This window comes from Streptomyces radicis (genome assembly GCF_003626575.1).
GTDB lineage: Bacteria > Actinomycetota > Actinomycetes > Streptomycetales > Streptomycetaceae > Streptomyces > Streptomyces radicis.
This window is the reverse complement of record NZ_RBDY01000006.1, coordinates 167,766-224,496: the sequence shown is the minus strand read 5'-3', so window position 1 is coordinate 224,496 and position 56,731 is coordinate 167,766. Positions and strand designations below refer to the sequence as shown.

General features: G+C 72.3%; 52 protein-coding genes, 1 tRNA gene and 2 pseudogenes (2 of these 55 only partly in view). 34 read left to right on the top strand and 21 right to left on the bottom strand.

Annotation, left to right across the window (positions count from 1 at the left end):
* From D7318_RS11755 to D7318_RS11745, 3 genes are all read left to right on the top strand, one after another.
* Positions 1-155: the end of a transglycosylase domain-containing protein gene (locus D7318_RS11755; RefSeq protein ID WP_120696866.1), read on the top strand. The gene continues 2,140 nt to the left of window position 1, outside the view; 155 of the gene's 2,295 nt are visible here — the last part of the coding sequence; its start codon lies beyond the left edge, outside the window; it ends in the stop codon at positions 153-155.
* A gap of 231 nt (positions 156-386) precedes the next feature.
* Positions 387-884 (top strand): hypothetical protein, encoded by a 498-nt coding sequence (locus tag D7318_RS11750; protein WP_120696865.1) that lies wholly within the window; start codon positions 387-389, stop codon positions 882-884.
* A 251-nt stretch (positions 885-1,135) separates the two neighbouring features.
* Positions 1,136-5,218: a golvesin C-terminal-like domain-containing protein gene (locus tag D7318_RS11745; RefSeq protein ID WP_120696864.1), complete on the top strand. Its 4,083-nt coding sequence runs from the start codon at positions 1,136-1,138 to the stop codon at positions 5,216-5,218.
* A gap of 30 nt (positions 5,219-5,248) precedes the next feature.
* Here the strand turns inward: D7318_RS11745 and D7318_RS11740 are convergent, their stop codons facing one another.
* Both D7318_RS11740 and D7318_RS11735 read right to left on the bottom strand, forming a co-directional pair.
* Positions 5,249-5,956, bottom strand: coding sequence for a hypothetical protein (locus D7318_RS11740; RefSeq protein WP_120696863.1), 708 nt, complete (start codon positions 5,954-5,956; stop codon positions 5,249-5,251).
* Between the two features lie 71 nt (positions 5,957-6,027).
* Entirely contained in the window at positions 6,028-6,480 is a 453-nt protein-coding gene (locus tag D7318_RS11735) for a GatB/YqeY domain-containing protein (protein WP_120696862.1), read from the bottom strand.
* Between the two features lie 42 nt (positions 6,481-6,522).
* Here D7318_RS11735 and D7318_RS11730 point away from each other — a divergent pair, with 42 nt between their 5' ends.
* Both D7318_RS11730 and D7318_RS11725 read left to right on the top strand, forming a co-directional pair.
* Positions 6,523-7,464 (top strand): metallophosphoesterase, encoded by a 942-nt coding sequence (locus D7318_RS11730; protein WP_120696861.1) that lies wholly within the window; start codon positions 6,523-6,525, stop codon positions 7,462-7,464.
* 44 nt (positions 7,465-7,508) lie between these two features.
* A tRNA-Pro gene (locus D7318_RS11725) sits at positions 7,509-7,582 on the top strand.
* Positions 7,583-7,656: 74 nt separating this feature from the next.
* Here D7318_RS11725 and D7318_RS11720 read toward each other — a convergent pair.
* From D7318_RS11720 to D7318_RS11685, 8 genes and pseudogenes are all read right to left on the bottom strand, one after another.
* Positions 7,657-7,968 (bottom strand): annotated as a pseudogene (locus D7318_RS11720) (tyrosine-type recombinase/integrase); the annotation flags it as partial.
* 51 nt (positions 7,969-8,019) lie between these two features.
* Entirely contained in the window at positions 8,020-8,214 is a 195-nt protein-coding gene (locus D7318_RS11715; RefSeq protein ID WP_120696859.1) for a hypothetical protein, read from the bottom strand.
* Positions 8,215-8,230: 16 nt separating this feature from the next.
* Entirely contained in the window at positions 8,231-8,422 is a 192-nt protein-coding gene (locus D7318_RS11710) for a mobile element transfer protein (protein WP_120696858.1), read from the bottom strand.
* Between the two features lie 2 nt (positions 8,423-8,424).
* Entirely contained in the window at positions 8,425-8,607 is a 183-nt protein-coding gene (locus tag D7318_RS11705) for a hypothetical protein (RefSeq protein ID WP_120696857.1), read from the bottom strand.
* Between the two features lie 23 nt (positions 8,608-8,630).
* Positions 8,631-9,209 (bottom strand): annotated as a pseudogene (locus D7318_RS11700) (DUF2637 domain-containing protein).
* A gap of 75 nt (positions 9,210-9,284) precedes the next feature.
* Complete coding sequence (locus D7318_RS11695; RefSeq protein ID WP_120696856.1) at positions 9,285-10,628, bottom strand: FtsK/SpoIIIE domain-containing protein; 1,344 nt, start codon at positions 10,626-10,628, stop codon at positions 9,285-9,287.
* A gap of 5 nt (positions 10,629-10,633) precedes the next feature.
* Complete coding sequence (locus tag D7318_RS11690) at positions 10,634-10,984, bottom strand: SCO3933 family regulatory protein (RefSeq protein WP_120696855.1); 351 nt, start codon at positions 10,982-10,984, stop codon at positions 10,634-10,636.
* Positions 10,985-11,160: 176 nt separating this feature from the next.
* The gene (locus D7318_RS11685) at positions 11,161-11,949 is read right to left on the bottom strand and encodes a GntR family transcriptional regulator (RefSeq protein ID WP_120696854.1); all 789 of its coding nucleotides are present in this window, start codon (positions 11,947-11,949) and stop codon (positions 11,161-11,163) included.
* Positions 11,950-12,062: 113 nt separating this feature from the next.
* On the opposite strand from D7318_RS11685, the gene D7318_RS11680 reads away from it, so the two are divergent.
* From D7318_RS11680 to D7318_RS11650, 8 genes are all read left to right on the top strand, one after another.
* Positions 12,063-12,470 (top strand): NUDIX hydrolase, encoded by a 408-nt coding sequence (locus D7318_RS11680; RefSeq protein WP_120696853.1) that lies wholly within the window; start codon positions 12,063-12,065, stop codon positions 12,468-12,470.
* Between the two features lie 46 nt (positions 12,471-12,516).
* Positions 12,517-12,930 carry an ATP-binding protein gene (locus tag D7318_RS11675; protein WP_120696852.1) on the top strand — a complete coding sequence of 138 codons (414 nt, stop codon included), beginning with the start codon at positions 12,517-12,519 and terminating at the stop codon, positions 12,928-12,930.
* A 4-nt stretch (positions 12,931-12,934) separates the two neighbouring features.
* Positions 12,935-13,303 (top strand): hypothetical protein, encoded by a 369-nt coding sequence (locus D7318_RS11670; RefSeq protein WP_120696851.1) that lies wholly within the window; start codon positions 12,935-12,937, stop codon positions 13,301-13,303.
* Positions 13,300-13,914, top strand: a complete 615-nt coding sequence (locus D7318_RS11665) for a hypothetical protein (protein ID WP_120696850.1) — start codon at positions 13,300-13,302, stop codon at positions 13,912-13,914. Before D7318_RS11670 ends, D7318_RS11665 begins: the two co-directional genes overlap by 4 nt.
* Positions 13,915-14,662: 748 nt before the next feature.
* Positions 14,663-14,866: a hypothetical protein gene (locus D7318_RS32425; protein WP_147437665.1), complete on the top strand. Its 204-nt coding sequence runs from the start codon at positions 14,663-14,665 to the stop codon at positions 14,864-14,866.
* Positions 14,867-15,204: 338 nt separating this feature from the next.
* Entirely contained in the window at positions 15,205-16,773 is a 1,569-nt protein-coding gene (locus D7318_RS11660; protein WP_230423651.1) for a restriction endonuclease, read from the top strand.
* A 310-nt stretch (positions 16,774-17,083) separates the two neighbouring features.
* On the top strand, positions 17,084-18,295 hold the full coding sequence (locus D7318_RS11655) for a restriction endonuclease (RefSeq protein WP_120696849.1): 1,212 nt from the start codon (positions 17,084-17,086) through the stop codon (positions 18,293-18,295).
* Between the two features lie 137 nt (positions 18,296-18,432).
* Complete coding sequence (locus D7318_RS11650; RefSeq protein ID WP_120696848.1) at positions 18,433-19,452, top strand: LLM class flavin-dependent oxidoreductase; 1,020 nt, start codon at positions 18,433-18,435, stop codon at positions 19,450-19,452.
* Positions 19,453-19,461: 9 nt separating this feature from the next.
* Here the strand turns inward: D7318_RS11650 and D7318_RS11645 are convergent, their stop codons facing one another.
* Entirely contained in the window at positions 19,462-20,034 is a 573-nt protein-coding gene (locus D7318_RS11645) for a hypothetical protein (RefSeq protein WP_120696847.1), read from the bottom strand.
* A gap of 150 nt (positions 20,035-20,184) precedes the next feature.
* On the opposite strand from D7318_RS11645, the gene D7318_RS11640 reads away from it, so the two are divergent.
* Together D7318_RS11640 and D7318_RS11635 are read left to right on the top strand one after the other, a co-directional pair.
* On the top strand, positions 20,185-21,075 hold the full coding sequence (locus D7318_RS11640) for an NUDIX hydrolase (protein ID WP_120696846.1): 891 nt from the start codon (positions 20,185-20,187) through the stop codon (positions 21,073-21,075).
* The gene (locus D7318_RS11635) at positions 21,072-21,899 is read left to right on the top strand and encodes an MBL fold metallo-hydrolase (RefSeq protein WP_120696845.1); all 828 of its coding nucleotides are present in this window, start codon (positions 21,072-21,074) and stop codon (positions 21,897-21,899) included. The genes D7318_RS11640 and D7318_RS11635 overlap by 4 nt, the downstream gene beginning before the upstream one ends.
* Positions 21,900-21,976: 77 nt before the next feature.
* On the opposite strand, the gene D7318_RS11630 is transcribed toward D7318_RS11635, so the two are convergent.
* Complete coding sequence (locus D7318_RS11630; protein ID WP_086159807.1) at positions 21,977-22,651, bottom strand: Crp/Fnr family transcriptional regulator; 675 nt, start codon at positions 22,649-22,651, stop codon at positions 21,977-21,979.
* Positions 22,652-22,904: 253 nt separating this feature from the next.
* Between D7318_RS11630 and nth the strand changes: the two genes are divergently transcribed.
* The 3 genes from nth to D7318_RS11615 are packed head-to-tail and all read left to right on the top strand — an operon-like array spanning position 22,905 to position 25,649.
* Positions 22,905-23,753, top strand: a complete 849-nt coding sequence (gene nth / locus D7318_RS11625; protein WP_230423650.1) for an endonuclease III — start codon at positions 22,905-22,907, stop codon at positions 23,751-23,753.
* Positions 23,750-24,436, top strand: a complete 687-nt coding sequence (locus D7318_RS11620; RefSeq protein WP_120696843.1) for an NUDIX hydrolase — start codon at positions 23,750-23,752, stop codon at positions 24,434-24,436. Before nth ends, D7318_RS11620 begins: the two co-directional genes overlap by 4 nt.
* A 13-nt stretch (positions 24,437-24,449) precedes the next feature.
* Complete coding sequence (locus D7318_RS11615) at positions 24,450-25,649, top strand: MarP family serine protease (RefSeq protein ID WP_120696842.1); 1,200 nt, start codon at positions 24,450-24,452, stop codon at positions 25,647-25,649.
* 84 nt (positions 25,650-25,733) lie between these two features.
* Here the strand turns inward: D7318_RS11615 and D7318_RS34780 are convergent, their stop codons facing one another.
* The 5 genes from D7318_RS34780 to D7318_RS11590 all read right to left on the bottom strand — a co-directional run bounded on the left by D7318_RS34780 (position 25,734) and on the right by D7318_RS11590 (position 32,099).
* A complete protein-coding gene (locus tag D7318_RS34780) occupies positions 25,734-26,048 on the bottom strand; it encodes a hypothetical protein (protein ID WP_329604569.1) in 315 nt (104 codons plus the stop codon).
* A 53-nt stretch (positions 26,049-26,101) separates the two neighbouring features.
* The gene (locus tag D7318_RS11605) at positions 26,102-27,037 is read right to left on the bottom strand and encodes an alpha/beta fold hydrolase (RefSeq protein ID WP_120696841.1); all 936 of its coding nucleotides are present in this window, start codon (positions 27,035-27,037) and stop codon (positions 26,102-26,104) included.
* Positions 27,034-27,471 (bottom strand): phage holin family protein, encoded by a 438-nt coding sequence (locus D7318_RS11600; RefSeq protein WP_120696840.1) that lies wholly within the window; start codon positions 27,469-27,471, stop codon positions 27,034-27,036. Before D7318_RS11600 ends, D7318_RS11605 begins: the two co-directional genes overlap by 4 nt.
* Positions 27,472-27,696: 225 nt before the next feature.
* Positions 27,697-29,658 carry an acetate--CoA ligase gene (acs, locus tag D7318_RS11595; protein WP_120696839.1) on the bottom strand — a complete coding sequence of 654 codons (1,962 nt, stop codon included), beginning with the start codon at positions 29,656-29,658 and terminating at the stop codon, positions 27,697-27,699.
* Between the two features lie 179 nt (positions 29,659-29,837).
* Positions 29,838-32,099 (bottom strand): SulP family inorganic anion transporter, encoded by a 2,262-nt coding sequence (locus tag D7318_RS11590; RefSeq protein WP_120696838.1) that lies wholly within the window; start codon positions 32,097-32,099, stop codon positions 29,838-29,840.
* Between the two features lie 234 nt (positions 32,100-32,333).
* Here D7318_RS11590 and D7318_RS11585 point away from each other — a divergent pair, with 234 nt between their 5' ends.
* A complete protein-coding gene (locus D7318_RS11585; RefSeq protein ID WP_230423649.1) occupies positions 32,334-33,599 on the top strand; it encodes a polysaccharide deacetylase family protein in 1,266 nt (421 codons plus the stop codon).
* Positions 33,600-33,623: 24 nt separating this feature from the next.
* Here the strand turns inward: D7318_RS11585 and D7318_RS11580 are convergent, their stop codons facing one another.
* Positions 33,624-34,610, bottom strand: a complete 987-nt coding sequence (locus D7318_RS11580) for an ATP-binding protein (protein ID WP_120696836.1) — start codon at positions 34,608-34,610, stop codon at positions 33,624-33,626.
* 105 nt (positions 34,611-34,715) lie between these two features.
* On the opposite strand from D7318_RS11580, the gene D7318_RS11575 reads away from it, so the two are divergent.
* The gene (locus D7318_RS11575; RefSeq protein ID WP_120696835.1) at positions 34,716-35,570 is read left to right on the top strand and encodes a Fic family protein; all 855 of its coding nucleotides are present in this window, start codon (positions 34,716-34,718) and stop codon (positions 35,568-35,570) included.
* A 28-nt stretch (positions 35,571-35,598) separates the two neighbouring features.
* On the opposite strand, the gene D7318_RS11570 is transcribed toward D7318_RS11575, so the two are convergent.
* Positions 35,599-36,465, bottom strand: a complete 867-nt coding sequence (locus tag D7318_RS11570; protein WP_120696834.1) for an HAD family hydrolase — start codon at positions 36,463-36,465, stop codon at positions 35,599-35,601.
* 419 nt (positions 36,466-36,884) lie between these two features.
* On the opposite strand from D7318_RS11570, the gene ssd reads away from it, so the two are divergent.
* Genes ssd through D7318_RS11535 form a run of 7 tightly spaced genes read left to right on the top strand, consistent with a single transcriptional unit; the run spans position 36,885 to position 41,660 of the window.
* On the top strand, positions 36,885-37,955 hold the full coding sequence (ssd, locus tag D7318_RS33860; RefSeq protein WP_120696833.1) for a septum site-determining protein Ssd: 1,071 nt from the start codon (positions 36,885-36,887) through the stop codon (positions 37,953-37,955).
* A complete protein-coding gene (locus D7318_RS33855; protein WP_120696832.1) occupies positions 37,952-39,166 on the top strand; it encodes a TadA family conjugal transfer-associated ATPase in 1,215 nt (404 codons plus the stop codon). Before ssd ends, D7318_RS33855 begins: the two co-directional genes overlap by 4 nt.
* Positions 39,163-40,026 carry a type II secretion system F family protein gene (locus tag D7318_RS11555; RefSeq protein ID WP_230423648.1) on the top strand — a complete coding sequence of 288 codons (864 nt, stop codon included), beginning with the start codon at positions 39,163-39,165 and terminating at the stop codon, positions 40,024-40,026. Before D7318_RS33855 ends, D7318_RS11555 begins: the two co-directional genes overlap by 4 nt.
* Positions 40,023-40,637 carry a type II secretion system F family protein gene (locus tag D7318_RS11550; RefSeq protein ID WP_120696831.1) on the top strand — a complete coding sequence of 205 codons (615 nt, stop codon included), beginning with the start codon at positions 40,023-40,025 and terminating at the stop codon, positions 40,635-40,637. Before D7318_RS11555 ends, D7318_RS11550 begins: the two co-directional genes overlap by 4 nt.
* Before the next feature lie 28 nt (positions 40,638-40,665).
* Positions 40,666-40,911, top strand: coding sequence for a DUF4244 domain-containing protein (locus D7318_RS11545; RefSeq protein ID WP_120696830.1), 246 nt, complete (start codon positions 40,666-40,668; stop codon positions 40,909-40,911).
* A 7-nt stretch (positions 40,912-40,918) separates the two neighbouring features.
* On the top strand, positions 40,919-41,293 hold the full coding sequence (locus D7318_RS11540) for a TadE family type IV pilus minor pilin (RefSeq protein WP_120696829.1): 375 nt from the start codon (positions 40,919-40,921) through the stop codon (positions 41,291-41,293).
* Entirely contained in the window at positions 41,277-41,660 is a 384-nt protein-coding gene (locus tag D7318_RS11535) for an Rv3654c family TadE-like protein (protein ID WP_120696828.1), read from the top strand. Before D7318_RS11540 ends, D7318_RS11535 begins: the two co-directional genes overlap by 17 nt.
* Here D7318_RS11535 and D7318_RS11530 read toward each other — a convergent pair.
* Entirely contained in the window at positions 41,638-44,010 is a 2,373-nt protein-coding gene (locus tag D7318_RS11530) for a DEAD/DEAH box helicase (RefSeq protein ID WP_230423647.1), read from the bottom strand. The genes D7318_RS11535 and D7318_RS11530 overlap by 23 nt on opposite strands.
* Before the next feature lie 136 nt (positions 44,011-44,146).
* Between D7318_RS11530 and D7318_RS11525 the strand changes: the two genes are divergently transcribed.
* The 7 genes from D7318_RS11525 to tmk all read left to right on the top strand — a co-directional run bounded on the left by D7318_RS11525 (position 44,147) and on the right by tmk (position 56,297).
* On the top strand, positions 44,147-44,488 hold the full coding sequence (locus tag D7318_RS11525) for an STAS domain-containing protein (RefSeq protein WP_049577173.1): 342 nt from the start codon (positions 44,147-44,149) through the stop codon (positions 44,486-44,488).
* Positions 44,489-44,619: 131 nt separating this feature from the next.
* On the top strand, positions 44,620-45,039 hold the full coding sequence (locus D7318_RS11520; protein WP_113685504.1) for an ATP-binding protein: 420 nt from the start codon (positions 44,620-44,622) through the stop codon (positions 45,037-45,039).
* Between the two features lie 253 nt (positions 45,040-45,292).
* Positions 45,293-47,641: a sodium-translocating pyrophosphatase gene (locus D7318_RS11515; protein WP_120696826.1), complete on the top strand. Its 2,349-nt coding sequence runs from the start codon at positions 45,293-45,295 to the stop codon at positions 47,639-47,641.
* Positions 47,642-47,877: 236 nt separating this feature from the next.
* Positions 47,878-48,540 (top strand): small secreted protein, encoded by a 663-nt coding sequence (locus D7318_RS11510; protein ID WP_147447429.1) that lies wholly within the window; start codon positions 47,878-47,880, stop codon positions 48,538-48,540.
* 20 nt (positions 48,541-48,560) lie between these two features.
* Entirely contained in the window at positions 48,561-50,072 is a 1,512-nt protein-coding gene (locus D7318_RS11505) for a DUF7059 domain-containing protein (RefSeq protein ID WP_120696824.1), read from the top strand.
* A gap of 208 nt (positions 50,073-50,280) precedes the next feature.
* The gene (gene topA, locus D7318_RS11500) at positions 50,281-53,223 is read left to right on the top strand and encodes a type I DNA topoisomerase (protein ID WP_120696823.1); all 2,943 of its coding nucleotides are present in this window, start codon (positions 50,281-50,283) and stop codon (positions 53,221-53,223) included.
* A gap of 146 nt (positions 53,224-53,369) precedes the next feature.
* On the top strand, positions 53,370-56,297 hold the full coding sequence (gene tmk / locus D7318_RS11495; protein ID WP_120696822.1) for a dTMP kinase: 2,928 nt from the start codon (positions 53,370-53,372) through the stop codon (positions 56,295-56,297).
* A 103-nt stretch (positions 56,298-56,400) separates the two neighbouring features.
* Here the strand turns inward: tmk and D7318_RS11490 are convergent, their stop codons facing one another.
* Positions 56,401-56,731: the end of a hypothetical protein gene (locus D7318_RS11490; RefSeq protein WP_147437664.1), read on the bottom strand. Its footprint extends 377 nt past the window's final position; 331 of the gene's 708 nt are visible here — the last part of the coding sequence; its start codon lies off the right edge, out of view — the gene reads right to left on this strand; it ends in the stop codon at positions 56,401-56,403.

Below are 56,731 nucleotides of genomic sequence, written 5' to 3'. Positions count from 1 at the left end.
CGGGCGGCGACAACGACAGCGGGAACGGCGACGAGGGCGACGACAGGGGGAACGGCGACAACGAGCCGCCCAACGAGGGCAACGAGTGGGGCGACCTGCTCGGCGGCAACGGCAACGGCAACCGCGGGAACGGCCCCGGCGGCTTCTTCGACTGAGAAGTCGGGGCCCGGGATATCGACGAGATATCTTCGGCATACATATCGGATACAGCGAAGAACAGGCCAGAGACAGTGGCGTTGACGTGTCCACGGGCACCGGGGACGCTGGGTCGCGGAAATCGTGTGAATGACCTCCGGGTCATGTGACGAGAAGAGGCGATCGTGAAGTCCCCGAGAACGTCACGCAAAAGACCGCTCCTCCTGTTCAATTTCCTGGCCGTTCTCTGTGTGTCCACCGGCCTGCTGACCGCGCCGTCGTCGTCCGCCGCACCCGCCGTGGTTCCGACCGATGTCGCTCCGACCGACGTGTCCCCGCTCTGGACGCACGACGGCAGGAACCCCAACGGGCTCAACTTCTCCTCGGGTCCCGCGCAGGCGGCGATCGCCGACGGCCCCACCCCGATCGGGACCATCCAGCTCAGGTACGGCACATATGACGGACGTCAGTACTCCTGGACGCGGCTCCGGTGGTACGGCGCCTCGGGCAGCGCGTCGTTCTGGGCGCAGCGGCGCTACATCGTCAACGGCGTGACGCAGGGCACCGAGTCCCTCGGCTGGACGAGCATCCCCGGGCCTTCCGGCTACACGGCCAAGGACACGGGCAACGCGCACTACTCCTGGACCCCGATGTATTACAACCCGCCGGGCGCCGGGAGTGGCACCGGCTATCAGATGCGGGCCTGCGCCGCGACCGGCGGGAACACTTATTGCACCGCCTGGTGGTGATCCCCGCCCCCCGGAGAAAAGCCTTCGGCACATTTCTCCGAATCACCTCTCCGATATAGGTCGGCGCACGCCGACTCCCTGATTTCCCTGTGAAGCCCCTGGCCCGGACGCATTCCCGCTGAGAAAACGTCCCGCCAGGGGCTTCACGTGTGCCGTGCGGACCGGCACACGCGGCCGAGCGATCTTGTGCCACCCCCGCGAAAGCGGCGGGCGATTCACGACACGTCCAAGTGAGGGGATGGGAAAAGACGATGCGAAGACTGTTCCGGCGACGCGCCGCCGTCGCCACGGCCGCGCTCTCGGCGCTGGTCATGATGGCGCCCACGGGCCCCGCGCACGCGCAGGCCGACACCACGACCGCGCCCGCCGCGGCGGCCCAGCAGGACCCCGGCGGGAGCGGCCCCGAGGAGGCCCCTGCGCCCGACGCCGTTCCGCCGTCCGAGCGCGACCGCCTGCTGGGCGGGGGCTGGCGGGAGTCGGAGGACCGGCTGTGGACGACCTCGGGCGACGGCACCGGCTTCCATGTGCTCGTGGCCGAGGAGAGCCGGGGCTACGCCTGGCGCACCGCCGCGTCCCTGTCCGAGCCCGGCTTCGAGACCGACACCTGGATCGGGAACGCGTGTGTGACCGCCTCGGGGCAGCGCGCGGTCGTGGTGTACGCGCCCCGTACCTTCACCAACGAGCCCGAGCTGATGACCAGGGGCGCGTTCACCGCCGTCGTGGACCTGACCAGCGGCGAGGTGACCAAGCTTCCCCTGCTCTCCTCCCTCGCCCACTTCTCGCCCGGCTGCGGCGCGGGCGAGACCGCGGTGGTCTCCCAGTTCTCCGACGACGCGTCGGAGCGGAACGCCACGCGCCTGGTCCTGATCGACGCGGCGGACGGCACCCCGGGTGAGCCGCTGACCCTGGCCGGGCAGGTGACCTCGGCCGTTCCCCACGGCGACGATGTCGTCGCGGCCAGCGGCGCCAACCTGGTGCGGATCGACGCCGAGGGCGAGCGGACCCGGCTCGCCCGCACGCGCGGCGTCCCGTTCCAGATCGCGGCCGACGCCGACGGCGGCTTCGTCTTCCTCGATCGCACAGGACCCGACGGTGAAGGCGTCGAGCGCGCCGCCGTCGCCCGGGTGGGCCCCGACCTGGTGGACCGGCCGAACGCCGACGCCCCGCCCGAGGAGTTGGCGACCGGCGAGCTCACGGCGTTCGACCTCGCCCGCGCCGCCGACGGCACCGTCGTCGTCACCGGCACCGCCGCCACCGAGGGCGCGCTGCCCGACACGGTGAGCAATCCGGGCACGCTGCCGAAGGACGCACGGGTCAGCACCCGTGGCGAGGCGGCCGTGCACACGAGCTGGGCGGACGGCAGGGACGCGCACATCACCCCCGAGGAATCGGTGTCGGCCCGGCCGGTGCGCGCGGAGATCACCGCGCTCGACACCCGGCGTTCGACCGTCCTCCAGGCCGCGCCCGCCGCCGAGCCCATCGACGTGGACCGGCTCGGTCAGGGCACGACGCCGTCCCCCGCCCTGGCCCCCGGCGCGGCGCCGGAGGGCACGGGGGCCGCCGCGGCCTCCCCTTCCGACCCGGTGGACGACGAGCGTTACTGCTCGGTGCCGCGTGGCGACGTCAACAAGCAGGCGTTCCAGCCCACTCCACGCCAGGTCGAGTGGGCCGTCGACCAGGCCGTCGTCGACGGCCTCGACCGGCACGTGTCGCGGGGCGCCGACTGGAAGGGCACCGGCATGGCCGCCTACCAGCCGCAGAGCCTGTTCCCGCTGAGCGTGCTGCACGGCGACCCGACGGGCGCCTACGAGCCGGACTCCGAGGACGAGTGGCACATCCCCGCGCAGATCATGCTCGGGATCACCGCGCAGGAGTCCAACATGTGGCAGGCGACCAGGTACGCCGTGCCGGGCCTCACCGCGAACCCGCTCATCGGCAACTACTACGGCATCGAGTACGCCCCCGACGGCGAGCAGACCGACCCCTGGGCGGTCAACTGGGCGGACGCCGACTGCGGCTACGGCATCACGCAGGTCACGGACGGCATGCGCATGGCCGGGCGGGAGAAGCCGGGCGAGACCGCCCTGACGCCGCGCCAGCAGGAGGCCGTGGCACTCGACTACACCGCCAACATCGCGGCCGGCGCCGACATCCTCGCCGACAAGTGGAACCAGACCATGTCCGCGGGACTCGTCGTCAACGACGGGGACCCGCGCTGGATCGAGAACTGGTTCTTCGCCCTCTGGGCCTACAACTCCGGCTTCTACCCGGAGAGTTCGGCGGGCGAGCACGGCGGCCACTGGGGCGTCGGCTGGACGAACAACCCCGCCAACCCGCTGTGGAAGGCGAACCGCACGCCGTTCCTCGAGGACGCCCAGGGCAGGGACGACTACGCGCACGCCGCGCACCCGCAGGACTGGCCGTACCCGGAGAAGGTCATCGGCTGGGCCGCACGCCCGCTGTCGGCCATGACCGCGCCCGGCGAGTTCGCCGCGGGCTACCGCGCCTCCTGGTGGAACTCGACCCAGTACCGCACCGCGGCCAAGCCCCCGATCGCGCTCTTCTGCGACGACTCCAACGACTGCGACCCCGGCCTGATCGGCGACGACGACGACAACGAGCCCGGCCTCGGCGCCTGCGGCGAGTTCACGCCGGGCTTCGAGCTGCACTGCTGGTGGAACCAGGCCGCGGAGTGGAAGGACTGCGGGGCCGCGGCGACGTGCGGCTACGCCGTGCACCGGTTCAACGAGACGTTTCCTGAGCAGCCCGACCAGAACTCCTCCTACCCGCCCCGGTGCAGCGACGGCCTCCCGAGCGGCACGCTCGTCGTCGACGACGTCCCCGACGGCGTCTACCCCGCGGGATCGGCGGGCCACAGCTGCGGCCCGATCGAGTCGGCGGGGCGTTTCTCGTTCGAGTTCACCGAGTGGAACGCCACCTATCCCGGCAAGATCGACCTCCACCAGATCGGGGCGGCGTACGGCAATCACTTCTGGTTCACGCACACCCGCGAGGAGGACGAGCGCCTCCACATGAAGGGCACCTGGACCCTGGACCGGCCGATCGACGGCTGGGCCCGCGTCCTGGTCCACATCCCCGACCACGGCGCGCACACCCGCCAGGCCACCTACGAGGTGCACGGCACCGACTCCACCAGTCCCGAGCGGGTCGTGCCCCAGCGGACGCGCGAGAACCGCTGGGTGAGCCTGGGCGCGTTCCGCTTCACCGGCACCCCCGCCGTCTCGCTCGGCAACTACACGCAGGACGGGAACGGCTCCGAGGACGTCGCCTGGGACGCCGTGGCGTTCCAGCCGCTGCCTGACCAGCCGCGCCACCAGATCGTCGCGATGGGCGACTCGTACTCCTCGGGCGAGGGCGCGTCCGACGGGGACGAGCACTACTACCCGGAGACCAACTACCGCAACGAGAGCGACAGCTCGACCCGCAACGCCTGCCACCGCTCCACCGAGACCTGGTCGAGGCAGGCGCAAGCGCCCGGCTTCGCGCAGTCCGTGGGCGAGCTGGACGACAGCCTGCACCCGGACATGGACTACCACCTCACCGCCTGCTCGGGGGCGCGGACCTACAACATGCACCGGTACGTTCAGGACAACGGCGGCGAGCTGCCGCAGCTCGACCAGGGATATCTGGACCAGCACACGTCCCTGGTGACCGTCTCCATCGGCGGCAACGACGCCCGGTTCTCGCACGTCGTGCAGGAGTGCCTGCTGGAGATCGGGGTGAGCGGCTGCGCCGGGGAGGCGTTCGAGAGCAGTGACCCGCTCATCGACGAGGAGTGGGGCGACGGGCGCGACGGGCCCTACCAGGGCCTGCCGATGGACGAGGCGCTCCCCGCGCTGCTGCACGACGTGGTGCGCGTGGACGTCCTCGCGACGCTCGACCGCATCCACGAGCAGGCGCCCAACGCCAAGATCGTGCTGATGGGTTACCCGGAGCTGTTCTCCTCGAGCGGCTCCTGCCTGCGCACGTTCTTCGGCTGGATCGGGCTGCGCGCTGAGTCCGCCCACTGGCTCAACGACCTCGCCGGTGTGCTGGCGGACGAGATGAACGGCGCGGTCGCCGACGCCAGGGCCCGCGGCGTCGACGCGTACTTCTCCGATCCGCGGGAGGACTTCCAGGGCATGTCCGTGTGCGGCGACCCCGAGCAGGTGCACGGCATCGTCACGGACACCACCGCGAGCGACGACCCGGTCGTGGACTGGCCGCTCATCGGGGAACGCGGCCTGTCGGCGCAGTCGTTCCATCCCAAGCGCGGGGGCGCCACGCTCTACGCCGACTCCCTGGAGCGGACGATGAGCGGCATGGGGCTGTAGGGCTGTGGAGGGGTGAGGGCCGCCCGGCCCTCACCCCGCCGCGTCGGGCGCGCTCACCGCCAGGTACCCGGCGCCCTCCGACCAGGCGACCACCAGGCGGTGGGCGCGCCGGATCTCCTCCAACGGGACGACATCGGACCCGGGCTCGACCGCACAGCGCGCGTGGACGATGTGGTCCGACTCCTCGGGACAGGGGCGGGGCTCCGCCACCCGGTCCCCGGGGATGTCCCACGCCAGACCCGTGACCAGGGACGGCCCATAAGGGCCGCCACTCGCCAGGAGCCGCTCCCACACCCTCGCCTCCCTGGCCGCCACCTCTTCCTTCTCGGGGAACTCGGCGGCGACCGCGTCGAGCAGCGCGGGGATGTCCTCGTCCCACCCGTAGTACGCGGTGGCGGTCACCGAGCAGGTCATCTCACGGCCTGAGTCCTCCTGCGCCTTCCAGTCGTAGCCGGGGCCGCGCAGACAGCTGTCCGTGGTCACCACGGAGTACGGGCGCAGCCCCGGCAGGCGCTCGGCCACCCGCGCGATCTCGTCCCGCACCCGGCGCTCCGCACCCGCGCGTTCCTCCTCGGTCGGCGCCGACGTGGCCCGCGCCCGCAACTCCTCGGCGGACGGGCCGCCTTCGGCCAGGGCGCAGGCGGCGGACGGCACGAGGACGAGCAGGGTGAACAGGGCCGCGCTCACCGGGCGCACCGGGCGGCGGCGCGCCCGGTGCGCCAACGAGGACTTCGCCATGCCGGATACCTGCCCCGCCGAGCCGTTGGGCCACCCCGCCGGAGGCCGTCAGGCGATCCGGCCCCGCGCGATCAGCCCGCCGCCAGGGCCTTCCGCACGGCCGCGGCGACCCTGCCGCCCTCGGCGCGGCCCGCGACCCTGGGGTTGACGACCTTCATCACGGCGCCCATGTTCGGCGTGCCGCCGATCTCCGCAAGCACCGCGGCGATCAGCGCGTCGAGCTCCTCGTCGGTGAGCTGCGCGGGCAGGTACTCCGCGAGCACCTGGCCCTCGGCCCGCTCCCGCGCGGCCTGCTCGGGGCGCCCGCCCTTGTCGAACGCCTCGGCCGCCTCGCGCCGCTTCTTGGCCTCGCGGGCGATCACCTTCCGCACCTCTTCGTCCGACAGCTCACGGGCCGACTTCCCCGCGACCTCCTCGGTCGTGATCGCGGCCAGGGTCATCCGCAGCGTCGCGGAACGCAGCTCGTCGCGCTGCTTGATGGCGGCCGTCAAATCGTGTCGGAGCTGGGACTTGAACGTGGTCATGCCCCCCATTGTGCGGTACCGCTCATCTGAAACGATGGCCCCATGCGCGCCCGTTACCGCATCCCCCTCAACGTCGCCCTCACCGCCACCGCCCTGACCGCGGCGACCGTGGCCTACGCCGCGGGATTCGAAGCCCGCTCGTTCCGGCTGCGCCGGGTGAGCGTCCCGGTCCTGACCCCGGGGGCGGGGCCGTTGCGGCTGCTGCACGTGTCGGACATCCACATGGTCTCGGGTCAGCGCAAGAAGCAGCGGTGGCTGCGCTCTCTCGCCGGGCTCCGCCCCGACCTGGTGATCAACACCGGCGACAACCTCTCCGACCCCGAGGCCGTCCCCGAGACGATCGACGCGCTCGAGCCGCTGATGGAGTTCCCCGGGGCGTACGTCTTCGGCTCGAACGACTACTACGCGCCCCGCCTGCGCAACCCGGCGCGTTACCTGGTGGAACGCGCCTCGGGACGCTACGGCCTCAACGGCAACGCGCCCGCGCACCACGTTCCCCGCAACCCCTGGTGGGAGCTGCGGGACGCGTTCGACCAGGCGGGCTGGGCCAACCTCAGCAACGCCCGCGGCCACCTGAAGGCCGCGGGCACCGAGATCGCCCTCACCGGGCTCGACGACCCCCACATCCGCCGCGACCGCTACGACGAGGTCTCCGGCGGCCCGGCCCCTGACGCCGACCTGTCCCTCGCCGTGGTGCACGCCCCGTACCTGCGCGTGCTCGACGCGTTCACGGCCGACGGCTACCCCCTGATCCTCGCGGGCCACACCCACGGCGGCCAGCTGTGCGTCCCCTTCTACGGCGCGCTGGTCACCAACTGCGACATCGACACGGACCGCGTGAAGGGCCTCTCGACCCACGAGACCCCGTCCCACCGCAGCTACCTCCACGTCTCGGCGGGCTGCGGCACGAACCGCTACACCCCGGTCCGCTTCGCCTGCCCCCCCGAGGCCACGCTCCTGACGCTGACGGCGCGGGAAACCTGATTTCCCGTACACGCGAGGGTCGGCTAGAGTGTTGAACGCTGCACCGGGGTGTGGCGCAGCTTGGCAGCGCGCTTCGTTCGGGACGAAGAGGTCGTGGGTTCAAATCCCGCCACCCCGACGCTGGTCAGAGGGCCTTGTGATAATCTCAGCAAGGCCCTCTGCCTTTTGTACAGCAGCGAAGTACAGCAACGGCTACGGCTTGGCTGGTCGCCCTCTTTTCCCGCCGAGGGCCTTCCCGAGCTTGCGGAGGGCCCGTCGCGTCTCCTTCGACGGGATGTGGGTGTAGACCTCCATGGTCACCGCGATCTCGGAGTGCCGGAGGATCTGCATGGCGACGCGCGGGTGCACATCCATCGCGGCCAGCAGCGACCCGCAGGTGTGCCGAGTGTCGTGCACGCGGATCACGCGGACGGCCGCCCGCTCGCAGCGCCGGATGAACTCGCGGTTGAAGTTCCGGGGGTCGATCGGGGTGCCGTAGCGGGTGGTGAACACCATGTCGGCGGTGGATGCTTGGCGGTATCGAGGCCACCCCGGGGCCGGTACTGGGCTAGTTGTCTAGTTGTATTGGTCGTTGACGATGTCGACGCCGGTGCGGGTGCCGGTGTCGATGGCGGGGGCGATGAAGGTGTCGGAGAGGTAGAACCCGAACAGGGCGATCACGACGACGAGCCAGGGGCGGACGCCGAGGAACTTCATCGCGCCGAGGGCAATCAGGCCGAGAACGACGACGAGGGGCAGGTTCACGGTCACGGCGGCGGGTCTCCGTTCAGTGGGCGGGGCAGCGGTGGGTGCGGGCGGCGAGTTCGGCGGCCGAGCGGGTGTCGTACTCGGCGGAGAACCCGCAGCGGGGCGCGGTGCACGCGGCCGTGTGCTTGGTCCGGCCCCGGTGGTCGTGGGCGGTGCCGACCTCGACCGGGCCGAGGCCGGCGATGTTGCGGAAGCGGCGCGGCGCGGGCATGGTCACCTCTCGGTGCGAAGGGTGCGGCCGGTGAAGTCGCGCAGGATGCGGGTGGCTTCTTCCTCGCTGTCGGTACGGTCGGCGGCTTCCTCCGCCAGGAGCCGCGCCAGGGTGGGGCGGCCGGTCGTGGCCATCTCATGTGCGGCTTCGAGGTGTTCGGCGGTGGTGGGGAACTGCCGGGTCATTGCGGGCATCGCCTCCTTGTCAGTCAGAGCTGTTGGGTGATGGCGTCGGCCAGCGGCGCGGGGACGCCGAGGCGGGCGCGCAGGGTCGGTGGGGCGATGGGTTGGCCGGTGCGCGCGTGGTGGTCGGCGGCGACCTTCCGCGCGTGCGCGAGCAGCGCCTCGGGCACGTTCACGGCCGGTGCCGGTGCGGCCGTTGGCGGGGGTTCGGGTGCGGTGGGTTGGTCGTGCTGGGCAGGTTGAGGTGTGTGGGCGAGGAGGGTGCCGCCGAGGAAGGCGACGGCGGGTCATCCGGCGACGAGGATGCGCAGCCAGGTGGGCACGTCGTTCATGTCGAGGAGCCCCGCGGTGGCGACGTTCGCGCCGAGGGAGGCGGTGAGGGCGATGAGGAACCAGCACCAGCCCGCCGCCTTGCCCGTGTCGCCGGTGCGCAGGCGCCGCCAGGCGGCGACCAGCAGCAGGTCAACGGAGATCGGGTAGGCCCATGCTTTCCAGCCGTCTTGTCCGGCCGCCGCGGCGAGATCGTGGATGTGGGCGAAGGACAACGCAGCAGCAATGACCGCCTGGACCAAGACGGCATCGATCCGTCCCACGAGGGCACGCACCACGGGTTGCCTCCTTCCGGGTTTCGGGCATGGCTCGGGTAGGGACATGGCGAATTGAGGGATGTAAGGGGCGGTTCAGCCTTTGGACTCGACCGGCGCGGTGAGCGGCTGGAACGGCTTCAGCGCGGGAACGTCGGGCACGAGGTGCGCCGAGTCGCGGCAGCGTGCTGCGGCGTCGGCGAGGGAGAGGTACGGGGTGCGGATGCGGGTCCAACCGCCCGAGGAATCCCCCGCCACGGCCAGACCGGGGCGTTCTGCCGGGATGGCACACGCGGCGATAACGGCGTCGGGGGCGATGTCGCCCAGGGCCATCTTCGCGGAGGCTTCGTCGTTGACGCGGTGGCAGACGCGGCCGGAGAGCTGGGCGCGGAGCATGGTGGCGCCCTTGCCCAGCTCGGCGCCGAACCGCTGCCCGCAGACTTCGAGGTAGATGCCTGCCGCGCGGCCGAGCTGGGCGAGGCGGATGAGCTGCGTCACCATCTCATCCCGCCGCTCCTCATCCTTCCGCGTCGCGGTGAGGAACAACTCGGCCACCTCATCCACGAACACCACGACCGGCACGGGCCGTTCATGCTCCGGCAGGCCCCACACGTCCGAGGTGATCTCGGCATCCGGCACGTCCCCGGGTATGCGCTGGCGGGCGCGTATGAGGTCGTAGCGTTCCTCCATCAGCGCGACCAGGACGGGCAGTAGCTCGGCCGCCTGCTCCGGGTCGGTGGCCAGGGCGGACAGGCGCGGGGCGAACGGCGCCAGCTCGACCCCGCGTTTGCAGTCGATCCCGACCAGCGCCACCGGCTGAGGCGCCAGGCCCGTGACCAGGTGGCGCAGGAACATGGACTTCCCCGCCAGCGTTGCGCCGAGGGTCAGTTGATGGGGGACGGTCCGGTAGTCGCGGACGAACGCGGTGGCGTCCTCCCGCAGGGCCACCGGAACCCGCAGGAACCCGCCTTCCGTTCTTCTCGGCATGCGCACGCGGTTGAGGACGTCGTAGCCGACGAGTCGCAGTTCGACCGTGCCCGGCTTGACCTCCGCCACGTGAACGGCGTGCACACCCCACGCGTGCCGCAGCCGTTCCGTCGAGGCCGCGACATCGGCCATCTCCTGGCCGGGCGCGAGCCGCATCCTCAGCCGCAACCCGGTCGAGGTGGGCCGCAGCAGGCCGCGCCGGGGCGGAACCGGCCGCACCTCACGACGCGTCGCCGCCCGCACGGCCAACGCCCGCAGGCGCGACGGCGGAACGGTCAGGCCGCACGCGTCCATCACCGACCCGTACGACCCCACCAACCGCGCCGCCGAGACCGGCAGGCCGACCGCCGACCAGAACACATGCGGGTACCTGACTCGGGTCCAGACCGCCCCACCACCCAGCACCGCAGCGGGCCCACCCACCCCAAGCACCGTCAGCAACTCAGACGACATGGCGGTCAGGCCCCCGCCCCGACCGGGAACGCGGCCGGGGTCACCGCGGCGGCGCGGTAGGCGATGCCGTGCCGCTGCTGCCCGTTGAACACCGACTCCCACGGCCGCACCACCAGCCCCGGCAAGGCCACCGGACCGCCCAGCGCCAGCCCCTCGGACACCCCCGACGCGGGAACGGTGACCTGGATCAGTGAGGACTCCCCGTCCTCGATGTACACCACACCAAGCCGCATCAGCGTCTCACCGCTGACGGCGTCCTTGGCGATCTCCCCCGTCTGCCGGTCCCGCACCTTCGGCTCGGGTGCCTCGGTCAGCAGGATGGTCGCGGCGGAGGTCTCAACTCGAATGGAACGCAACGTACCTTCTCCTTGTTCGGCGGGGACCGACCCTGACACCTAGTCGTCTAGACAAGATGCCGCGAACCGATCCCGCACGGGTGGTAGCGCGCTCCAGTGTGCCACACACTCAGCCACTCGTCTATACGAGTAGGGGGGTGTGTGCGAGTCGCCGCCCGCGACGACAACGCCCCGGTTCAGGTGGCCGGGAGCTGGTACGCCAGCACGTAGGCGTCGGCGGCCATGACCGTGTCGCAGACCTCGACCGGTCGCCCTTCGGTGTCGAACGCGGTGCGGATGAGGTGGATCACGGGTACGCCGGAGGCGAGCCGCAGCGTCCTGATCTCGGCCGGGGAGGGCATGCGGGCGCGGATCTCCTCCTCGAAGTGGTCGAGGCGGTGGCCGAGTTCTTCGAGCCGGGCGTAGATGCCTCCGGGCCCGGGGTTGGGCTGGGCGATGGGGGTGTTCCGGGCCAGGTCGAGCGGGAGGAACGAGGCCGCGAACTCCACCGGCCGCCCGTCCAGCAGGTAGCGGCGACGCCGGGCCAGCACACGGCGCGGGCCGCCGAGCCTGGCGGAGACATCCTGGGTGGGACGTTCCTCCTTGACCTCCAGGCTGTCGACCTCCGGGCGGCTCCCCGCGGCTTCGGCCTCCACGGTGAACGCCGACTTCCCCTGCTCGCGGTGCCGCCTGGCGAACCGGTCGGAGGCCAGCCGCCGCACCGGGGGCCGGGGCCGGACGAAGACGCCCTTGCCGTGCTCGGAGTGCACCAGGCCCTCGCCCTGGAGGACGGACAGCGCGTTGCGGACGGTCATCCGGGAGACGCCGTAGTGCTCCACCAGCTCGGACTCGGACGGCAGCTTGGCACCTTCCTTGAACCGCCCCTTGTCGATCGCTTCCCGCAGCTGGTCGGCGATCTGGCGGAAGACCGCCCGATCGCTGGTGGAGTCCAACGCGCCCAGCACGCCGGAGGGAAGAGCTACCATGCCGGTTACTCCTTTAGGTATCTAGACGAGATGCCAAGTTCTGTTGCTACGGTGAGAGAGCCTAGCCACCTTCGAGGAACGTGAGGCCCGTGAGCACCAATCGTCCGCATTCGGTGAGCGTCGCCGGAGTCATCATCGACGACCAGGACCGAGCCCTGCTCATCCAGCGCCGCGACAACGGGCACTGGGAGCCACCGGGCGGAGTGGTCGAAGCAGGCGAGACGATCCCCGACGCCCTGGCCCGGGAAGTCCTCGAAGAGACCGGCCTCAAGATCGCCACACCCGCCGCGCTCACCGGCGTCTACAAGAACATGACCGGCCTGATCGTTTCCCTCGTCTTCCGCTGCGAGGCCATCGACGGCCAGGCCACCACCGGGGCCGAGACCAAGGCCCTGCGGTGGGTCACCCGCGACGAGGTCAACGCCCTGGCCGACGAGGCATACGCCGTCCGCGTCACCGACGCCATGAACGACACGTGCCCACCGGCCGTCCGCGCCCACGACGGCGTGAAACTCATCTAGCACATCCATCGCGTCCATGGCCGCCCACCAGCAGAAAGGAACTTGTATGCACGAGTATATGAGTGGTTGGTTCGCGTGGGTAGTGGACTGTCCAGGAATCCCCGAAGAACTCGCCCGCGCCCGACACCACGTTCACCAGCTCCTCGACGGCAACCCCCACGCCGACGACGCCGCGCTGATCGTCACCGAGCTGGGCACCAACGCCATCACCCACACCGACAGCGCCAAGACCACCTTCCGCCTGGTCCTGGTCCACGGCCCCGACGGCATCAGCATCACCGTCACCGACGCCGGAGGAACGACCACCCGCCCCCACGTCGAACGCCCCGAGGACACCGCCGACCACGGCCGCGGCCTGGCCCTCGTCACCGCACTCGCCACCACCCTCACCATCACGGGCGACGACCACGGCCACACCGTCACCGCCGAGATCCACACCACCCCGGCAACGGCGAGGTGACCCGATGCCGTTCAACACCCTCTGGTGCGAGGCCATAGCCCTCAACTCCGCCACCGGACACACCCACTGGCTCGGCGCCCACGCCACCCGCACACCGCGCCTCGCCCTGCGCTGGATACGCACCCGAGCCCTCGCCATACGAGACCAGGTCGACACCCCCGAACGCTGGCCCATCAACGCCTGGCTCCTCGACGACCGCGAACACCAATACGCCCTCGACCAGTTGGCCACCGGCGGCATGTACGCCCACACCATCCACGACGCCACCCTCAGCTACCTCCTCACCGCCCGCCCCATCCCGAGAACGGCCGCCCATCGCCCCGAAGGAACTTGTATGCACGAGTACGCAAGGGAAGCCGCGGACGCCCGATGAACCCCACACCCACCACAAGGACCGTCCCCTACATCACCCAGTGGAGCGGCGAACGCCCCGCCGACGTACGGGTCATCGAACGCCGAGGCCGCCTGGCCTACGCCGACGAACGCTCCTACGACCGCGACACCGGAGGCGTCCTGTGGCGCCGCATCCCCTCCACCCCCGGCAAAGGCAAGCCCGAATTCGGCGCCGTCCACGCCCTGCGCCAACGCGTCGCCATGGCCGGACTCCTCTGCCAAGTCTGCGGAAAACCCGCCGACCGCAACAACAACGGCGTCCTATGGCTCATGGGCGAAGCACCCGACGCCCCCGGCACCTGGCCCCAAGGACTCGAAACCACCCACCCACCGGTCTGCCAACCCTGCGCGTCCGTGTCGGCCCGAGCCTGCCCCCACCTCCGCCAGCGCTACGTCACCCTACGCGTCCGCTCCTGGACCCCGGTCGGAGTTCACGGCGCCCTCTACCGCCCAGGCCACCAAGGCCCCGTCCTCACCGACGCCGCAGGCATCCCCTTCGACAACCCCGCCATACAGTGGGTCATCGCCGCCCAACTCGTCATGCGCCTCGACCACTTCACCCTCACCGACCCCACCACCGAGACGCGTTGAGTTACAACCTTCCCCACGACATCAAGGCGCCGCGCAAGCGCGGCGCGCGCGGCAGCGGCGGCCCCCGGGCCGCCGCTCCTGCCTCCGCCCCGCACCGGCCCTGGGCCCGCCGACCGCGCAACAACGAGCAGACCGTGAAGGGTTGCTGTCTCGGGCGCCGTCGTGGCTGGGGGTCGGCTCCACGGCTTTACGCACCTGCCGAGCTCGGGGCCCGCGTCGGGCAAGGCCAGGGGGCCATCGGCCGGATCAACCGGGCAGGGCTCCGCCCCGCCCGATCAGCTGAGCAAGCGTACGGCCCCCTGACCATGCCCGACCCCAACCCCAACAGGACACCGCCCAAACCCGCTCCACCGCCCTTGCGGAGCCGATGGCCGGAAATCCAGCACACAAATAGGTGTGGCTTCGGTCACGCCGATACTAGTGAATAGTGGGGCATAAACTCCAACTTTGCCACACATGTGGCAAAGTGTGAATCATTGCGCTGGAAATCCAACGTACCCCCGTTGGATCGATGATTGGATCTCTTCTTCCTGCACGTCAGAAGCGATAAACCATGGGTTTCATATATCCAGAGTCGCACCGGTTCCCGGGTGCGGATCAGCTGGCATATTTGCTTCAGTTACGCAAATGGAGAGGTTTGTGCGGTCGGGGCCTGGCTCGCATCATTGAAGCAAGAGAAGGTCCGCCGGTACCGCGCAGCTTGCCGGCAAGAGCAGTACCGGCGGGCAGGGCCCCATAGGAGGTTGATATGAGTCTGACCCCACAACCCCGCCACCTGTCAAACACTGATGCCCGTCCGTGGGTGGTCGCGATCATCGTGGTTGTCGCGATCTTCCGGGTTCCAGGCACCGAGCTGACCACGCTGTTCCTCACGCTTAGTTCGGTGTTCGCACTGCTGCTCGGCCACGGCCGTACAGCAGCGAAGCACAGCAACCGCAAGAACCTCACATGACCCGTAGCGGGCGTCACGAGCCTGCTGACCAGCCACGCAGACCTCAGCGACCTCCCCGCCCGTAGTTCGGGACGAAGAGGTCGTGGGTTCAAATCCCGCCACCCCGACGGTAGAAGTACAAGATCAGGGGCTTGATCCGCAACAGCGGGTCGGGCCCCTGAGTGGTTTCCTCCTCCTTCTCGGGAGCCGACTTCGAGATCCGGCCCCCCGGGGCGGCCAGAGCAAGTCGTGCCGACCCTTGTGCACCCTCAACAGCTGCCTGCTGACGTCATCGACCTGGTGCGGGATACTACTGAGGGTTCCGATCCGGCGATCATGGACTGAGCTGGGGGAAAACAGTGGCGGGCGGGAACGATCCTTACGCGCGGGAACTCGCACGGCAGGCCAGGGAGCGGGAGCGGGCCAGAAAGGCCGCCGAGGCCGAGGCCAAGAGGAAGGCCCGTGAGGAGAAGCTCGCATACGCAGCGGCCCGTGCACAGGAAGCGATTGACCGCACCAGTGTGGCTGAGCATGATGCCGAGCAGCTCTCCACGCTTCTTCGCACAACCCTGCTCGACGAGCGCCCGCTGACCTTCGATCGACTGAGGCAGGAGTTCGTTCCCTCCCTGTTCGTGTCCCCTAAGGGGTGTACCAAGGCAGCCCCCTTACCCCGCTGGGAGGAGTACGAACCGGAGCCCCCCCGAGGGTTGCTCGGTGCCCTCGGGTTTGGGCGCCGCGGATATGACGCCGAGGTTGAAGCCGCGCGCAAGCGATTCGACAGGGCCTTGCGGGACCATGCGCAGGAGGAGAAGAAGCGCGTCGACAAGCTGGACAAGGCCCGCGCTCGCCACGAGGAACGCAACCAGGAGGAAGCCGCCCGAGTCGAGGCGTGGAATGCCAGTCTCGAACAGCGCCGGAACGCCTACCGGGACAGGGATGTCGAAGCCGTCGAGTGGTTCATCGACCAGGTCTTGGCCGCGTCCGTGTATCCGCACGGCTTCCCCAGGGTTCATCAGGTCTCGTATCAGGCGGACACCGGCGACCTGCTGGTTCAGATCGACCTGCCGCTGGAGGACGTGGTTCCGGCAGCCCGCGCGTATCGGTATGTGAAAACACGCGACGAGATCACGCCTGTTCCGCGTCCGGAGAAAGAGCGCAAGGAGCTGTACTCGTCAGTCCTGGCGCAGACCGCCTTGCGCACCGTTCACGAGATCCTTGCCTCGGATACCGAACGCGTGATCCGGTCCGTCGCCCTGAACGGCCATGTAGCCACCATCGACCGCGCTACCGGGCGCGACGTCCATCCCTGCTTGATCACGCTTCAAGCGGACCGTGGCGAGTTCAGTCAACTGGTCCTGACGCAGGTGGACCCTCAGGCATGTCTGAAACGGCTGCGGTCATTGATCTCTCCGAACCCGTACGAGCTGGAACCCGTACGCCCGCTGGTGACCTTCGACCTGTCCAAGTTCCGCCTCATGGACAGCCTGGACGTGGTGGCCGGATTGGACAGCCGGCCCGTACTGATGGACCTGACACCCGTGGAGTTCGAGCACCTCATCAGGCAGTTGTTCGAGGCCATTGGTCTGGACAGCGTGAACACTCAGCCGTCGAGCGACGAGGGTGTGGACGCGGTCGCCATGAACACCGACCCCGTCATGAAAGGGCTGTGCATCATCCAGGCCAAACGCACCAAGAACGTGGTGCCGTTCGAGACCGTCTCCGCACTCGCCGGTGTGGTGGAACACAAACGGGCGGCCAAGGGCATCCTGGTGACGACATCCTGGTTCGGCCGGGCCAGCGAGGCGTTCGCCAACGAGCACGGGCGGCTGGAACTCCTTGACGGGGCCAACCTGGTGCATCTGTTCAAGGAGCACATGAACCTCGACGTCATCCCCGGCCCAGTGCCACCGAAGCGGCGTCCGAGGTAGGCATCGCGCCCCGATCCAGGGCGCGATGTCTCCGCTACTACTCCTGGCGTGCCCCTCGTGCCCTCGTGCACTGAGGAACTCGTTCAGCACATGCACCGGCGAGCGACGGGACAATTTCTGCGATCGTCGGCGGAGCGAAGGAGAAGTTGGCGGCAGCGAGGGACAAGGTCGCGGCAAAGACCCTGATCGTCGTCAAGGGGCTCGTCGATCACGGCCCGGGCGGGAGGGGAGCACCCACAGACGTTTCGGTGCAAGCCGCTGGGCTGTGATGCCGGTGGGAGTGTCCGGGGCGGGTGGTACACGTACTCACATGACGTTTACTGTCTCTGCTGAGCCGCATGTGCCCTTCGAAGCCCTGGCAGGTGCTGACCTGGTCGTGGACGCCGTCTACGCCAGCGGGATCAAAGGGCACAAGGGCGACGAACCAATAGCGCGCCTCATCAAGGGCGTTGGCAACCAGGGCGGGATACGGCCTGCGGGTTCGCCGGCGAAAAGGGCCGTCCGTCTGGCAGCCCTCTACACGACGGGCACCGAGGTTGACTGGCCTGATCACCTGGACCCCGAGACAGGGATCTTCACCTACTACGGAGACAACAGGAAGCCGGGTCAGGATCTCCATGGCACCTCACGTGGAGGCAACATACTGCTGCGGGACGCCTTTGCTGCCTCGCACGGTACAGAGGAAGACCGCCTGAAGTATGTGCCGCCTTTCCTCCTCTTCCAAAGGGCTGCGAATATGGGACGCGCCGTACGGTTCCGGGGCCTTCTCGCGCCCGGCGGACCGTCACTCACACCGGATGACGAGCTCGCCGCCATCTGGAGGACAACCTCCGGTGAGCGCTTCCAGAACTACCGCGCCCGCTTCACCGTGCTCGACCACGACCGCATATCGAGGGCATGGATAGAGCACCTGCTCGAGGGAGGCAGCCCGATAGAAGGCGACTGCCCGCCCGCCTGGGCCAGCTGGGTCAACGGGCGCGCATACATGCCACTGCTGGCCCCGGCGACCACCCTCATCCGCCCCAAGGCCGATCAGCTGCCCGACGACCGGGAAGGCCAGGCCATCCTCGAGGCCATCCACGGCCACTTCCAGAGCCAGGAGCACGGCTTCGAAGCCTGCGCAGTCGCCATCTGGCGCCTTATCGCGCCCCGCACCGGTGCCTGCGACATCACCCGTCCCAGCCGCGACGGCGGTCGCGACGCCGTGGGCCAGTACATCCTCGGTCCCCCGGCCGCCACGATCACCATCGATTTCGCCCTCGAGGCCAAGTGCTACGCCGTCAGCAACTCGGTCGGCGTCAGAGAGGTCTCCCGCCTCATCTCACGCCTGCGGCACCGCAACTTCGGCGTACTCGTGACCACGTCCTACTTCCACAAGCAGGTCCAGGAGGAGATACACGACGACGGTCACCCCATCGCCCTCGTATGCGGCAAAGACATCGTCGACATCCTCCGGCAGCACGGCCACACCACTGTCGGCGCGGTCCAGCACTGGCTCCGGCAGAACTTCCCCGCACAGTGAACCCAACGGGAGCTGCGGGCCGGAAGTACCGCAGCCACGGTGGCCATCAGCACCGCGCCCGCCCCCGTCCCTCGACGTGCCCGGCCCCCCGGGAGCCTACTGTGGGTGCCAACGCGCCCGAGCGTCGGAGGGGAAACGTGTCAGCTGCCTCAAGGGCCCTGCGCAAGCTGGGCTTTCTCACCATCGGCCTCTTCGACGAGCACGACCCGCGCGCCGGGCACGAGGCCACGCTCGCGCTCATCGAGCTGGGCGAGCGGCTCGGGTTCGACAGCGCGTGGGTGCGGCATCGGCATCTCCAGTACGGGATCTCCTCGCCCGTCGCCGTGCTGGCCGCGGCCTCGCAGCGCACCAGCCGCATCCACCTCGGCACCGCCGTCATCCCGCTCGGCTGGGAGAACCCCCTGCGCCTCGCCGAGGACCTGGCCACCGTCGACATCCTGTCGGGCGGCCGCCTCAACCCCGGGGTCAGCGTGGGCCCGCCGATGCGGTACGAGGAGGTCAGGGGCGCGCTGTACCCCGACACCGCCGACGCCGAGGACTTCGGCCACGAACGCGTCCGGCGGCTGCTCGACTTCGTGCGCGGGGAGCCCGCGACCGGGTTCCGCGGAACGGCGGGCTTCGAGGCGTTCTCCGACCGCGTCCAGCCGCACGCCCCCGGTCTCGCCTCCCGCATGTGGTACGGCGCGGGGAGCCTGCGGTCGGCGCGGTGGGCGGGGGAGCACGGCATGAACCTCCTGACCAGCAGCGTCGTCAAGGCCGAGGAGTCCGAGGACTTCGCCGAGATCCAGCTGTCGCACATCAGGACGTTCCGCGCGCACCACCCCGAAGGGGAGCGCGCGCGGGTCTCACACGGCCTGGTCGTCATCCCCACCGACTCCGCGACGCCCGAACAGCGCGCGAAGTACGAGGCGTACGCCCAGGAGCGCACGCCCCGGACGGCCGCGCCGCAGGGCCCCGCGCGCATGATGTTCGCGCCCGACATCGTCGGGGACTCGGCGGAGATCGCCGAACGGCTGCGCGCACACGCCGCGTTCCGCGAGGTCGACGAGGTGGCGTTCGCGCTGCCGTTCACCTTCGCCCCCGAGGACCATGTCCAGATCCTCACCGACATGGCCACCCACCTCGGCCCCGCCCTCGGCTGGCGCCCCGCGGCCTGAACGAGGCGTTCAGCGCACCGGCCCCCTGCCGTGGCGGCGGAGCGGGGGGCGGCCCCTTCTGTCGTGCGTCGGCCTTCTGCGGTGCGGGACGCGGGCGGCGGGCGGATCGGCGGCGGTCAGGTCGCGAAGGGTCTCCTCCGGCGGCTGGCCCGGCGGGATGAGCAGCAGGTCCTCGACGATCAGCGCCTCGGTGAGGAAGTGGCCCGTCGGCCCTTCGGCGTGCGTGATGCGCAGCCCGCGGGACTCCGCCAGGACGTGCAGCTGGGCGAGCGAGAAGACGCGGTGGAACGCGTCGATCGCGTCGGGGGCGCGCAGGCCGTCGAGCTGTTCGAAGAGGTGCGAGGTCAGCGTGCGGTACTCCTCGTCGGTGCTCTCCGCGTAACGCCTCCGCAGCAGGTCGAGGCCCGGCCCCTCGGTGAAGTCGACGAGCGTGCCGAGTCGGGCGCGGGCCTCCATCGCCGTCACATGGCGGGGGTCGTAGGCCGTCCTGATCACGCCGTCCACCTCGCGGTGCGTGAGGGGGGTGGTGTGCGGCAGCTCCGCCTGTTCGAAGCGGGCGGGCCGCGTTCCGTCCGAGGTCACGGTATGCCTTTCCTCCACGGTGCGGTCACTCACGGTTCGGTCACTGCCCCGACGGGCGGGGCGAGACGGGCGGTTCCGCGCCAGGGCCGCAACCACCCGCGTGAGCTATGTCTCGATCCGGTGCGCGGTCGGGCTCGCTAGCATCCGTGCATGGCGGGAACGGGTGGGCAGTGGTATCCGGCGGAGTGGCCCGAACGGGTCAGGGCGCTGGCACGCGGGGAGTTGGTGCCTGTTCAGCCGCGGCGGGCCGCGACCGTGATGCTGGTGCGCGACGGCGCGGAGGGGGCGCTCGAGGTCTTTCTGCTGCGCCGGCGCGCGTCGATGGCCTTCGCGGCGGGGATGTACGCCTACCCCGGCGGCGGGGTCGATCCCCGGGACGGGGACGGCGAGAACGGCGTGGTGCTCGCCGCGGTGCGCGAGACGTTCGAGGAGGCGGGCGTGCTGCTCGCGGGCCCGACGCCCGGCGAGCTGGTCGGGGACGTGACGGGGCCCGGGTGGGAGGCGGACCGGGTGGCGCTGGTCGGGCGGGAGTCGGCGCTCGCCGACGTGCTCGCGCGGCGCGGCCTCGTGGCGCGCGCGGACCTGCTGCGGCCGTGGGCGCGGTGGATCACGCCGGAGTTCGAGGCGCGGCGGTACGACACGTGGTTCTACCTGGCGGCGCTGCCCGAGGGGCAGGCGACGCGGAACGCCTCGACCGAGGCCGACCACGTCGCGTGGCTGCCGCCCCGGCGCGCGGTGGAGGCGTACGAGCGGGGCGCGTTGCTCATGCTGCCGCCGACGGTCACCACCTTGCGCGAGCTTGCGGAGTTCCGAACGGTCGCCCAGGCGCTCGAAGCGGCGCGCGAACGCGATCTCGCGCCGGTCATGGCGCGGGCGCGGCTGGTGGGGGACGAGGTGGTCCTGAGCTGGCCGGGGTATGACGAGTTCGAACGGAGGGCGGCCGCGTCGGCCGCCGAGGAAGCCGGGCGAGCCGAGGAAGCCGGGCGAGCCGGTGGAACGGACATCCGACGCACCAACTCCCAGGAGGAGGCGGAACGATGAGCGACGCGCCACTGCCGGGCCAACCGCTGCCGGGCGTGCGCGAGGGGCGGGTCACCGAACGGGCGGCGCTCGTTCTCGCGCCCAACCCCTCGCCCATGACGCTGGACGGCACCAACACCTGGATCCTGGCCGAGCCCGGCGCCACCGAGGCCGTGGTCGTCGACCCAGGGCCCGAGGACGAGGGGCATCTGCGCCGGGTGATCGACGCCGTCGAGGGAGCCGGGCAGCGCGTCGCCCAGGTCCTGCTGACGCACGGGCACCCGGACCACGCGGAGGGCGCGGCGCGTTTCGCCGAGCTGACCCGCGCGCCGGTGCGCGCGCTCGACCCGCGGCTGCGGCTGGGGGACGAGGGGCTCGGCGAGGGCGACGTGGTCACCGCGGGCGGGCTCGAGCTGCGCGTCGTGGCGACGCCGGGGCACACGGGGGACTCGCTGTCGTTCCAGCTGCCCGCGGACGCCGCGGTGCTGACCGGCGACACCGTGCTCGGCCGCGGCACGACCGTGGTCGCGCACCCGGACGGGAGGCTGGGCGACTACCTGGACTCGCTGCGCAGGCTGCGCTCCCTCACCGTGGACGATGGCGTCAGCACGGTGCTGCCGGGCCACGGGCCCGTGCTGCGCGACGCGCAGGGCGCGCTCGACCACTACCTGGTGCACCGGGCGCGGCGGCTCGCGCAGGTGGAGACGGCCGTGGAGAACGGCTACCGCACCGCCGCCGAGATCGTCGCCCACGTGTACGCGGACGTGGACCGGTCCGTGTGGCCGGCGGCCGAGCTGTCCGTGCGGGCGCAGCTCGACTACCTACGCGAACATGGCCTGATCTGAACGGCCCTGATCCGAACGATCCTGAACGGTCCTGAACGCCACCGACTCGACGCGACCCGACGCGATCCGCTCGCGACCTACCGCGAGCGGCGCGCCAGGCGTTCGATGTCCAGCAGGATCACCGCGCGCGCCTCGAGGCGCAGCCAGCCGCGGGCGGCGAAGTCGGCCAGCGCCTTGTTGACCGTCTCGCGGGAGGCGCCGACCAGCTGGGCCAGCTCCTCCTGGGTGAGGTCGTGCACGACGTGGATGCCCTCCTCGGACTGCACGCCGAAGCGGCGCGACAGGTCGAGCAGGGCGCGCGCCACGCGCCCGGGAACGTCCGAGAAGACCAGGTCGGACATCTGGTCGTTGGTGCGGCGCAGGCGGCGCGCGACCGCGCGCAGGAGCGCGGCGGCGACCTCGGGGCGGGCGCTGAGCCAGGGCTGGAGGTCGCCGTGGCCCAGGCCGAGCAGCCTGACCTCGGTGACGGCCGTGGCGGTGGCGGTGCGCGGGCCCGGGTCGAAGAGCGACAGCTCGCCGATGAGCTCGCCGGGGCCGAGGACGGCCAGCATGTTCTCCCGGCCGTCGGGGGAGGTGCGGTGCAGCTTGACCTTGCCGTCGGTGACGACGTAGAGCCGGTCGCCGGGATCGCCCTCGTGGAAGAGGGTGTCCCCGCGGGCGAGGGTCACCTCGGCCATGGAAGCGCGCAGCTCAGCGGCCTGCTCGTCGTCGAGCGCCGCGAAGAGTGGGGCGCGTCGCAGAACGTCGTCCACGAGTTCCTCTCCTTGTCGGCCAGGGTCGGCCAGGGTCCCACCTCATGATGCCGGACGCCTCGGCAGTGCTATCAGTCACAAGTTTGACGTACCGGGACAGCTGCTGACACGCCAGGGGCCCGTTCGAGCGGGCTTTCGGCGAGGGCCGGACGAATGTCGGTGGGGCCGTTTAGGCTGGCCGAGTGGTCAACGACCCCATGGCGCCCACCAAGCCGGGCGCGATCCGCACATGAGGAATGAGAGGGCCGGACGGGTGAGCGCTACCCAGGATTCCGCTGAGAGCGAACGCGGCGGGGCCGGGCGGGTGAGCGGTGGCGGCGGCGGCGGCCGCGCGAAGCCGGAGACCCGCCTCGGGATGGTCCGGCGCGCCCGCAAGATCAACAGAGCCCTGGCCGAGGTGTATTACTACGCGCACCCCGAGCTCGACTTCAGGGACTCGTTCGAGCTGCTGATCGCGACCGTCCTGTCAGCCCAGACCACCGACCTCCGGGTGAACCAGACCACCCCCCGCCTCTTCGCCGCCTATCCCACGCCCGAGGACATGGCGAACGCCGACCCGGCCGAGCTCGAGCGGATCATCCGGCCGACGGGCTTCTTCCGCAGCAAGGCCAGGGCGTTGCTCGGCATCTCGGTGGCGCTGCGGGACCGGTTCGACGGGCAGGTGCCGGGGCGGCTCGAGGACCTGGTGTCGCTGCCCGGGGTCGGCCGCAAGACGGCGCACGTCGTCCTGGGGAACGCGTTCGGCAGGCCAGGCATCACCGTCGACACCCACTTCCAGCGGCTCGCGCGCCGCTTCGGGTGGACCGAGCAGAAGGATCCGGACAAGATCGAGGCCGAGGTCGGGGAGATCTTCCCGAAGAAGGAGTGGACGATGCTCTCGCATCGCGTCATCTTCCACGGCCGCCGCATCTGCCACAGCCGTAAGCCCGCGTGCGGGGCCTGCCCCATCGCGCATCTGTGCCCGTCGTTCGGCGAGGGCGAGACGGACCCGGAGCGGGCGAAGAAGCTCCTGAAGTACGAGATGGGCGGCTTCCCCGGGCAGCGGCTCGATCCACCGGCCGACTATCCAGGCAAGCCCGCGCCGCCGCTGGACGCCGCATGACCAGTGCCCATGGGGCGGGGATCGGCGTCGTCGACCCGACGTGCCTGCCGGAGTGGCTCAGGCCGCTGGCCCAGGCCGCGGCGACGGTGAAGGCCCGTCAGCTCAGCGCCTTCCTGCCGCCTGCCGTGGGCGGGCGGCCCGCCGCCGTGCTGGTGCTCTTCGGCGAGGGCACCAGGGGCCCCGAGCTGCTCCTGCTCGAGCGCGCCTCGAGCCTGCGGAACCACGCGGGGCAGACGTCGTTCCCCGGCGGCACGCTGGATCCCGAGGACGGCGATCCCGAGGTCGAGGGGCCCTTGGGCGCGGCCCTGCGGGAGGCCGAGGAGGAGACGGGGCTCGACCCCGCGGGTGTGCGCGTCTTCGCCACCCTGCCGCGGCTGTACATCCCGGTCACCGACTTCGTCGTCTCGCCCGTGCTGGCCTGGTGGAGCGCCCCTTCGCCGGTGGCGCCCGTCGACCCTGCCGAGACGGCGCGGGTCTTCACCGTTCCGGTCGCCGACCTCACCGACCCGCGCAGGCGCGGCGTCGCCATGCACCCGAGCGGGTATCGCGGCCCCTGTTTCCAGGTGAGCGGCACGCTCGTGTGGGGGTTCACGGCCGGGGTGATCGACCGGATCCTGCACTTCGCCGGGTGGGAGCGGCCATGGGACCGCGACAGGGAGATCCCGCTCGACCACAGAGCGTGAGACCGTAGCGTGCATGAACGCCCTCGACGTCCTGCTCCTCCTCGCCGCCGTGTGGTTCGCCCTGGTGGGCTACCGGCAGGGGTTCGTCGTGGGAGTCCTCTCCGTCACGGGCCTGATCTGCGGCGGGCTGATCGCGGTCCAGCTGCTGCCGATGGCGTGGCGGAGGCTCGGCGGCGGCTCCGAGCCCGGTGAAACGGGGATCATCGCGGCGGTCGCGATCGTCATCCTGTCCGCCACGATCGGCCAGGCCGTCACGACCCACCTCGGGAACCGCCTGCGGCGGTACATCACGTGGTCCCCCGCCCGCGCGCTCGACGCGACCGGCGGCGCGCTGGTCAACGTCGTGGCCATGCTGCTGGTCGCGTGGCTGCTCGGCTCGGCGCTCGCGATGACCACGCTCGGCACGGTGGGCCGGGAGGTCAGGGACTCCCGCGTGCTGTTCGGCGTCTCGCGCGTCGTGCCCGAGGAGGCCGACACATGGTTCGACGACTTCAGCTCGATCCTGGCGCAGAACGGCTTCCCACAGGTCTTCTCCCCGTTCGCCACCGAGCCGTTCACCGATGTCCCGGCCCCCGACCCCGAGTTGGCCGAGAGCCGCGCCGTCGACCGGGCGAGGCGGTCCGTCGTCAAGGTCGTCGGCACCGCGACCGACTGCGGCAAGATCCTGGAGGGCAGCGGCTTCGTCTTCGCCGAGGAGCGCGTGATGACCAACGCCCATGTCGTCGGCGGCGTCAACGAGCCCACCGTGCAGGTCGGCGGCCGCGGCCGCCTCTACACCGCGCGCGTCGTCCTCTACGACTGGGAGCGCGACATCGCCGTCCTCGACGTGCCCCATCTCGGCGCGGAGCCGCTGCGGTTCAGCAGGGGCGACGCGATCACGGGCGACGGCGCGATCGTGGCGGGCTTCCCCGAGAGCGGCCCGTTCGACGCCCGTTCGGCGCGCGTCAGGGAGCGCTTCCAGGCCGAAGGCCCCGACATCTACCGGCGCGGCACGGTGAGCCGCGACGTCTACTCCCTGCGCGCGACGGTCCGCCCGGGGAACTCCGGAGGCCCGCTGCTCACCCCCGAAGGCCGGGTGTACGGCGTGGTCTTCGCCAAGTCGCTCGACGACGACCGCACCGGCTACGCCCTGACCGCCGACGAGGTGCGCGAGTCGGCCACGCGGGGCCGAGCCGCCGACGAGCCCGTCGACAGCCGGACCTGCGCGATGTGAGGTGCGTTCCGGGTGAGGTGCGTTCCGAGGCTCCGAGGTGCGCCGTGCGGCGCCGGAGGAGAGAGAACGCGGCCTGAGCCATGCCTACCCGCGAGGATGCCGCAACCGCACGCCCACCCAGCGCGCGCGGCGGCGGAGGATATCCGGAAAGCCGATATGCGGATCCGGCATGGGGCCGCCCTGGAGCCGCCGCACGGCGCTCTGCGCCTGGGCGGCGGCTCCATTGCCGCTTCGATCACGTGCCACGTCACGGTAGTCGTGCGTCCAGCCCATACGTCGTCCCTGCCCGGCCCGCAAGGTCAGTAACCTCCCCAAAGCGAACTCGCTCGGCTTATGCGTCCGGCACATGTCGCCGCGCGTCGGGGAGATGTCGATCACGATGCGGTCGGCGAACGACACGGGTCGGGGCGGCGTTCCGACCGGGGGCGCCGTCGCGTGGTCGCGCGGTCGCCTCAGCGGTCGGGCTCGGGGTCCCTGAGCCAGTCGATCAGCTCGGTGCTGAACGCCACGGGGTCCTCCTCGTGCGGGAAGTGCCCCATGCCGTCGAACAGGCGCCAGCGGTACGGCGCCTCGACATACTCGCCTGAGCCCGCCGAGCTCCGGGTGCGCATCACCGGGTCGAGCGAGCCGTGCAGATGCAGCGTGGGCACCAGCACCGGCCGTTTCATCCGTCGGTTGAACTGGATGCCGTCGGGCCGCACGATCGAGCGGACCAGCCAGCGGTACGGCTCGATCGCGCAGTGCGCGGTGGACGGGATCGTCATCGCCCGCTGGTAGACCGCCACGTCATCGGGGGCGGGCTGGCGCGGCCCTGCCCAGTCGCGCAGGAGCCGCCCGACCGTCTCGGCGCCGTCCGCGACGAGGTGCCGCTCGGGGAGCCAGGGCCGTTGGAAGCCCCAGATGTACGCGCTGGCCGCCGTCTGCCGCGGATCGCGCAGCAGCGCCGCGCGCCAGCTGCGCGGGTGCGGCATGGACGCGACGGCGAGCCGCCGCACCAGCTTGGGCCGCATCACGGCCGCCGTCCACGACAGGTAGCCGCCCAGGTCATGCCCGACCAGGGCGGCGTCGGGCTCACCGAGGGAACGGATCACGCCGGTGATGTCCAACGCCAGGTTCGCCGGGTCGTACCCCCGCGGGGTGCGGTCGCTGCCGCCCACGCCGCGCAGATCCATCGCGACCGCCCTGAACCCCGCATCGGCCAGCGCGGTCAGCTGATGCCGCCACGTCCACCAGAACTGCGGAAAGCCGTGCACCAGCAGCACGAGCGGCCCGTCCCCCATCTCGGCGATGTGGAAACGGGCCCCGTTGGCGGCGACGTCGCGGTGCGTCCACGGTCCCTCCCGCAGGATGACCGAGGAACGCGCGCCGGCATGGTCGGCGGCGGTCATGTGGACGAGCCCGCCTTGTCCATGGGGACGGGGCGGGGGTGCGGCCTGACGCTGGACAGGACGGCGGCCGTCTCCTTGGCCGACCGCATCGAGCGCTCCGGCTTGGACACCCCGCCGAACTTCCGCTTGGCCAGCAGGAACAGCAGGCCCGCCACCACCAGGTAGAAGCCGCCGACGATGGTGCAGGAGAGGGCGAGGGAGATGCCCCACCAGTTGTTCAGCCAGAACGCCAGCGCGAAGCTCAGCAGCGGCACGGCCGAGATCGCGAGGAAGATCCCGATCACCCCCGCGGCGCCGCCGATGGTGGCCTTCTTCGCCCCCGCCTGGAGCTCGGCCTTGGCCAACGCGATCTCGTCGTGCATCAGTGCGGACAACTCAGCGGTGGCCGAGGCGACCAGCTCCCCGAGGCTACGGCCCTCTTCGGCTGCGCTCATCGCGATAACCCTCTTTCGTCTCCCGGACGCGGATGCGGTTGGTTCAGGTGACAGTAGTGGTGCCGGGGTGACGTGCCGGTGGATGACACCTCACCGTCGCTCAGGGGAGTGATGCAGCTCATGGTATAGGGGCGCCCGGCCGTCGGCCGGGCGCCCCTGAGGTGTGACGGTGCCATGAGGTGATGAACGGCGTCGCGAGGTGTGACGGCGTCGCGGGCCCTCGGGTCAGTCCTCGCTTGCCGCGGTGGGCAGCTTGGCCTGGATCAGGTCCATCACCGCCGAGTCGGTGAGCGTGGTCACGTCACCCAGCTGCCGGTTCTCCGCGACGTCGCGGAGCAGGCGGCGCATGATCTTGCCCGAACGGGTCTTCGGCAGCTCGTCCACCGGCAGGATCCGCTTCGGCTTGGCGATCGGGCCCAGCTCCTTGGCGACGTGCGCCCGCAGCTCGTCGATCAGGCCCTCCTCCTCGGCGGCGCCCCCGCGCAGGATGACGAACGCGCAGATCGACTGCGTCGTCTGCGGGTCGGTCGCGCCGACGACCGCGGCCTCGGCGATCTTCGGGTGCGAGACCAGGGCCGACTCTACCTCGGTCGTCGAGATGTTGTGCCCGGAGACCAGCATCACGTCGTCCACGCGGCCCAGCAGCCAGATGTCGCCGTCGGCGTCCTTCTTGGCGCCGTCGCCCGCGAAGTACTTCCCCTCGAAACGCGACCAGTAGGTGTCGAGGAACCGCTGGTCGTCGCCCCAGATCGTGCGCAGCATCGACGGCCACGGCTCGGTCACCGTGAGATAGCCACCCGAACCGTTCGGCACCTCCGTGCCGTTGTCGTCCACGACCGTCGCGCTGATCCCCGGGAGCGGGACCTGCGCGGCGCCCGGCTTGGCCTCGGTGACGCCGGGCAGCGGGCTGATCATGACGCCGCCGGTCTCGGTCTGCCACCACGTGTCGACCACGGGCGTGCGGTCGCCGCCGATGTGCTTGCGGTACCAGATCCACGCCTCGGGGTTGATCGGCTCGCCGACCGAGCCGAGCACGCGGAGGCTCGTGAGGTTGAACTTCGCGGGGATGTCGTCGCCCCACTTCATACACGTGCGGATCGCGGTGGGCGCGGTGTAGAGGAGCGTCACGCCGTACTTCTGGACGATCTCCCACCAGCGGCCGTTGTGCGGGGTGTTGGGGGTGCCCTCGTAGAGCACCTCGGTCGCGCCGTTCGACAGGGGGCCGTACACGATGTACGAGTGCCCGGTCACCCAGCCGACGTCCGCGGTGCACCAGAAGACGTCGGTCTCCGGCTTGAGGTCGAAGACGGCGTGGTGGGTGAACGAGACCTGCGTGAGGTAGCCGCCCGACGTGTGCAGGATCCCCTTGGGCTTCCCGGTGGTCCCCGAGGTGTAGAGGATGAACAGCGGGTGCTCCGCCTCGAACGCCTCCGGCGTGTGCTCGCTCGGCTGACGCTCGGTCAGCTCGTGCCACCACACGTCGCGGCCCTCGGTCCAGGGGATGTCCTGCCCGGTGCGGCGCACGACCAGCACGGAGCGGACGTTGGCCGCGCCGGGGCGGGTCAGCGCCTCGTCGACCGCGGGCTTGAGCGCGGAGGGCGCGCCCCTGCGGTATCCGCCGTCGGCGGTGATGACGACGCGGGCGTCCGCGTCCTCGATGCGGGTGGCCAGCGCGTCGGCGGAGAACGCCCCGAACACCACCGAGTGCGGGGCACCGACGCGGGCGCACGCCAGCATCGCGATCACCGTCTCGGGGATCATCGGCATGTAGATCGCGACGCGGTCCCCGGCCTTGACGCCCAGCTCCGTGAGCGCGTGCGCGGCCCGCGAGACGTCGCGCTGCAACTCGGCGTAGGTGAGGGACCGTGAGTCGCCCGGCTCCCCCTCGAAGTGGATGGCGACCCGGTCCCCGTGGCCCGCCTCGACATGCCGGTCCACGCAGTTGTACGAGACGTTCAACCGGCCGTCGGCGAACCACTTGGCGAACGGGGGGTTCGACCAGTCCAGCGTCTCGGTCGGCGGGGTCGCCCAGCTGAGCCGACGTGCCTGCTCGGCCCAGAAGCCCAGCCGATCGGTGGCGGCGGCCTCGTAGGCGGCGGCGGTGATATTGGCGTCAGCGGCCACCTCCGCCGGAGGCGCGAACCTCCGTGTCTCCGTCATGAGATTGGCCAGGCTTTCGTTACTCACGGCATCTCCTCGCGGCGTCAGCTGTGTCCCACGCGGCCCACCTCATCAGTCCGGTTGCCCTTTGACAAGGGCAACCGGACGACTGGTCCAGACCTATTGCGGCGAACGGCAGCACCTGGCGTCGAACGGGCGCTCAGCGCGTCGAACGGCCGCTCAACCGCACCGCGAGCGGGCGCCGGTCAGCCGGTCAGCACCTCCGCCCTGGCGTCGGGGTGGACGGCGGTGAAGACCGGATCGGTGGCGTCGCGCTCACTCAGCACATACGCCTGGGCGTTGGCCACGTCGAAGTACATCCCCCGCAGATGCAGCGAGCCGTCCGCCAGGCGCCGGGAGACGCACTCGTGCAGGGCGAGATGGTCGAGCTGCTGCACCACGTTGGCCAGGCACAGCGGCTCCAGGGCGTCGGACGCCGGGCGCTCCCCCTCGATCCGCGGCACCCCGAGGCCGGGATGGCTCAGCCGCTCCACACTGGGGTGGGCGTGCCGCAGCCAGCGGCCGAGCGAGCCGGGCCCGGCCCCTACCCCCGCCTCGCGCGCCACCACCGCCTGCATCGCGCCGCACCCGGAGTGCCCGCACACGGTGACGGTGCCGACCCGCAGGACGTTCACCGCGTACTCGATCGCGGCGGCGACGGAGTCGTCCGCGAACTCCGTCCCCGGGGGCGGCACGAGATTCCCGATGTTCCGCACGGTGAAGAGGTCGCCGGGGCCGCTCGAGGTGATCATGCTGGTCACCAGGCGGGAGTCGGCGCAGGTGAGGAACAGCTGGGTGGGGCGCTGGCCCTCCTGCGCGAGCCGGGCCAGCTCGCGGCGGATCAGCGGAGCGGTGGTCCGCTGGAAATTCCGCACGCCGCCGAGCAGCTGGTCGTGCTGGAACGCGCCGGCGCCCGATGCCCCCGCGGCCGGGACCGCGGCCGTGCACTGGTGGTTCCGCCAGGGCTGCCAGGGGCGGCAGTGGTGCTCGGCCGCCTGGTCGCCGATCCGCTCCCCGGCCCGCCCGGTGATCTCCACGGTCCCGCCCTGGGCGGCGTGCGCCGCGCGCCAGTCGTGCAGCGTCTCGTAGGCCGCGTGGTCCATGAAGGTGCCGTCCAGCTCGACGGCGACCGGGGCCGTGTCGGGGATCTGCCCCAGCGCCCGGCTGAGCCTGGGCACCGCGAGAAAGGTCAACTGCCCCCGCACCCGCACCTGGTGGGTGCCGTCGTGCAGCGTCTCGTGGCTGATGCGGGTGTGCGTGAGGCGGTGCAGCGCGACGCCCACGGCCACCGCGACGCCGATCACCACCCCCTCGAGGACCCCGAGCAGCGTGACGCCCGCGGCCGTCGCCGCGTAGACCAGGGCCTCCCGGTGCTTGGTGACGACGCGGATGTGCGTCAGGTTCACCATCTGGACGCCCACGATCATCACCAGCGCGGCGAGCGCGGCCAGCGGGATCAGCTGGAGCATGCCGACCAGCAGCCCGGTGGCCACCAGGACCCAGCAGCCGTGCAGGATCGTGGACCAGCGGGTCACGGCGCCCGCCGTCACGTTGGCCGAGCTGCGCACCGCGACCCCCGTGACGGGCAGCCCTCCGAGCACGCCCGACACGACGTTGGCCGCGCCCTGCCCGCGCAGCTCGCGGTCCAGGTCCGCGCGCGGCACCCGGGGTCCGCCCGCCCGCTGCCTGACGGAGGCCAGCTTGTCGACGGCGACCGCGGACAGCAGCGACTCGACGCTGGCCACCAGGGTGACCGTCAGCACGGCGGCGAGCAGCCCGAGGACCGGCCCGTCCGGCAGCTCGGGCAGCGCATGGCTGCTCCACGCCGGCAGGTCGACCCGGGGCAGCCGCAGCCCGGCGGCCCACGCCACGACGGTCGCCACGGAGACGGCCGCGAGCGCGGCCGGGGCGGCCTTGCGCACGACGGCGCCCGCCCGGCCGGGCAGCCTCGGCCACAGCAGCAGGACGGCCATGGTCAGCAGGCTGATCGCCAGGGCGGTCAGATGCGGGTCGGCGAGCTGGCCGGGGAGCTGCGTGACGTTCTCGACGGCTGAGCTCTCGGCCGTGCCGCCCAGCACGATGTGCAGCTGGGCCAGGGCGATCGTGATCCCGATGCCCGCGAGCATGCCGTGCACGATCGCGGGGCTCACCACGAGCGCGGACCTGGCGACCCGCAGTGCCGCGAGCCCGAGCTGGGCGAGCCCGGCCAGCGCGGTGATGGCGCACGTCGTGCGCCAGCCGTACTCGTGGATCAGCTCGGCGGTGATCACCGTCAGGCCGGCGGCGGGGCCGCTGACCTGGAGCGGCGCCCCGCCCAGCGCCCCGGCCACGATGCCGCCGACCGCGGCGGCCACAAGACCGGCCTGGAGTGGCGCGCCGGTGGCCAGCGCGATGCCGAGGGACAGGGGAAGCGCGATCAGGAAGACAGAGATCGAGGCGGACAGGTCAGCGCGGTGAGGGGCGGACATTTACCTCTCCGTCCGTTGGGCCGCTATGGCAACTCTCAAGCCTTGGTAAATGGAGAGTAATGCAACGTAAAGCTCTCTACTAGTGCTCGTCCTCATTCGGCCCTGAAATTACGCCTATCGAGCGAATTAGTCATTTGAAAAGCTTGTCGTTCCACCCTCTTTTCCGATCGAGAGGGACGTTAGTCGGGTCATCTGCATGACCGACCAACACCCTCAGGACGGAGGCGGGATTCGATGACGGCTGAACGCGGCCGGTGGACCGGAAAGCGCGCGGGGGCACGAACGGGAGCCTGGGTGGTGGCGGGGGCTCTCCTGCTCGGCCCGGTGCTCGCCGGTTGCTCGCGGGAGGACGGCGCCCCTGCCACCGAGGACAAGGGAGCGGCCGGTCAGGAGGCCAAGGAGGCGCGCGAGCGCGCAGGGCGCGACGCGGGCGCCGAACGCGCCGCCCCCCGCCTGATCGGCGACGGCTCCACCGCCTTCACCGGCAGGCAGCCCCACCAGCCGACGGCGGAGCGGCTCGCCCCCGGCGAGGAGCCCCCGCAATTCGTCGTCTTCTCGTGGGACGGCGCGGGGGAGGACGGCAATGAGCTGTTCTCCCGATTCCGCGAGCTCGGCAAGCGGTACGACGCCCATATGACGTACTTCCTGTCGGGCCTCTATCTCCTGCCCGAGAGCGAACGCGCCACTTATCGCCCCCCGGGGCGCGCGCCCGGCGCGTCCGACATCGGATATCTCCGCGACGAGAACATCGCCGCCACGCTGGAACAGCTGCGCGCCGCCTGGCTCGACGGCAGCGAGATCGGCACCCATTTCAACGGCCACTTCTGCGGCCCCGAAGGCGTCTCCTCCTGGTCGGCCGACGACTGGCGCGAGGAGATCGAGCAGGCCAAGTGGATGGTGCGGAACTGGCGGACCACCACGGGACTCGAGGACATGGAGCCGCTGCCGTTCGACTACGAGAAGGAGCTGATCGGCGGCCGCGCGCCCTGCCTCGAAGGGCAGGACAACCTCCTGGCGGCCGCCGCCGAGATGGGCTTCCGCTACGACTCGAGCGGCAACGGCCTCCAGGTCTGGCCGGAGCGACGCGAAGGCCTCTGGGACATCCCCCTCCAGTCGGTCCCGGTCCCGGGCCGCGCCTTCGAGACGCTGTCGATGGACTACAACTTCAAGGTCAACGGCGCCGGCGAGGCCGAGATGCGCGACGGCCTGCTCGAGGCGTTCGACCGGGCGTACGACGGCAACCGCGCGCCCCTCATCGTCGGCAACCACTTCAACGACTGGAACGACGGCGCCTACATGAACGCCGTCGAGTCCGTCATCAAGGAGCTCTGCCCCCGCGACGACGTGCACTGCGTGTCGTTCCGGCAGCTGGTGGACTGGCTCGACGCCCAGGACCCCGCCGTGCTCGAACAGCTGCGGACCCTGGGCGTCGGCGAGCGGCCTGACGGCGGCTGGGAGGCGTTCCTCCAGGACCTCCCCGCCGCACGCCCCCGCGACTGAAGGGGGCCGGGTCTCCGGCCGGGCTCAGACCGGCTGCGGGCTCGGCGCCTCGCCCAGCACGAAGCCGGGGTCGACCTGGGCCGCCAGGTCGACCCCGGTCCGCTCATTCCCCCAGCTCGCGGCGTTCTTCAGATGGAAGTGCACCATCTGCTGGGTGTACCGGTGCCAGTCCCGGCGCGTGTACGCGGCATCGGCCGCGGCGTGCAGGACGCGCAGCGCCCGCGCGTTCGTCTCCTCGAGCGCCCCGAAGGGCTTCGCCGCGCCCCGCTCCAGGGCGCGCACCCAGTCCGAGTGCCCGACCGTGACCAGCAGGTCATCGCCGACCTCCGCGCGCAGGAACTCGATGTCATCCGGCCCCTGCACTTTGTTCCCGACGACGCGCAGCTCGACGCCGAAGTCCCGTGCGTAGTCGCGGTACTGGCGGTAGACGGAGACGCCCTTGCGGGTCGGCTCGGCCACCACGAAGGTCATGTCGAAGCGCGTGAACATCCCGGAGGCGAACGAGTCGCTGCCCGCCGTCATGTCCACCACGACGTACTCGTCACGCCCGTCGACCAGGTGATTGAGCAGCAGCTCCACGGCGCCGGTCTTGGAGTGGTAGCACGCCACGCCGAGGTCGTCCTCGGTGAAAGGGCCGGTGACCAGCAGCCGCGCCGACGCGTCGCCGTCGAGGCGGACATCGTCGGCGCACTGCGCGAACACGGGATTGTCCTCGTCAAGCCGCAGCAGCCGGGAGCCGGTGCCAGGCGGCGTGGTCTTGATCATGGTCTCGGCGGAGGGGATCCGGGGGTTGTCGCCGCGCAGATAGTCCTTGATCATCCCCAGCCTGTCGCCGAGCGGCTGGAGCGCGGCGGCCCGCTCCTCCGGGAGGCCGAGGGCGACGCCGAGGTGTTGGTTGATGTCGGCGTCCACCGCGGTCACCGGAACGGCCCGAGCTGCCAGGTGCCTGACGAACAGCGAGGACACCGTGGTCTTCCCGCTGCCTCCCTTGCCAACGAAAGCGATCTTCATGTTCATCAGCGTAGCCCCGGTCGGGGGACGCCCCGCACGGAGGCCCGCGAAAGTCCACCCGAACGTGTCGAACGGCGCCCCTGGACCGGCTCTAGGCTCGGTGCTATGGGTGCAACGCGTGTGACGAACGAGACCGACGCCGCCGACCCGCTCGCGCGCCTGGCCTCGCTGCCCGGCGTGGGAGCGGCCGTCGAGGGCGTGCGCGAGGCCGTCGACCGGGTGTACGGGCACCGGGTGATGCGCCGACGCGGCCCCGAGGTGGCTGCGGAGGGCGCGTTGCGGGGCGCGCGGGGCTCGGCCGCGCTCGACGGCGCCGACTGGGCGCTCGAAGAGGTCCGCAGGCGCGGCGACTTCGGCGCGGACGACGCGTCGCGGACGGTGGGCGCGGCCCTGCGGCTGACGGCCGAGGCCGGGCAGCTGCTCGACGTCTGGCGCGCCTCGCCGTCGCGCGTCCTGGCCCGGCTGCACCTGGTCGCGGCGGGGGGCACGGCGCCAGGCGACACCGTCGGAAGGCCGCGGCGCGCGGACGAGGCCGTCTCCGAGCCGGCGCTCGCCGCCCTCGACGCGCCCCCGCCGCCGCCCGACGCCGTGGCGGCGCGGCTCGACGCGCTCGGTCGGCTGCTGGTCGCGGGCTCGGACGCCCCGGGGCTTGTGAGGGCCGCGGTGGTGCACGGCGAGCTGCTGGCGCTGCGCCCCTTCGGCACGCACAACGGCCTGGTGGCCCGCGCGGCGGAGCGCGTCACGTTGATCGCCGCTGGGCTCGACCCCAAGGGCGTGGCCCCCGCGGAGGTGGGCCACGCCGAGCTGGGGCGTGAGGCCTATCTCGACGCGCTCGGGGCGTACATCTCCGGCGCGCCCGAGGGAGTCGCGCGCTGGATCGCGCACTGCGGACGCGCCGTCGAGCTGGGCGCCCGCGAGTCCGCCGCGGTGTGCGAGGCGTTGCAACGCGGCGCGGTCTGAGCCCCGGACCGCTCCCCGCCCGTCGTGCTCAGGCCGCGGTGAGCCGCAGCCGCGCGGCACGGGCGCTCCTGCGGCGGCCGACGTACCAGACGAGACCGGCCGCGCACACCGCCGCCGCGAGCGCGGCGCCCGCGGCCAGGGCGGGCCTGGGACCGAGGCTCAGGGACGGCAGTCGCTGCCGCAGGCGCACCGGGCGTTCGAACGTCAGCACGGGCCAGCCGCGCGCGGCGGCCTCCCTGCGCATCGCGCGGTCCGGGTTCACGGCGTGCGGGTGGCCGACGGCCTCGAGCATCGGGATGTCCGTGACGCTGTCGCTGTACGCGTAGCAGCGGTCGAGGTCGTACCCCTCGGAGACGGCAAGCTCGGCGATGGCCTCGGCCTTGGCCGGGCCGTACGCGTAGTACTCGACCTCGCCGGTGTAGCAGCCGTCGGCGACGACCATGCGCGTGGCCACCACGCGGTCGGCGCCCAGCAGTTCGCCGATGGGCTCGACGACCTCGGCGCCCGACGAGCTGACGATCACCACGTCGCGCCCGGCGGCGTGGTGCTGCTCGATCAGCGACGCCGCCTCGTCGTAGATGATCGGATCGATCACCTGGTGCAGCGTTTCGGCGACGATCTCTTTCACCTGTCGCACGTTCCAGCCACGGCAGAGCGCCGAGAGGTACTCCCGCATGCGCTCCGTCTGGTCGTGGTCCGCCCCGCCGATGAGGAAGACGAACTGTGCGTAGGCCGAGCGCAGGACGGTGCGTCGGTTGATGAGCCCACCCTGGTAGAAGGGTCTGCTGAACGTGAGCGCGCTGGACTTCGCGATGACCGTCTTGTCCAGGTCGAAGAAGGCGGCGGTCCGTGGCTGGGCCAGTATTTTCACGCCCCGAGCATAAGGGCCCACCATTCGGCGTACGCTGAGGCGCGGTGGTTTGCCTCAGAGGGCTCTCGGGTACACCATGGAAGTCACGGATCGTTCGCGACCGTGCTAACCCGGCCCGACTCCTCCCCCCCGAGTCGGCCGCGGAAGACGACCCCCGCTCTCCCCCCCGGCGGGGGTCGTCGCATGTCCGGGGCCGGGTGACCCACCGTCGGCCCGCCTCGTGGACCCCCTTCTCGAGCCTTCCCCCGGCCCTCTTGGCCCTCCCCACGATGATCGCTGTCCGTAGCCGTTCCCGTGGGGGTGAATGAGTTTTCCACAGAGTCGAAGTTATCCACAGATTTCCCCTGAGGCCCCTGAAATGCCTTCAGCCACGGCACCGTGAATGACGTGGCTGTCGATGCGTTCGGCGACTGACCGGACGCACTGTGCGAAGGGGGATAGCCGTGGCCGAATCCATTCTGATTCTCACGGAGGACGAAGACCTTCTCGACGATCTGCTGCGGCTGTGCGTCGCCGCCGACGCGGAGGCCGAGGTGGTCCACGGCGGGCCGGTCGCGGCCGGGCAGTGGGAGCGGGCGCCGCTCGTGCTCGTCGGGGACGACCGCGCGGTGGCGCGGCAGGGCGCGGGGCGCTGGCCCGGGCGGCGGCCCGGGGTGCTGCTGGTGGGCCGCGACATGGACGACCCCACGATCTGGGCGCGGGGCGTGGCGCTCGGCGCCGAGCAGGTGCTCCACCTGCCGAGCGACGAGCCGTGGCTCGCCGACCGCATCGCCGACGCGGTCGACCGCCCGGGCCATCCCGCGCTGACCGTGGGCGTGATCGGAGGGCGGGGCGGCGCGGGGGCGTCCTCGCTGGCCTGCGCCCTGGCGGTGACGTCCGCGCGGCAGGGGAAGCGCACGGTCCTGGTCGACGGCGACCCGCTCGGGGGCGGTCTCGACATACTGCTCGGCGGCGAACGGGCCCCCGGGCCGCGCTGGCCGGCGTTCGTCTCGGCCAGGGGAAGGCTCTCCGGGTCGGCCCTCGACGAGTCGCTGCCCCGGCTGCACGGCGTCAGCCTGCTCAGCTGGGACCGGGCGGACGGCGCCCGGCTGCCGGGCGAGGCGATGTGCACGGTGCTCACGGCGGCGCGCAGGGGCGGTGGCCTGGTCGTGGTCGACCTGCCGCGCGTCGTCGACGAGGCGGTGGGCGAGGCGTTGGCCCAGCTCGACCTCGGTCTCCTGGTGGTGCCGGGCGAGTTGCGCGCGGTGGCCGGGGCCCAGCGGGTGGTCGCCACGGCGGGCGCGATGGTCCGCGACCTGCGGGTGGTGGCCCGCACGGCGAGCGGTGGGCTGGCCGGTGCCGAGCTGGCCCGGCTCCTGGGCCTGCCGCTCGCGGGCGAGCTGCCGGACGAGCCGGGGCTTTCGGCGGCGTCCGACGCGGGGGAGCCCCCTGGCACCGACGCGAGAGGCGTGCTCGCCCGCTTCTCCGCCACCCTCATCGAACGCGCCAGGGCCGTCCAGGGAGCCGCCGTATGAGCGCCCCGGCCGAGTCCGCCGAGCTTCCCGAGCCGATCGAGCCGACGGAGCTGCCCGAGCTGCTCGAGGCCGTCCGGCTGCGGCTGGCCGAGGAGGGCGCGGAGCCCACCCCCGGGCGGGTCGCGGCGGCGCTGCGCGCCAGAGGGCGGCTGCTTGGCGACAGCACCGTGCTCTCCGTGGTCCGCGCCCTGCGCTCCGAGCTGGTCGGCGCGGGCCCGCTGCAACCCCTGCTCGCCGCGCCCGATGTCACCGACGTGCTGGTCAACGGGCCCACCGAGGTCTGGGTGGACCGGGGGCGCGGCCTGGAGCGGGCCGATGTGCGCTTCCCCGACACCGCGGCCATCCGCAGGCTCGCGCAGCGGCTCGCCGCCGCCGCGGGGCGGCGGCTCGACGACGCGCGGCCGTGGGCCGACGCGCGGCTGCCCGACGGCACCCGGATGCACGCGGTGCTGCCGCCCGTGGTCGTCGGATCCCCCTGCCTGTCGCTGCGCGTGGTGCGGCCGCGGGCGTTCACCCTGGCCGAGCTGGGCGAGGCGGGCACGTTGCCACCCGGTGGCGAGCGGCTGCTGCGCGCGGTGCTCGCCGCCCGGCTGTCCTTCCTGATCACCGGCGGCACCGGCACGGGCAAGAGCACGCTGCTCGCCACGCTGCTCGGCCTGGTCGGCGCGGACGAGCGGATCGTCCTCGTCGAGGACTCCGCCGAGCTGCGCCCGAGCCACCCCCATGTGGTCCGCCTGGAGACCCGCCCGGCCAACCAGGAGGGCACGGGCCGCGTCACGCTTCACGACCTGGTCCGCCAGGCGCTGCGGATGCGCCCCGACCGGCTCGTGGTGGGCGAGGTGCGCGGCAGCGAGGTGACGGAGCTGCTCGGCGCGCTCAACACCGGGCACGACGGCGGCTGCGGCACCCTGCACGCCAACGCCGCGGCCGACGCCCCGGCGCGCCTCGAGGCGTTGGGCAGCACCGCCGGGCTGCCGAGGGCCGCGCTGCACAGCCAGCTCGCCGCCGCGCTCTCCGTGGTGCTGCACCTGGTGAAGGACCGGAGCACCGGGCAGCGCAGGCTCGCCGAGATCCATGTGCTGGAGCGGGACGACCAGGGCCTGGTGCACACCGTTCCCGCGGCCTGCTGGGCGCTCGGGGGATTCGAGCGCGGACCCGGGTGGGTGCGGCTCGCCCGGCTGTGCGCCCAGCGCGGGGGAGGTGTGCTGTGACGGGACAGCTGCCGCAGTTCGCCGTCGCGCTGTGCGCCGGGGCCGGGGCCTGGCTGCTCACCGGAGGACCTTCACGCCGCAGGCCGCGCCTGTTGGCGGCGGGCGGTGGGGCCTGGGAGCCGCCTGGGCCGTCGCTGCCGCTCAAGCGCCTGGTGCCCCGGAGGCTGGACGCCGCCGAGACGCGCGTGGTGCTGAGCTGTCTTGCCGTGGGGCTGCTGGCCTCGGCATGGGGCAGATCCCCGCTGCCGCTGCTCGCCGCGGCGCTGCTGGCGCCGCTGGCGGTGCGCCGTTGGCGGGAGCGCGGGGCCCAGCGGGCCGCGGACGGGCGCCGGGACGAGGTCATCGCTTTCTGCGCCGCGCTGGCCGGGGAGGTGCGGGCCGGGAGGCCCCCGGCCCAGGCGATGACCGCCGTGGGCACCGCCGGGCTCGGCGTGCCGGGCGGCGGGGCGGTGGCCGCCGCCCGGTACGGCGGGGACGTGCCCGCGGCCCTGCGCGCGGCGGGCCGTCGGCCCGGCGCCGAGGGGCTGCGGGGGGTGGCCGCCTGCTGGTCGGTGGCGGTCGACGGAGGCGCGTCGCTGGCGGCGGGCCTGGAGCGGGTCGCGGGCGCGTTGCGCGCCGAGCGGGACCAACAGGAGGAGCTGCGGGCCCAGTTGGCGGGACCGCGGACGACGGCGCTGCTGCTGGGCGCGCTGCCGCTGTTCGGACTCGCCCTCGGCGCCGCCATGGGCGTCTCCCCGCTGCGCGTGCTGCTCGGCACCCAGGCCGGACTCTGCTGCCTGGCCCTCGGCGCCGCCCTGGAGTGGGCGGGGGTGGCCTGGGTGCGGGCCATCACCCGCGCCGCGGAGCGGAGCGCGCCATGACGGCGTCGGCACTCGCGGCGCTGGCCGCCGTGACGGCCCTGGTGGTGCTGGCCCTGCGCCGCCGCGGACGCGGGTCGTCCACCGAGCGGTCCGCCGGTCCGCCCGTTCACCGGCCCGGCGAACGGCCCTCCGGGGTCAGGGCCCTGCTGGCCCGGGTGCGGGGTCGGGGGCGGGTGGCCGAGGATCCTGGCCTGCCGTTGGCCACCGAGCTGCTCGCCGCCTGTCTCGCGGCGGGGGCGACGCCCGGCGCGGCGGCCGAGGCGGTGGGGTTCTCGCTGGGCGGCTCGGTGGGCGAGCGGCTGCGGTGGGCCGCGAGCGAGCTGCGCCTCGGCGGCGATCCGGCCGTGGTGTGGGGGAGGTTCGGGGTGCTCCCCGGCGCCGGAGGGCTGGCCCGCCGCCTGGAGCTGGCCGGTACAAGCGGCGCGCCCACGGCCGCCGCGGTGGCGGCCGAGGCCGCCGAGACGCGGGCCCGTCGGCGCCGGGCGGCCCAGACCCGGGCCAGACGCGCGGCGATCCATGTCACCGGGCCGCTCGGGCTCTGCTTCCTGCCCGCATTCCTGCTGATCGGCGTGGCGCCCGTCGTCATCGGGCTCGCCGAGGAGCTGCTGTGACCACCTTCGACAGTCAAGGAGATCTCTCATGAGGACCATCGCACGACCGCTCGGCCGCCTTGGCCCGTTCGGCCCGTTCGGCCCCCTCGGTCGAGGACTGCCCCGGCCTTCCGCCCGGTGGCGGCGCGACGACGGGATGAGCACCGCCGAGTACGCCGTCGGGCTGCTCGCCGTGGTGACCCTGGCCACCGTGCTCTACGGCGTCGTCACCTCCCAGGGGGTGAGCGATGCCCTGCAAGGAGCGGTGGAGGAGGCGTTGCGCATCCGGCCGTGATCCGGCCATGGACCGGGGCCGGGCCGACCGCCGCTGTGTCGACCGCCGCTGTGTCGACGGCGGCTATGTCACGGCGGAGGCCGCGATCGTCATCCCGGCCCTGGTCGCGCTGCTCGGGATGCTTCTGTGGGGGCTCGGCGCCGTCGCCGTCCAGACCCGCTGCGGCGACGCCGCCAGGGCCGGGGCCAGGGCGGCGGCGAGAGGCGAGTCGGAGGCGCAGGTCAGGAGCGTGGCGAGCGCCGCGGCTCCCGAGGGCGCGGACGTCATGGTCGAGCGCGAAGGGTCACTGTTCCGGGTGACCGTGGCGGCCGGTGCCCCGGGGCCAGGGCCGCTCGGGATGCGCGTCGACGGGGAGGCGGTGGCCCATGCGGAGGGGAGCTGACCTGGCCCGCCGCGCGGGCGATCAGGGCTCGGCCACGGTCTGGGCGGTGCTGTGCGCGACGCTGCTGTGCCTGTTGTTCGCCGCGGTGCTGGCCCTCGGTCAGGTGACGGGGGCGCGGCAGCGGGCTGCCGCCGCGGCCGACCTGGCGGCGCTCGCCGCGGCCGATGTCGCGCTGGACGGCCGGGAGGCCGCGTGCGCGACGGCCGAGCGGGTCGCCGCCGCGCAGCACGCCAGGGTGGTGCGCTGCCACCTCGGCGGTGAGATCGCCGATCTCACCGCGGAGGCCAGGGCCGGTCCCTACGCGGTGCGGGTCAGGGCAAGGGCGGGGCCGGCCGACGCGCCGATCAGTGGCGCAGCAGCTCGGTGAGGAGTCGGATCGCCCCCGCCTTGTGCAGCGGGTCGTTGCCGTTGCCGCACTTGGGCGACTGGATGCACGAAGGGCAGCCGGTGGAGCACTCGCAGGCCGCGATCGCGTCGCGGGTGGCGGTCAGCCAGCGGCGGGCCGTGTGGAACGCCCGCTCGGCGAAGCCCGCCCCGCCTGGGTGCCCGTCGTGGACGAACACCGTCGGCAGCAGGGTGTCGGGGTGCAGGGCGGTGGAGACGCCGCCGATGTCCCAGCGGTCGCACGTGGCGAACAGCGGCAGCATCCCGATCGACGCGTGCTCCGCCGCGTGCAGCGCGCCGGGAAGGATCTCCCGGTCCACCCCGGCGGCCTCGACCTGGTCCTCCGTCACCGTCCACCACACCGCCCGGGTGCGCAGCGTCCGGGGCGGCAGGTCCAGCTTGGTCTCGCCCAGCACCTCGCCGGTCAGCAGCCGGCGCCGCAGAAAGGAGACGACATGGTGCGTGACCTCGACCGATCCGAAGCTCAGCCGGGCATCGCCCCAGGGCACGGTGGTGTCGGTCTCCAGGACCGACAGGTCGGTCACCTCACGGGCGGAGGTGGTCCAGGGCGGGCTCGCGCGCTCGACCAGCGCGACCCCGTTGTCCAGGTCGAGCTCCCGCACGACATAGCTGTGGCCCTGGTGGAGATGGACCGCGCCCTCGTGCACGGTGCTGTGCGAGGCCGCCTCGTCCACCGTGCCGAGCAGGCGGCCCGTGCCGTCCTCGACCACCCGGACCGGCTCGCTGCCCTCGCCCCTGATGCCGGTCAGCTCGGCGGGGCGCTCGCGCCTCGTCCAGTACCAGGTGTCGCCCCTGCGGCGCAGCAGCGCGCGCGCCGCCAGCTTGGGCAGCAGCTCGGCCGCCGCGGGGTCGAACAGCGGGGTGCTGCCGGTGAAGTCGGCCTCGGTGAGCGGGAGTTCGGCGGCTGCGGCGCACAGGTGCGGGGTGAGGACATAGGGGTTCCCCGGGTCGAGCACGGTGCTCTCCACCGGCCGCCGGAACAGCGCCTCGGGGTGGTGGACGAGATAGGTGTCCAACGGGTCGTCGCGGGCGACCAGGACGGCCAGCGCCCCCTGCCGCTGCCGCCCTGCGCGGCCCGCCTGCTGCCACAGCGACGCCCTGGTGCCCGGATAGCCGGCCAGCAGCACCGCGTCGAGGCCCGCGACGTCCACGCCGAGCTCCAGCGCGTTGGTGGCGGCCAGGCCGAGCAGGTCGCCGCTGTGCAGGGCGCGTTCCAACGCCCGGCGCTCCTCGGGGAGATAGCCGCCCCGATAGGCGGCGACCCGCCGGGCGAGCGAGGCGTCGACATCGGCCAGCCGCTCCTGGGCGATCAGCGCGATCAGCTCGGCGCCGCGCCGGGAGCGGACGAAGGCGACCGTGCGCACCCGCTGGGTGGCGAGATCCGTGAGCAGCTCCGCGGTCTCCGCGGTGGCGGTGCGGCGGACGGGGACGCCCCGTTCGCCGCGGGCCTCGGTCAGCGGCGGCTCCCACAGGGCGAAGACCAGCTCGCCCCTGGGCGAGGCGTCGTCGGTGACCTCGGTGACCGGCAGCCCGGTGAGCCGTTCGGCGGCGGCGCCCGGCTCCGCCGTGGTGGCGGAGGCGAGGAGGAAGACAGGGCGTGCCCCGTAGGAGGCGCAGATCCGCCGGAGCCGGCGCAGCACCTGGGCGACATGGGAGCCGAAGACGCCCCGGTACACATGGCACTCGTCGATGACCACGTACCGCAGCGCGCGCAGGAAGGAGGACCAGCGGCGGTGCCCGGGGAGGAGGGCGCGGTGGAGCATGTCGGGGTTGGTCAGCAGGAGGTTGGCGTGCTCCCTGGCCCAGGAGCGCTCCTCCTGCCCGGTGTCCCCGTCGTACCCGGCGGCGCGGACCGCGGTCCCCAGCGGGGCCGCCAGACGGCGTAGCGCGCGCAGCTGGTCGGCGGCCAGGGCCTTGGTGGGCGAGAGGTAGAGGGCGGTGGCGCCGCGGCGGTTCGGCGCGGCGTGGCCGTCGAGCAGGGCGCTGAGCACGGGCACCTGGTACGCAAGGGACTTCCCCGAGGCCGTGCCGGTGGAGACCACCACCGACTCGCCGCGCAGCGCCGCCTCCACCGCCAGCGCCTGGTGCGTCCACGGGCGGTCGATTCCGGCCGACGTCACCGCCTCGACCACCTCGGGGCGTATCCCTTCGGGCCATGGCGCATGGCGACCGGGGCGCGCGGGCAGCTGCTCCATGTGGGTGAGGCGTTCGTCTCGCCCGGGAAGCCCGCGCAGACGCCCCAGCACCGCCCGTGGAGACGGGCGTGGGGCGTCGGTGTCCCCCGGCTCGGGCGGGGCGTGGTCGTCGGACATCGGCATCGAGTCTGTCACTGGTCCGACGGACAATGGCTGTAAGACGTCGTAATGGGCAGTCGGTAAGTGGTTGAATGCCCTGGCGGCTGCCGATCCATGGGGGGCGACCGCTCGTTAGCAAGGTGCTGGAGGATCCGTGGACCTGTCCCTGTCGACCCGAACCGTTGGCGACCGCACGGTCGTTGAGGTAGGCGGCGAGATTGACGTATACACCGCGCCCAAGCTGCGCGAACAGCTGGTCGAGTTGGTGAACGACGGCAACCACCACCTCGTGGTGGACATGGAGCGCGTCGACTTCCTGGACTCGACCGGGTTGGGTGTGCTGGTCGGCGGCCTGAAGCGGGTGCGGGCCCAGGAGGGCTCGCTGCGCCTGGTGTGCAACCAGGAGCGCATCCTCAAGATCTTCCGGATCACCGGGCTGACCAAGGTCTTCCCGATCCATGAGTCCGTGGACGAGGCCATCGCGGCCAACGACTGAGACCCGTCGCGCTCGCCGACCGGTCGCGAGCGGACGTCACATCTTCACCGCGGCCGTACCGCCTTTCCGTGGTGCCGGGAGATCGGCACCACGGCCGGGGCGGCGCTTCCGCACGATCGAGGGGGATCGTCATGGCCACCGTCGAACTTCGCTTCAGCGCCTCCCCGGAGCATGTCCGCACCGCCCGGCTGGTGGCCGCTGCCGTCGCCCGGCGCGCGGGCGTCGAGGAGTCGGTGCTCGATGAGCTGAGGCTCGCCGTCGGCGAGGCGTGCAGCCGCGCCGTCGGCCTCCACGCCGTCCACGGGCTCACCACGCCGGTGCGCGTGGTGCTGACCGAGGGGGAGAAGACGTTCTCCATCGAGGTGGGCGACGACGCCCCCAGCGTGGTGCCGGCCCCCCGCGACCAGACGGCCTCCGAGGCGGCCGAGGAGACGGACGAGCTGGGGCTCGCCGTCATCAGCGGCCTCGTCGACGACGTCGAGGTGATCTCCGACTCCCACGGCGGCAAGATCAGGATGAGCTGGCCGACGCCGACGGCGTCCGTTTCCTGATCGACAGCGCTCTGATCGGCGGTGCTCTGATCGACAGCGCCTTGATCAATTGCTCTTGATCGGCTTTTCTTGATCAATTGCGGGTGGGCATTCTGGTCCCATTCCCCGGCTGATGGAAGATCACCCCTGATCCGGGGAATTCTCCGTTCTCCGGCGAAATATCATTCCCGGCCTCTGTTTCGATGCCACGCCTCTCTCTACACTCCGGCCACGTCTGTCTGATTTGGACCAGCCGGTGCGTCAAGGAGGACGAATGGCACATCCCTATGTCACACAGGCAGCCGAGGCCGCCGAGCTCACGGGCGGGAACCGCGGCCTCATCCTGGTGATCGCGGTGGTCGCCGCCGCCGCCCTGGCGCTCGCCGTCGTCCTCGTGAGACAGGTTCTCGCCGCAGGGGACGGCACCGAGAACATGAAGCGGATCGCCGCCGCCGTGCAGGAGGGCGCGAACGCTTATCTCGCGCGGCAGTTGCGCACGCTGAGCGTGTTCGCCGTCGCGGTCGTCTTTCTGCTGCTGCTCCTCCCGGCCGACGACTGGGGGCAGCGGATCGGGCGTTCGTTGTTCTTCGTCGTGGGCGCGGTGTTTTCCGCGGCCACCGGTTACCTCGGAATGTGGCTCGCGGTGCGGAGCAATGTCCGCGTCGCCGCGGCGGCGCGGGACGGCGGTCGCGACGTGGCGATGCGCATCGCGTTCCGCACCGGTGGCGTGGTCGGCATGTGCACGGTGGGTCTCGGCCTGCTCGGCGCGGCGTGCGTCGTCCTGGTCTACGCGGCCGACGCCCCGAAGGTGCTCGAGGGATTCGGCCTCGGCGCCGCGTTGATCGCGATGTTCATGAGGGTCGGCGGCGGGATCTTCACCAAGGCGGCGGACGTCGGCGCCGACCTCGTCGGCAAGGTCGAGCAGGGCATCCCCGAGGACGACCCGCGCAACGCCGCCACCATCGCGGACAACGTCGGCGACAACGTGGGCGACTGCGCCGGCATGGCCGCCGACCTGTTCGAGTCCTACGCGGTCACCCTGGTCGCCGCGCTCATCCTGGGCACGGTGGCGTTCGGCGACGCCGGGCTCGCGTTCCCGCTGCTGGTCCCGGCCATCGGCGTGCTGACCGCGATGGCCGGGATCTTCCTGGTCTCGCCGCGCCCCTCCGACCGTTCGAGCATGACCGCGATCAATCGCGGGTTCTTCATCTCCGCCGGGATCTCGCTCGTCCTGGTGGCGATCGCCGCCTACGCCTACCTGCCCAGCACCTTCGCCGAGCTCGAGGGCATCACGGACCAGGAGATCGCCGAACACGACGCCGACCCACGGCTGTTCGCGCTCGCCGCGGTCGCGATCGGCATCGTCCTGGCGGCGTTGATCCAGCAGCTCACCGGGTACTTCACCGAGCCGAGCCGCCGTCCCGTCAGGGACATCGGCAAGACGTCGCGGACCGGCCCCGCCACCGTGGTCCTCTCGGGTTTCTCGCTCGGCCTCGAGTCGGCGGTCTACACGGCGCTGCTCGTCGGGCTCAGCGTGTACGCGGCGTTCATGCTGGCGGGCAGCACGATCATGCTGGCGCTGTTCGCGATCGCGCTGGCCGGGACCGGCCTGCTCACGACGGTCGGCGTGATCGTCGCGATGGACACGTTCGGCCCGGTCGCCGACAACGCGCAGGGCATCGCCGAGATGTCGGGCGACGTCGAGGGCGAGGGCGCGCGCGTCCTCACCGACCTGGACGCCGTCGGCAACACCACCAAGGCCGTCACCAAGGGCATCGCCATCGCGACGGCGGTGCTCGCGGCCGCGGCGCTGTTCGGCTCGTACCGCGACGCCATCGCGGAGGCGATCGCCGACGTGGAGCTGAGCGCGGCCGACGTGCTCGGCGAGACCGGACTCAGCCTCGACATCTCGCAGCCGAACAACCTGGTCGGCCTGATCATCGGCGCGGCCGTCGTGTTCCTCTTCTCGGGCCTTGCGGTCAACGCGGTGTCCCGCTCGGCCGGTTCGGTGGTGTACGAGGTGCGGCGGCAGTTCCGCGAGCACCCCGGGATCATGGACTTCAGCGAGAAGCCGGAGTACGGCAAGGTCGTCGACATCTGCACCAAGGACTCGTTGCGCGAGCTGACCACGCCGGGGCTGCTCGCCGTGATGTCGCCCATCGCGGTGGGCTTCAGCCTGGGGGTCGGCGCGCTCGGGTCGTTCCTCGCGGGGGCCATCGGCTCGGGCATCCTCATGGCCGTCTTCCTCGCCAACGCGGGCGGCGCGTGGGACAACGCCAAGAAGCTCGTCGAGGACGGCCACCACGGCGGCAAGGGCAGCGAGGCCCACGCGGCCACGGTGATCGGCGACACGGTGGGCGACCCGTTCAAGGACACCGCGGGCCCGGCGATCAACCCCCTGCTGAAGGTCATGAACCTGGTGGCGCTGCTCATCGCCCCCGCCGTCATCACCCTCAGCTACGGCGAGGACGCCAGCGCCCCGCTCCGCGCGCTGATCGCGGTGATCGCGCTGGTGGTCGTCGTCGGCGCCGTCTATGTCTCCAAGCGGCGCGGCATCGCCGTCGAGGACGACCCGGACCAGCCGGTGGAGCCGGTGGCCGAGACCCGCCCGACGGGCGTCTGAGCGCCGGAACGCCTCGGACGGGGTGGTCGGCGTTGCGCGGGAGGACCGACTCCCCGCGGCGGCGGCCACCCCGCGGGCGTCTGCGCCGGGGCCGCCGGAGCGGTGGGGCAAATGGCTGCAAAACCGGACAGTGGCACCGGCCGTCACTCGGATGAGGGATGAGCTGCGTGTAAGTTCCCGTCAGACCAGGGCGTCGGCGCTCGAAGGGACGAGGAACGGTGAACAAGAAGCTCGCGGTGACACTCTCGGGTTGCGCGGCGCTCCTGCTCACGCTGTCGGCGTGCGGCGGTGGCGACGACGACGAGCGGGCCGACGAATGGGCCCGCCAGGTCTGCGACGAGCTGCGGCCCCAGGTCGAGAGGATCAACGGCGCCTACGCGTCCATCGCCCAGGTGGGCGAGCAGGACCGCGAGCCGCAGGAGGTCCAGGAGACCAACTCGGCCGCGTACCAGGAGATCTCGGACGCCTACGCCGCCCTCGCCGAGACCGTCGAGCAGGCCGGGGACCCGCCCGTCGACAACGGTGAGCAGATCCGCGAGGACACGGTGTCCGAGCTGAACGACCTCTCCGCCGCGTTCACGGGCCTGAAGGAGGAGATGGACGCGCTCGACACCTCCGACCGCGGCGCGTTCGCCGAGGGCCTGCGCGACATCCTGCCGCGGCTCGACGAGGTCGGGCGCAGCGGCACCGAGGCCCTGGAGGAGCTGGAGCGCGGCGAGATGAGCGAGGCGTTCGCCCGCCAGGAGGGCTGCCAGTCCCCGCCCGCCGAGCCGCCCGCCGAGGACGGCGGCGCGAGCGCGGGCGAGGGCGCCGAGGAGAGCCCGGCGGAGGAGAGCCCCGCCGAGGAGAGCCCGGGCGAGGGCGAGACCGGGGGCGAGGGCGAGAGCGCGGACGAGTGAGCGCTCGCCACAATGGTGGCGTGCGCATCACCCCTCTCCCCGCCCCAGGGCCCGGCACCCCCCGGCTGCGCGAGGCGCTGCTCGCCGCCTCGTTCACGCCCGCGGGCCTGCTCGAACGGCTCGGGCCCACCGCCCACGCCGCCCTCGCCCGTGGCGAGCACGTCCCCGCCCTCGCCGCCCTGCGCGGCGACGAGGGCCCGCTGGCCGCCGCGGTGCGGCTGTTCCTGCTGGGGCGGCCCGTCGCGTGGAAGGTCGCGGGGGGCGCGTTGCCGCTCGAAGCGGCGCTCGACGACGGGTGGTTGGAGCGCGAGGGCGACGAGGTGCGCGCGACGGTGGACGTGCGCCCCTATGCGTCGGGCGACGTGTCCGACGCGTGGATCGTCTCCGACGCCGGGGGCGTCCCCGCCGCCACGGGCGCCGCGGGGCGGCCCGCCGACGTCGTCCTCGGCGCGGGCGGGGCCTCCGCGACGCTGGCCGCGCTGACCCCGAGGACCCCGGTCGGCCGCGTCCTCGACCTGGGCACGGGCAGCGGCGTCCAGGCCCTGCACGCCGCCCGCCACGCCGCCCATGTCACCGCGACCGACACCAACCCCCGCGCGCTGCGCATGGCCTCGCTCACCCTGGCGCTCTCGGACGCGCCCCCGGCGGCGCTGCGCGAGGGCTCGCTGTTCGAGCCGGTGTCCGACGCCCCGCCCTACGACCTGATCGTGTCCAACCCCCCGTTCGTCATCTCGCCCGCCAGGTCGGGCGCGGGCCTGACCTACCGCGACGGCGGGCTGGCCGGGGACGAGCTGTGCCGCGCGCTGGTGCGGCGTTCGGCCGACCACCTGGCCCATGGCGGCCTGTGCCAGCTGCTCGCCAACTGGGAGCAGGTCGAGGGCGAGGACTGGCGGGAGCGCCTCGCGGGCTGGGTGCCGCCCGGCTGCGACGCGTGGATCGTGCGGCGCGAGGAGCAGGACGTCGCCGAGTACGCCGAGCTGTGGCTGCGCGACGCCGGGCTGCACCGCGGCGACCGGGCGGCGTACGAGGAGGCGTACGCGGCCTGGCTCGACGAGTTCGCGGCGCGGCGCGTGCGGGCGGTCGGTTTCGGCTGGATCACGCTGCGCGCGAGCGGCTCCGAACGCCCGTCCGTCCGCGTCGAGGACTGGCCGCACGCCGTCGAGCAGCCGTTGGGGCGCGCGGTCACCGGGTACTTCGACCGCCTGGACTTCCTGCGCTGCCGCGACGACGCGGCCCTGCTGTCGTCGCGGTATGTGCTGGCCGACGGCGTGGTGCAGGAGCAGGTGGGCGCGCCGGGCGCTGAGGACCCCGAGCACATCGTCCTGCGGCAGCGGCACGGCATGATGCGCGCCGGCGCGATGGACACCGTGAGCGCCGGGTTCGCGGGCAGCTGTGACGGAACCCTCCTCGCCTCCGCCATCCTTGACGCGATCGCCTCGCTGCTCGGAGAGGATCCCGTGACGCTCCGTGCCGGGGCGGGGACATGGCTGCGACCGCTCGTTGAGCAGGGCTTTCTCCTGCCCGCCGGGTGACAGGAGCGCGCCGCCGCCCCTTCGGGCCTACCGTGTGTGACTGTTCACCGACAACACGAGGGAGGCGGTCGGGCGGCGGGAATGGCGGATCTCGGGTTACCGTTCGAGATGCGTTGCGGGGTTTTCCCATTTGACACGCAGCAGGGATGTACCGTCACACTCCGCATCGTCAGTACTTTCCCCGGGCTGGAGAAGAGAAGAGCAGACGTTGTCCCCGACCAGCGAGACCGCGAACGGCCGGCGCCGACTTGTCATCGTCGAGTCGCCCGCGAAGGCGAAGACGATCAAGGGCTACCTCGGCCCGGGCTATGTGGTCGAGGCCAGCGTCGGGCACATCCGTGACCTGCCGAGCGGCGCGGCCGAGGTGCCCGCCAGGTACAAGGGCCAGCCCTGGGCCCGCCTCGGCGTGAACGTCGACGCGGACTTCGAGCCGTTGTACGTCGTCAACAGCGACAAGAAGGACCAGGTCAGGAAGCTGAAGGAGCTGCTCGCCAGCTCCGACGAGCTCTACCTCGCCACGGACGAGGACCGCGAGGGCGAGGCCATCGCCTGGCACCTCAAGGAGGTCCTCAAGCCACAGGTGCCCGTCCGCCGCATGGTCTTCCACGAGATCACCAGGGACGCCATCCGCGCCGCCGTCAACAATCCACGCGAGCTGAACCAACTGCTCGTCGAGGCCCAGGAGACCCGCCGCATCCTCGACCGCCTCTACGGCTACGAGGTCTCCCCCGTGCTGTGGAAGAAGGTCATGCCCCGGCTCTCCGCCGGTCGCGTGCAGTCCGTCGCGACGCGCCTGGTCGTGGAGCGGGAGCGGGAGCGGATCGCGTTCCGCTCGGCCGAGTACTGGGACCTGACCGGCACCTTCACGACCGTGCCGGGTGACGGCTCGTTCGACGCCAGGCTCACCTCGGTGGACGGGCGCCGCGTCGCGCAGGGCCGCGACTTCGGGCCCGACGGGCAGCTGAGGAACCCCGCGCAGGTCCAGCAGCTGAGCGAGGAGAACGCCAGGGCGCTGGCCGCCGCGCTCCAGGACTCGGCGTTCGCGGTGCGCTCGGTGGAGTCCAGGCCCTACCGGCGCTCCCCCTACGCGCCCTTCCGCACCACAACGCTCCAACAGGAGTCGTCCCGCAAGCTCGGCATGGGCGCCAAGGCCACCATGCAGGTCGCCCAGCGGCTCTACGAGAACGGCTTCATCACCTATATGCGGACCGACTCCACCACGCTGTCGGACACCGCCGTCGCCGCCGCCCGCGCGCAGGTCACGCAGCTCTACGGCGCCGACTACCTGCCGGACCGCCCCCGCGTCTACGCGAGCAAGGTGAAGAACGCGCAGGAGGCGCACGAGGCCATCCGCCCCTCAGGCGACCGCTTCCGCACGCCCGCCGAGACGGGCCTGACGGGCGATCAGTACCGGCTGTACGAGCTGATCTGGAAGCGGACCGTCGCCTCCCAGATGAAGGACGCCGTCGGCCAGTCGGTCGCCGTGAGGGTCGGGGGCACGAGCGCGGACGGGCGGGACTGCGAGTTCGGCGCGACCGGCAAGGTGATCACGTTCCACGGCTTCCTCAAGGCGTATGTCGAGGGCGCCGACGACCCGGGCGCCGACCTCGACGACCGCGAGCGGCGGCTGCCGCAGGTCGCCGAGGGCGACGCGCTCGCGGCCGAACGGATCGCCGCCGACGGCCACTCGACCAAGCCCCCGGCCCGCTACACCGAGGCCACGCTGGTCAAGGAGCTCGAGGAGCGCGAGATCGGCCGCCCCTCCACCTACGCGACGATCATCGGCACGATCCTGGACCGCCGCTATGTCTTCAAGAAGGGCACGGCGCTGGTCCCCTCGTTCCTGTCGTTCGCCGTGGTCAACCTGCTGGAGCAGCACTTCGGCCGCCTGGTCGACTACGACTTCACGGCCAGGATGGAGGACGACCTCGACCGCATCGCCACGGGCGACGCCGAGGCCGTGCCGTGGCTGCGCCGGTTCTACTTCGGCGAGGACGGCGGCCAGGCGGTCGGCGGGGGCGCCGCCGACGCCGGGAACGGCGACGGCGACCACCTCGGCGGCCTGAAGGAGCTGGTCACGGACCTGGGCGCGATCGACGCGCGGGAGATCTCGTCGTTCCCCGTCGGCGACGGCATCGTGCTGCGCGTGGGGCGTTACGGGCCGTATGTCGAGGCGCCGCCCGACCCGGGCGCCGGGCCAGAGGAGCCCGCCAAGCGCGCCGACGTGCCCGACGACCTGCCGCCCGACGAGCTGACCACCGAGCTGGCCAAGGAGCTGCTCGCCAAGCCGAGCGGCGACTTCGAGCTGGGCGCCGACCCGGGCACCGGCCATCAGATCGTGGCGCGTGACGGGCGTTACGGCCCCTATGTCACCGAGGTGCTGCCCGAGGGCACGCCGACCACGGGGAAGAACGCCGTCAAGCCGCGCACCGCGTCACTCCTGAAGTCCATGTCGCTCGAGAGCGTGACGCTCGAGGACGCGCTCCGGCTGCTCTCCCTGCCGCGCGTGGTGGGCGTCGACCCCGAGTCGGACCAGGAGATCACCGCGCAGAACGGGCGGTACGGGCCGTATCTGAGGAAGGGCACGGACTCGCGTTCGCTCTCCGCCGAGGAACAGATCTTCACCATCACGCTCGACGAGGCGCTCGCCATCTACCGCCAGCCCAAGCAGCGCGGGCGGGCCGCCGCGAAGCCGCCGCTCAAGGAGCTGGGCGATGACCCGGTGACGGGACGTCCCGTGGTGGTCAAGGACGGGCGGTTCGGCCCGTATGTCACCGACGGGGAGACCAACGCGACGCTGCGGCGCGACGACGACCCCGAGGCGATCACGGCGGAGCGCGGGTTCGAGCTGCTGGCGGAGAAGCGGGCGAAGGGGCCCGCGAAGAAGACCGCCAAGAAGGCCGCGAAGAAGGCGCCCGCCAAGAGCACCGCCAAGAAGGCCGCGACGAAGACGGCGGCGACGAAGACGGCGGCGAAGACCGCGGCCAAGAAGACCACGACGAAGAAGACGGCGACCAAGGCGGCCGCGAAGAAGACCGCCGCGAAGAAGACCGCGGCCAGGAAGACGGCCGCCGAGTCCCCGGGGAACGGCGCGAACGCGAAGGCGGCGGACGGCGGAACGCCGACCGAGCCGGGCCCCGACGCCGGTTGACCCCCGGGACCCCGGCGGTCACGGCGCCGCCGGGCGATCGTGGGGCACCACCGGGGAAGCCGTCCCGACCGCAACTGCCATCGTTTCCCGGGCAAATGTTCGGGTGGGTGGCACTCCCCTCCGCCACGAAGGTTACGCTGGCCGACATGACGCGAGCAGAGCAACCAGAGGTTGTCGACCCCGCCCGCGGCGCCACCGACGAGGCGCTCGCCGCGGATTCCCGCGAGCGCGCCAGGCGCGCACTGCTCCAGGTGCCCGAGCTGCGGCGCCTGTGGGAGGCACGGGTCACGGGCGGCATCGGTGATGTCCTCGGCCTGCTCGTGCTGCTCCTGCTCACCGTGCAGGCCGCGCTGTACGCGCCGGTCGGCGGCGAGCCGGTGTTCGGCGGCGACTACCGGGGCGTCGCGCTCGCCCTGACGGTCGCGCTCGGCGTGCGCCTGCTGGCGACGCTGCTCGCGGGCGTGGTGCTGCTCGGCCCGATCGCCGGACTCCTCGCGCCCACGGGCCGGTTGGACCGCCGCTGGACCATGATCGGCGCCGACGGCCTGCGCGTCGCGCTGCTGATCGTCGCGCCGCTGTGGATCGACTGGGTCCCCGACAGCGCGTATGTCTACATCCTGCTGACGATCTTCGTCACGGGCCTGGCCGAACGCGTCTGGACCGCCGCGCGCGACAGCGTCGCGCCCGCCCTGCTGCCGCCGCCCCCGCTCGAGGGCGCCGCCGTCCGCCCGCTGCCCGACCACCACGACGCGCTGCGGCGCCTGTGGCTGCGCAGCGGCTACGTCGCCATCCCGGCCGCCGCCGCCGTGCTGGTGGGCGCGGCGCTGCTCAGCAACCTGCTGGCGACCCGGCTCGACTGGTTCGGCGAGCACCAGGCCGCGATGGGCTCCTACGTCGCTGCGGGCTTCTTCGCCGCGGCCATCTCCGTCCTGTACTTCCTGCGGCTGCCCGGCACCGAGCCGCGGCGGCCCGTCTCGCCGCTCGAGGGGCTGCGCCGCCCGTCCGCGGGGACCGGCATCGACAAGGGCAGGACCGGCGCCATCCCGGTGCTCGTCGTCGGCTGCGCCGCCGCCGCGGCCTCGCTCGCCGCCGCCGTCGCGCTGAGCGTGCTGCACGCGTTCGACCTGGGCGGCGGGCCCGTGCTGTTCGGGCTGCTCGTGCTCGCGCTGACCGGGGGCGTGGCGGGGGGCGTGCGCCTGGCGCCCGCGCTGCTGCCCGCGCTCTCCCGGCGCAGGCTGTTCGCGCTGGCGCTCGCGCTCACCGGGCTCGGCCTCTTCGGCACCGGCCTCATCTCGGACCCCGCCACCGTGCTGTTCACCGCGGCGGCCACAGGGCTGGCCGCGGGCGCCGCCGCGCACACCGGGCACGCGCTGCTCGACCAGGAGACCGAGGACTTCCGCAGGCCCCGGCTCACCCGCCACCTGCACGCCGTCTCCCGCGTCGCCGTCGCGACGGCCGCCGTCGTGGCGCCGCTCGCCGCCGCGCTGATCGGCCCGCACCGGGTCGAGCGCGGCGACTTCACCATCGACCACGGGGGTGCCGCGTTCACCCTCATGATCGTCGGCGCGCTGCTGCTGCCGGTGGCCGCCGTCGTGCTCGGCCGCACCGACGACCGGCGGGGCGTCCCGCTCCGCCGCGACCTGGTGGAGGCGGTGCGCGGCGGCTCGGAGCCCGAGGCCGCGCCGCTGGCCACCGGCTTCTTCATCGCCGTCGAGGGCGGCGACGGTGCGGGCAAGTCCACGCAGGTCGAGGCGCTGGCCGAGTGGATCCGCGGCAAGGGCCACGAGGTGGTCGTCACCCACGAGCCCGGCGCCACCCCGCTCGGGCAGCGGCTGCGCACGATCCTGCTCGACGTCTCGTCCGGCGGCCTGTCGAACGAGGCCGAGGCCCTCCTCTACGCCGCCGACCGCGCCGAGCACGTCTCGTCCGTCATCCGCCCCGCCCTCGAGCGCGGCGCGATCGTGATCTCCGACCGGTACACCGACTCATCGGTCGCCTACCAGGGCGCGGGCCGCGACCTCTCGTCGACCGAGGTCGCCCGCATCTCGCGCTGGGCCACCGGCGGCCTGGTGCCGCACCTCACCGTGCTGCTCGACGTCTCGCCCGAGACCGCGCGCGAACGCTTCACCGAGGCGCCCGACCGGCTCGAGTCCGAGCCGAGCGAGTTCCACCAGCGGGTGCGGGGCGGGTTCCTCGCGCTCGCCGCGGCCGATCCCGCGCGTTACCTGGTGATCGACGCGGGCCAGGACCCGGAGTCCGTCACCACCGCCGCGCGCCACCGGCTCGACCAGATGCTCCCGCTCTCCGAGGCCGAGATCCGCGCCCAGGAGGAGGCACGGCGGCGCGCGGAGGAGGAAGCGCGCCGGCGTGCGGAGGAGGAGCGCAAGCGCAAGGAAGAGGAAGAGCGCCTGGAGCGTGAACGCCAGGCCGAGCTCGCACGGTTGCGCGCCGAGGAAGAGGAGCGCAAGCGGCGCGAGGAGGAGGAGCGCAAGCGTGCCGAGGAGGCGCGTCGCGCGGAAGAGGCGCGGCTGCGCGCCGAGGAGGCCCGCCGCAAGGCCGAGGAGGAGCGCCTCCGCAGGGAGGCGGAGGAGCGCGTGCGCCGCGAGGAGGAGGAACGCCGCCGGCGCGAGGCCGAGGAGGAGGCGCGGCTGCGCGCCCAGGCCGAGGAACGGCGCAGGGAGAAGCAGCGCAAGGCCGAGGAGGCGCTCCTGCGCGCCGAGGAGGCGCGGCTGGCCGCCCAGGACAACACCGACACCGTGCAGGTGCCGCTCCCGAGCGACCCCGACAGCGAGCAGACCGCCATCATCCCGCGTGGCGAGGGCCCCGAGACGGCCGATCAGACGCGGCCGCTGCCGCGGCTGAGCGACGAGGAGGCGGCCGCCGCCCGCTCCCAGCGCCCCCGGCGCCCGCAGTGGGCCGAGGAGACGCCGCTCGACGACGTTCCGACGCTGGCCGACGAGCTGCTCGGCCCGCGCCGGGACGCGGACGGCGACAGCGCGGTCGACGGCGAGGACGACGGCCGGGACGGCGGAGAGGGCGAGGGCGGCCGGGGCGGGCGCGGACGGCGGCGCTGAGGGGCGCGCGAGGCGTTGCCCCGGCGGGCGGGGCCGTGGAACGCGGGGTCGTTGAACGCGGCACCGTGGAACGCGGGACCGATCCCGTTGAACGCGCGCCCGCTCACGCCGGGTCCTCCTGATCCGCCGCGCCCGTGCCGGGGCGGCACGTGACGCTGCCGAGCGTCACCTCGCGGTCGCCCACCCGCAGCCGCAGGGCGTGCACGGTGAGGGCGCCGTCGGCCTCGGTGATGCGCTCGTTGAGGTACGCGCGCCCGGCGCCGCCGGGGAGCGCGACGGTGGTGCCGGGCGCCGGACGAGGTTCCAACGCGACGTCCCGCGCGCCCCGCACCGCGATCGCCGCGCCCTCGACCGTCGCCGAGCCGAGCGGCGCGGATCCCGGGGCCGCCGAGCACTCGGCGTGCACCGCCCCGACGCGCAGCCGGACCGTTTCC

What these genes read in the sequence shown, in the direction of transcription:
- D7318_RS11745 (WP_120696864.1), top strand. Translation starts at nt 1,136, where the DNA reads ATGCGAAGACTGTTCCGGCGACGCGCCGCCGTCGCCACGGCCGCGCTC.
- D7318_RS11740 (WP_120696863.1), bottom strand. Translation starts at nt 5,956, where the DNA reads ATGGCGAAGTCCTCGTTGGCGCACCGGGCGCGCCGCCGCCCGGTGCGC.
- D7318_RS11735 (WP_120696862.1), bottom strand. Translation starts at nt 6,480, where the DNA reads ATGACCACGTTCAAGTCCCAGCTCCGACACGATTTGACGGCCGCCATC.
- D7318_RS11730 (WP_120696861.1), top strand. Translation starts at nt 6,523, where the DNA reads ATGCGCGCCCGTTACCGCATCCCCCTCAACGTCGCCCTCACCGCCACC.
- D7318_RS11710 (WP_120696858.1), bottom strand. Translation starts at nt 8,422, where the DNA reads ATGCCCGCGCCGCGCCGCTTCCGCAACATCGCCGGCCTCGGCCCGGTC.
- D7318_RS11705 (WP_120696857.1), bottom strand. Translation starts at nt 8,607, where the DNA reads ATGACCCGGCAGTTCCCCACCACCGCCGAACACCTCGAAGCCGCACAT.
- D7318_RS11695 (WP_120696856.1), bottom strand. Translation starts at nt 10,628, where the DNA reads ATGTCGTCTGAGTTGCTGACGGTGCTTGGGGTGGGTGGGCCCGCTGCG.
- D7318_RS11685 (WP_120696854.1), bottom strand. Translation starts at nt 11,949, where the DNA reads ATGGTAGCTCTTCCCTCCGGCGTGCTGGGCGCGTTGGACTCCACCAGC.
- D7318_RS11675 (WP_120696852.1), top strand. Translation starts at nt 12,517, where the DNA reads ATGCACGAGTATATGAGTGGTTGGTTCGCGTGGGTAGTGGACTGTCCA.
- D7318_RS11670 (WP_120696851.1), top strand. Translation starts at nt 12,935, where the DNA reads ATGCCGTTCAACACCCTCTGGTGCGAGGCCATAGCCCTCAACTCCGCC.
- D7318_RS11665 (WP_120696850.1), top strand. Translation starts at nt 13,300, where the DNA reads ATGAACCCCACACCCACCACAAGGACCGTCCCCTACATCACCCAGTGG.
- D7318_RS32425 (WP_147437665.1), top strand. Translation starts at nt 14,663, where the DNA reads ATGAGTCTGACCCCACAACCCCGCCACCTGTCAAACACTGATGCCCGT.
- D7318_RS11655 (WP_120696849.1), top strand. Translation starts at nt 17,084, where the DNA reads ATGACGTTTACTGTCTCTGCTGAGCCGCATGTGCCCTTCGAAGCCCTG.
- D7318_RS11640 (WP_120696846.1), top strand. Translation starts at nt 20,185, where the DNA reads ATGGCGGGAACGGGTGGGCAGTGGTATCCGGCGGAGTGGCCCGAACGG.
- D7318_RS11635 (WP_120696845.1), top strand. Translation starts at nt 21,072, where the DNA reads ATGAGCGACGCGCCACTGCCGGGCCAACCGCTGCCGGGCGTGCGCGAG.
- D7318_RS11620 (WP_120696843.1), top strand. Translation starts at nt 23,750, where the DNA reads ATGACCAGTGCCCATGGGGCGGGGATCGGCGTCGTCGACCCGACGTGC.
- D7318_RS11615 (WP_120696842.1), top strand. Translation starts at nt 24,450, where the DNA reads ATGAACGCCCTCGACGTCCTGCTCCTCCTCGCCGCCGTGTGGTTCGCC.
- D7318_RS11605 (WP_120696841.1), bottom strand. Translation starts at nt 27,037, where the DNA reads ATGACCGCCGCCGACCATGCCGGCGCGCGTTCCTCGGTCATCCTGCGG.
- D7318_RS11600 (WP_120696840.1), bottom strand. Translation starts at nt 27,471, where the DNA reads ATGAGCGCAGCCGAAGAGGGCCGTAGCCTCGGGGAGCTGGTCGCCTCG.
- D7318_RS11590 (WP_120696838.1), bottom strand. Translation starts at nt 32,099, where the DNA reads ATGTCCGCCCCTCACCGCGCTGACCTGTCCGCCTCGATCTCTGTCTTC.
- D7318_RS11585 (WP_230423649.1), top strand. Translation starts at nt 32,334, where the DNA reads ATGACGGCTGAACGCGGCCGGTGGACCGGAAAGCGCGCGGGGGCACGA.
- D7318_RS11580 (WP_120696836.1), bottom strand. Translation starts at nt 34,610, where the DNA reads ATGAAGATCGCTTTCGTTGGCAAGGGAGGCAGCGGGAAGACCACGGTG.
- D7318_RS11575 (WP_120696835.1), top strand. Translation starts at nt 34,716, where the DNA reads ATGGGTGCAACGCGTGTGACGAACGAGACCGACGCCGCCGACCCGCTC.
- D7318_RS11570 (WP_120696834.1), bottom strand. Translation starts at nt 36,465, where the DNA reads ATGGTGGGCCCTTATGCTCGGGGCGTGAAAATACTGGCCCAGCCACGG.
- D7318_RS33855 (WP_120696832.1), top strand. Translation starts at nt 37,952, where the DNA reads ATGAGCGCCCCGGCCGAGTCCGCCGAGCTTCCCGAGCCGATCGAGCCG.
- D7318_RS11550 (WP_120696831.1), top strand. Translation starts at nt 40,023, where the DNA reads ATGACGGCGTCGGCACTCGCGGCGCTGGCCGCCGTGACGGCCCTGGTG.
- D7318_RS11545 (WP_120696830.1), top strand. Translation starts at nt 40,666, where the DNA reads ATGAGGACCATCGCACGACCGCTCGGCCGCCTTGGCCCGTTCGGCCCG.
- D7318_RS11540 (WP_120696829.1), top strand. Translation starts at nt 40,919, where the DNA reads ATGGACCGGGGCCGGGCCGACCGCCGCTGTGTCGACCGCCGCTGTGTC.
- D7318_RS11535 (WP_120696828.1), top strand. Translation starts at nt 41,277, where the DNA reads ATGCGGAGGGGAGCTGACCTGGCCCGCCGCGCGGGCGATCAGGGCTCG.
- D7318_RS11530 (WP_230423647.1), bottom strand. Translation starts at nt 44,010, where the DNA reads ATGTCCGACGACCACGCCCCGCCCGAGCCGGGGGACACCGACGCCCCA.
- D7318_RS11520 (WP_113685504.1), top strand. Translation starts at nt 44,620, where the DNA reads ATGGCCACCGTCGAACTTCGCTTCAGCGCCTCCCCGGAGCATGTCCGC.
- D7318_RS11515 (WP_120696826.1), top strand. Translation starts at nt 45,293, where the DNA reads ATGGCACATCCCTATGTCACACAGGCAGCCGAGGCCGCCGAGCTCACG.
- tmk (WP_120696822.1), top strand. Translation starts at nt 53,370, where the DNA reads ATGACGCGAGCAGAGCAACCAGAGGTTGTCGACCCCGCCCGCGGCGCC.